Source organism: Streptomyces sp. NPDC003016 (assembly GCF_053591455.1).
In genome coordinates, this window is sequence record NZ_JBSFTV010000006.1 from 1 (window position 1) to 55879 (window position 55879).

General features: G+C 72.0%; 53 protein-coding genes, 1 pseudogene and 1 riboswitch (1 of these 55 cut by a window edge). Of the genes and pseudogenes, 20 read left to right on the forward strand and 34 right to left on the reverse strand.

What is annotated here, in order from left to right; genetic code table 11:
- Together ACWDZ4_RS06450 and ACWDZ4_RS06455 are read left to right on the forward strand one after the other, a co-directional pair.
- Window positions 1-2600: FG-GAP-like repeat-containing protein (locus ACWDZ4_RS06450; protein ID WP_451507312.1), on the forward strand; the 2600-nt coding region annotated here is incomplete at its 5' end.
- Between the two features lie 120 nt (window positions 2601-2720).
- Entirely contained in the window at window positions 2721-3449 is a 729-nt protein-coding gene (locus ACWDZ4_RS06455) for a hypothetical protein (RefSeq protein WP_451507313.1), read from the forward strand.
- A gap of 9 nt (window positions 3450-3458) precedes the next feature.
- Here the strand turns inward: ACWDZ4_RS06455 and ACWDZ4_RS06460 are convergent, their stop codons facing one another.
- The 3 genes from ACWDZ4_RS06460 to ACWDZ4_RS06470 form a co-directional block, all read right to left on the reverse strand.
- Entirely contained in the window at window positions 3459-4046 is a 588-nt protein-coding gene (locus ACWDZ4_RS06460) for a hypothetical protein (RefSeq protein ID WP_451507314.1), read from the reverse strand.
- Window positions 4047-4155: 109 nt separating this feature from the next.
- Window positions 4156-4662, reverse strand: coding sequence for a hypothetical protein (locus tag ACWDZ4_RS06465; RefSeq protein ID WP_451507315.1), 507 nt, complete (start codon window positions 4660-4662; stop codon window positions 4156-4158).
- Window positions 4663-4931: 269 nt separating this feature from the next.
- Window positions 4932-6557: a beta-N-acetylhexosaminidase gene (locus ACWDZ4_RS06470; protein ID WP_451507492.1), complete on the reverse strand. Its 1626-nt coding sequence runs from the start codon at window positions 6555-6557 to the stop codon at window positions 4932-4934.
- 138 nt (window positions 6558-6695) lie between these two features.
- Between ACWDZ4_RS06470 and ACWDZ4_RS06475 the strand changes: the two genes are divergently transcribed.
- The 7 genes from ACWDZ4_RS06475 (at window position 6696) to ACWDZ4_RS06505 (ending at window position 12698) form a co-directional block, all read left to right on the forward strand.
- On the forward strand, window positions 6696-7343 hold the full coding sequence (locus ACWDZ4_RS06475; protein ID WP_451507493.1) for a 2-oxo-4-hydroxy-4-carboxy-5-ureidoimidazoline decarboxylase: 648 nt from the start codon (window positions 6696-6698) through the stop codon (window positions 7341-7343).
- A 167-nt stretch (window positions 7344-7510) separates the two neighbouring features.
- On the forward strand, window positions 7511-7891 hold the full coding sequence (sdhC, locus tag ACWDZ4_RS06480; RefSeq protein ID WP_078606921.1) for a succinate dehydrogenase, cytochrome b556 subunit: 381 nt from the start codon (window positions 7511-7513) through the stop codon (window positions 7889-7891).
- Window positions 7892-7896: 5 nt separating this feature from the next.
- Window positions 7897-8382: a succinate dehydrogenase hydrophobic membrane anchor subunit gene (locus tag ACWDZ4_RS06485; RefSeq protein ID WP_451507316.1), complete on the forward strand. Its 486-nt coding sequence runs from the start codon at window positions 7897-7899 to the stop codon at window positions 8380-8382.
- 22 nt (window positions 8383-8404) lie between these two features.
- Window positions 8405-10159, forward strand: a complete 1755-nt coding sequence (gene sdhA, locus ACWDZ4_RS06490; protein ID WP_451507317.1) for a succinate dehydrogenase flavoprotein subunit — start codon at window positions 8405-8407, stop codon at window positions 10157-10159.
- Window positions 10159-10926: a succinate dehydrogenase iron-sulfur subunit gene (locus ACWDZ4_RS06495; RefSeq protein ID WP_451507318.1), complete on the forward strand. Its 768-nt coding sequence runs from the start codon at window positions 10159-10161 to the stop codon at window positions 10924-10926. The genes sdhA and ACWDZ4_RS06495 overlap by 1 nt, the downstream gene beginning before the upstream one ends.
- Before the next feature lie 117 nt (window positions 10927-11043).
- Complete coding sequence (locus ACWDZ4_RS06500; protein WP_451507319.1) at window positions 11044-11565, forward strand: hypothetical protein; 522 nt, start codon at window positions 11044-11046, stop codon at window positions 11563-11565.
- A 182-nt stretch (window positions 11566-11747) separates the two neighbouring features.
- Complete coding sequence (locus tag ACWDZ4_RS06505) at window positions 11748-12698, forward strand: SMP-30/gluconolactonase/LRE family protein (protein WP_451507320.1); 951 nt, start codon at window positions 11748-11750, stop codon at window positions 12696-12698.
- Window positions 12699-12702: 4 nt separating this feature from the next.
- On the opposite strand, the gene ACWDZ4_RS06510 is transcribed toward ACWDZ4_RS06505, so the two are convergent.
- The 3 genes from ACWDZ4_RS06510 to ACWDZ4_RS06520 all read right to left on the reverse strand — a co-directional run bounded on the left by ACWDZ4_RS06510 (window position 12703) and on the right by ACWDZ4_RS06520 (window position 15274).
- Complete coding sequence (locus tag ACWDZ4_RS06510) at window positions 12703-13143, reverse strand: pyridoxamine 5'-phosphate oxidase family protein (protein ID WP_451507321.1); 441 nt, start codon at window positions 13141-13143, stop codon at window positions 12703-12705.
- Between the two features lie 43 nt (window positions 13144-13186).
- Window positions 13187-14680: a DHA2 family efflux MFS transporter permease subunit gene (locus ACWDZ4_RS06515; RefSeq protein ID WP_451507322.1), complete on the reverse strand. Its 1494-nt coding sequence runs from the start codon at window positions 14678-14680 to the stop codon at window positions 13187-13189.
- A gap of 108 nt (window positions 14681-14788) precedes the next feature.
- Complete coding sequence (locus ACWDZ4_RS06520; protein ID WP_451507323.1) at window positions 14789-15274, reverse strand: MarR family winged helix-turn-helix transcriptional regulator; 486 nt, start codon at window positions 15272-15274, stop codon at window positions 14789-14791.
- A gap of 143 nt (window positions 15275-15417) precedes the next feature.
- Here ACWDZ4_RS06520 and ACWDZ4_RS06525 point away from each other — a divergent pair, with 143 nt between their 5' ends.
- The 3 genes from ACWDZ4_RS06525 to ACWDZ4_RS06535 are packed head-to-tail and all read left to right on the forward strand — an operon-like array spanning window position 15418 to window position 16957.
- Window positions 15418-15825, forward strand: a complete 408-nt coding sequence (locus tag ACWDZ4_RS06525; RefSeq protein WP_451507324.1) for a hypothetical protein — start codon at window positions 15418-15420, stop codon at window positions 15823-15825.
- A gap of 5 nt (window positions 15826-15830) precedes the next feature.
- Window positions 15831-16241 carry a thiol-disulfide oxidoreductase DCC family protein gene (locus ACWDZ4_RS06530; RefSeq protein WP_451507325.1) on the forward strand — a complete coding sequence of 137 codons (411 nt, stop codon included), beginning with the start codon at window positions 15831-15833 and terminating at the stop codon, window positions 16239-16241.
- An 11-nt stretch (window positions 16242-16252) separates the two neighbouring features.
- Window positions 16253-16957, forward strand: coding sequence for a TetR family transcriptional regulator (locus tag ACWDZ4_RS06535; RefSeq protein ID WP_451507326.1), 705 nt, complete (start codon window positions 16253-16255; stop codon window positions 16955-16957).
- 41 nt (window positions 16958-16998) lie between these two features.
- Here ACWDZ4_RS06535 and ACWDZ4_RS06540 read toward each other — a convergent pair whose 3' ends face one another.
- Both ACWDZ4_RS06540 and ACWDZ4_RS06545 read right to left on the reverse strand, forming a co-directional pair.
- On the reverse strand, window positions 16999-18420 hold the full coding sequence (locus ACWDZ4_RS06540) for a metallophosphoesterase (RefSeq protein WP_451507327.1): 1422 nt from the start codon (window positions 18418-18420) through the stop codon (window positions 16999-17001).
- A gap of 11 nt (window positions 18421-18431) precedes the next feature.
- A complete protein-coding gene (locus ACWDZ4_RS06545) occupies window positions 18432-18683 on the reverse strand; it encodes an SCO4848 family membrane protein (RefSeq protein ID WP_344488551.1) in 252 nt (83 codons plus the stop codon).
- Between the two features lie 148 nt (window positions 18684-18831).
- Here ACWDZ4_RS06545 and ACWDZ4_RS06550 point away from each other — a divergent pair, with 148 nt between their 5' ends.
- Window positions 18832-20109 (forward strand): D-alanyl-D-alanine carboxypeptidase family protein, encoded by a 1278-nt coding sequence (locus tag ACWDZ4_RS06550; RefSeq protein WP_451507328.1) that lies wholly within the window; start codon window positions 18832-18834, stop codon window positions 20107-20109.
- On the opposite strand, the gene ACWDZ4_RS06555 is transcribed toward ACWDZ4_RS06550, so the two are convergent.
- The 3 genes from ACWDZ4_RS06555 to trpS form a co-directional block, all read right to left on the reverse strand.
- Entirely contained in the window at window positions 20057-21019 is a 963-nt protein-coding gene (locus tag ACWDZ4_RS06555) for a YihY/virulence factor BrkB family protein (RefSeq protein ID WP_451507329.1), read from the reverse strand. The two genes, ACWDZ4_RS06550 and ACWDZ4_RS06555, sit on opposite strands and share 53 nt — an antisense overlap.
- 134 nt (window positions 21020-21153) lie before the next feature.
- Window positions 21154-21747, reverse strand: a complete 594-nt coding sequence (locus ACWDZ4_RS06560) for a 2'-5' RNA ligase family protein (RefSeq protein ID WP_451507330.1) — start codon at window positions 21745-21747, stop codon at window positions 21154-21156.
- 159 nt (window positions 21748-21906) lie between these two features.
- Window positions 21907-22920 (reverse strand): tryptophan--tRNA ligase, encoded by a 1014-nt coding sequence (trpS, locus tag ACWDZ4_RS06565; RefSeq protein WP_451507331.1) that lies wholly within the window; start codon window positions 22918-22920, stop codon window positions 21907-21909.
- A gap of 54 nt (window positions 22921-22974) precedes the next feature.
- Here trpS and ACWDZ4_RS06570 point away from each other — a divergent pair.
- Window positions 22975-23300, forward strand: a pseudogene (locus tag ACWDZ4_RS06570) (RNA polymerase sigma factor); the annotation flags it as partial.
- A 162-nt stretch (window positions 23301-23462) separates the two neighbouring features.
- Here ACWDZ4_RS06570 and ACWDZ4_RS06575 read toward each other — a convergent pair.
- A complete protein-coding gene (locus ACWDZ4_RS06575) occupies window positions 23463-23696 on the reverse strand; it encodes a hypothetical protein (RefSeq protein ID WP_451507501.1) in 234 nt (77 codons plus the stop codon).
- A gap of 162 nt (window positions 23697-23858) precedes the next feature.
- Window positions 23859-25154, reverse strand: coding sequence for a serine hydroxymethyltransferase (locus ACWDZ4_RS06580; RefSeq protein ID WP_451507332.1), 1296 nt, complete (start codon window positions 25152-25154; stop codon window positions 23859-23861).
- Between the two features lie 40 nt (window positions 25155-25194).
- Window positions 25195-25286: riboswitch (ZMP/ZTP riboswitch) on the reverse strand.
- Between the two features lie 119 nt (window positions 25287-25405).
- Here ACWDZ4_RS06580 and rocD point away from each other — a divergent pair.
- Window positions 25406-26617 carry an ornithine--oxo-acid transaminase gene (gene rocD, locus ACWDZ4_RS06585; protein ID WP_451507333.1) on the forward strand — a complete coding sequence of 404 codons (1212 nt, stop codon included), beginning with the start codon at window positions 25406-25408 and terminating at the stop codon, window positions 26615-26617.
- Between the two features lie 115 nt (window positions 26618-26732).
- Here the strand turns inward: rocD and ACWDZ4_RS06590 are convergent, their stop codons facing one another.
- The 3 genes from ACWDZ4_RS06590 to ACWDZ4_RS06600 form a co-directional block, all read right to left on the reverse strand.
- The gene (locus tag ACWDZ4_RS06590; protein WP_451507334.1) at window positions 26733-27281 is read right to left on the reverse strand and encodes a hypothetical protein; all 549 of its coding nucleotides are present in this window, start codon (window positions 27279-27281) and stop codon (window positions 26733-26735) included.
- Between the two features lie 157 nt (window positions 27282-27438).
- On the reverse strand, window positions 27439-28632 hold the full coding sequence (locus ACWDZ4_RS06595) for a glutathionylspermidine synthase family protein (RefSeq protein WP_451507335.1): 1194 nt from the start codon (window positions 28630-28632) through the stop codon (window positions 27439-27441).
- A 38-nt stretch (window positions 28633-28670) separates the two neighbouring features.
- Entirely contained in the window at window positions 28671-28958 is a 288-nt protein-coding gene (locus ACWDZ4_RS06600; protein WP_451507336.1) for a hypothetical protein, read from the reverse strand.
- A 127-nt stretch (window positions 28959-29085) separates the two neighbouring features.
- Between ACWDZ4_RS06600 and ACWDZ4_RS06605 the strand changes: the two genes are divergently transcribed.
- Window positions 29086-29949 (forward strand): hypothetical protein, encoded by an 864-nt coding sequence (locus ACWDZ4_RS06605; protein WP_451507494.1) that lies wholly within the window; start codon window positions 29086-29088, stop codon window positions 29947-29949.
- A 226-nt stretch (window positions 29950-30175) separates the two neighbouring features.
- Here the strand turns inward: ACWDZ4_RS06605 and pdxR are convergent, their stop codons facing one another.
- Window positions 30176-31591, reverse strand: a complete 1416-nt coding sequence (pdxR, locus tag ACWDZ4_RS06610; protein ID WP_451507337.1) for a MocR-like pyridoxine biosynthesis transcription factor PdxR — start codon at window positions 31589-31591, stop codon at window positions 30176-30178.
- Between the two features lie 47 nt (window positions 31592-31638).
- Here pdxR and ACWDZ4_RS06615 point away from each other — a divergent pair, with 47 nt between their 5' ends.
- Entirely contained in the window at window positions 31639-32163 is a 525-nt protein-coding gene (locus tag ACWDZ4_RS06615; RefSeq protein WP_451507338.1) for a carboxymuconolactone decarboxylase family protein, read from the forward strand.
- 63 nt (window positions 32164-32226) lie between these two features.
- Here the strand turns inward: ACWDZ4_RS06615 and ACWDZ4_RS06620 are convergent, their stop codons facing one another.
- The 11 genes from ACWDZ4_RS06620 to ACWDZ4_RS06670 all read right to left on the reverse strand — a co-directional run bounded on the left by ACWDZ4_RS06620 (window position 32227) and on the right by ACWDZ4_RS06670 (window position 45679).
- Window positions 32227-33192 carry an ABC transporter substrate-binding protein gene (locus tag ACWDZ4_RS06620; protein ID WP_451507339.1) on the reverse strand — a complete coding sequence of 322 codons (966 nt, stop codon included), beginning with the start codon at window positions 33190-33192 and terminating at the stop codon, window positions 32227-32229.
- Between the two features lie 57 nt (window positions 33193-33249).
- Window positions 33250-35256, reverse strand: coding sequence for an ABC transporter permease (locus ACWDZ4_RS06625; RefSeq protein WP_451507340.1), 2007 nt, complete (start codon window positions 35254-35256; stop codon window positions 33250-33252).
- Window positions 35253-36326 (reverse strand): quaternary amine ABC transporter ATP-binding protein, encoded by a 1074-nt coding sequence (locus ACWDZ4_RS06630; RefSeq protein ID WP_451507341.1) that lies wholly within the window; start codon window positions 36324-36326, stop codon window positions 35253-35255. The genes ACWDZ4_RS06625 and ACWDZ4_RS06630 overlap by 4 nt, the downstream gene beginning before the upstream one ends.
- A complete protein-coding gene (locus tag ACWDZ4_RS06635) occupies window positions 36326-37858 on the reverse strand; it encodes a GMC family oxidoreductase (protein ID WP_451507342.1) in 1533 nt (510 codons plus the stop codon). The genes ACWDZ4_RS06630 and ACWDZ4_RS06635 overlap by 1 nt, the downstream gene beginning before the upstream one ends.
- 75 nt (window positions 37859-37933) lie before the next feature.
- Window positions 37934-39436 (reverse strand): aldehyde dehydrogenase family protein, encoded by a 1503-nt coding sequence (locus ACWDZ4_RS06640; protein WP_451507343.1) that lies wholly within the window; start codon window positions 39434-39436, stop codon window positions 37934-37936.
- Between the two features lie 138 nt (window positions 39437-39574).
- Complete coding sequence (locus ACWDZ4_RS06645; RefSeq protein WP_451507344.1) at window positions 39575-40867, reverse strand: hypothetical protein; 1293 nt, start codon at window positions 40865-40867, stop codon at window positions 39575-39577.
- On the reverse strand, window positions 40792-41244 hold the full coding sequence (locus tag ACWDZ4_RS06650; protein ID WP_451507345.1) for a hypothetical protein: 453 nt from the start codon (window positions 41242-41244) through the stop codon (window positions 40792-40794). Before ACWDZ4_RS06650 ends, ACWDZ4_RS06645 begins: the two co-directional genes overlap by 76 nt.
- A 240-nt stretch (window positions 41245-41484) precedes the next feature.
- Window positions 41485-42474, reverse strand: coding sequence for a malate dehydrogenase (locus tag ACWDZ4_RS06655; RefSeq protein WP_451507346.1), 990 nt, complete (start codon window positions 42472-42474; stop codon window positions 41485-41487).
- A gap of 325 nt (window positions 42475-42799) precedes the next feature.
- On the reverse strand, window positions 42800-43906 hold the full coding sequence (locus ACWDZ4_RS06660; protein ID WP_451507347.1) for an XRE family transcriptional regulator: 1107 nt from the start codon (window positions 43904-43906) through the stop codon (window positions 42800-42802).
- A 271-nt stretch (window positions 43907-44177) separates the two neighbouring features.
- Entirely contained in the window at window positions 44178-44783 is a 606-nt protein-coding gene (locus tag ACWDZ4_RS06665; RefSeq protein WP_451507348.1) for a DUF3017 domain-containing protein, read from the reverse strand.
- A gap of 20 nt (window positions 44784-44803) precedes the next feature.
- Complete coding sequence (locus tag ACWDZ4_RS06670; protein ID WP_451507349.1) at window positions 44804-45679, reverse strand: bifunctional methylenetetrahydrofolate dehydrogenase/methenyltetrahydrofolate cyclohydrolase; 876 nt, start codon at window positions 45677-45679, stop codon at window positions 44804-44806.
- A gap of 268 nt (window positions 45680-45947) precedes the next feature.
- Here ACWDZ4_RS06670 and ACWDZ4_RS06675 point away from each other — a divergent pair, with 268 nt between their 5' ends.
- A complete protein-coding gene (locus ACWDZ4_RS06675) occupies window positions 45948-46556 on the forward strand; it encodes a hypothetical protein (protein WP_451507350.1) in 609 nt (202 codons plus the stop codon).
- A 66-nt stretch (window positions 46557-46622) separates the two neighbouring features.
- Here ACWDZ4_RS06675 and purH read toward each other — a convergent pair whose 3' ends face one another.
- Both purH and purN read right to left on the reverse strand, forming a co-directional pair.
- Entirely contained in the window at window positions 46623-48158 is a 1536-nt protein-coding gene (purH, locus tag ACWDZ4_RS06680) for a bifunctional phosphoribosylaminoimidazolecarboxamide formyltransferase/IMP cyclohydrolase (RefSeq protein ID WP_451507351.1), read from the reverse strand.
- Window positions 48159-48181: 23 nt separating this feature from the next.
- Window positions 48182-48850, reverse strand: coding sequence for a phosphoribosylglycinamide formyltransferase (purN, locus tag ACWDZ4_RS06685; protein WP_451507352.1), 669 nt, complete (start codon window positions 48848-48850; stop codon window positions 48182-48184).
- A 264-nt stretch (window positions 48851-49114) separates the two neighbouring features.
- Here purN and ACWDZ4_RS06690 point away from each other — a divergent pair, with 264 nt between their 5' ends.
- The gene (locus ACWDZ4_RS06690) at window positions 49115-49906 is read left to right on the forward strand and encodes a hypothetical protein (RefSeq protein ID WP_451507353.1); all 792 of its coding nucleotides are present in this window, start codon (window positions 49115-49117) and stop codon (window positions 49904-49906) included.
- 20 nt (window positions 49907-49926) lie between these two features.
- On the opposite strand, the gene ACWDZ4_RS06695 is transcribed toward ACWDZ4_RS06690, so the two are convergent.
- Window positions 49927-51462, reverse strand: a complete 1536-nt coding sequence (locus ACWDZ4_RS06695; protein WP_451507354.1) for a cell division protein PerM — start codon at window positions 51460-51462, stop codon at window positions 49927-49929.
- A gap of 155 nt (window positions 51463-51617) precedes the next feature.
- Between ACWDZ4_RS06695 and ACWDZ4_RS06700 the strand changes: the two genes are divergently transcribed.
- Window positions 51618-52970 (forward strand): helix-turn-helix domain-containing protein, encoded by a 1353-nt coding sequence (locus tag ACWDZ4_RS06700; RefSeq protein WP_451507355.1) that lies wholly within the window; start codon window positions 51618-51620, stop codon window positions 52968-52970.
- Between the two features lie 140 nt (window positions 52971-53110).
- On the opposite strand, the gene sucD is transcribed toward ACWDZ4_RS06700, so the two are convergent.
- The 3 genes from sucD to ACWDZ4_RS06715 form a co-directional block, all read right to left on the reverse strand.
- Window positions 53111-53995 carry a succinate--CoA ligase subunit alpha gene (sucD, locus tag ACWDZ4_RS06705; RefSeq protein ID WP_344494913.1) on the reverse strand — a complete coding sequence of 295 codons (885 nt, stop codon included), beginning with the start codon at window positions 53993-53995 and terminating at the stop codon, window positions 53111-53113.
- Window positions 53996-54014: 19 nt separating this feature from the next.
- Window positions 54015-55193, reverse strand: coding sequence for an ADP-forming succinate--CoA ligase subunit beta (gene sucC, locus ACWDZ4_RS06710; RefSeq protein ID WP_451507356.1), 1179 nt, complete (start codon window positions 55191-55193; stop codon window positions 54015-54017).
- Window positions 55194-55568: 375 nt separating this feature from the next.
- On the reverse strand, window positions 55569-55879 hold the 3' portion of the coding sequence (locus ACWDZ4_RS06715) for a hypothetical protein (RefSeq protein WP_451507357.1). The gene runs 646 nt beyond the window's last position; only the last 311 of its 957 coding nucleotides appear in the window; its start codon lies beyond the right edge, outside the window — the gene reads right to left on this strand; its stop codon occupies window positions 55569-55571.

The window sequence follows — 55879 nt, forward strand, 5'->3', positions numbered from 1 at the left end:
AGCCGCGCAAGGCAGAGGTCCACTCCCTCACCTTCAAGGGGACCGGCAGCGAGAAGCGCGAGCTGCCGCGCACCGGCACCGAGCCCTTCTCCCTGGTCGGCGTCACCTGGGCCGACCCGGAAGCGGAGATCGACGGCAAGGCGGAGGTGCGTACGCGCAACCGCGAGAGCGGCGAGTGGGGCAAGTGGCTGGAGGTCCACCTCGACCAGCACCTGGCCGAGAAGCGCGACGCCAGGGCCGACCTGCCCGGCATGTCCGAGCCGCTGTGGGTCGGCCCCTCCGACGCCGTCGAGGGGCGCATCCTGCGGGCGGACGGCACCTCCACCGCCGGCCTGCCCAAGGGGCTCGAACTGGCCCTGGTGGACCCGGGCGTGACGGCCAAGGAGGCCAAGGCCCCCGGCGCGGACGCGCAGACCGCGGCGTACTCGGCGTACGCGGCCGAGGAGACCACGGTCCCGACGCCGGCCGACACGGCTACGGAGACGGCCACCACGGACCCGACGACGGACCCGACCGGCACCGCCACCGCCACACCGACCGCCACCGGCACGCCGACGGACACGGCCACGCCCACGCCCACCGGCACGCCGACCACCGCCACCCCGACGCCGACGCCGACGGTTCCGACCGCGCCGCCGTCCACCGTGACCCGGCCGCCGATGACCCTGCGCGCCGGATGGGGCCCGGACAAGTCGCTCGCCACGAACTACAGCGAGCCCGAGTACATCGACAAGGTCCAGGCCGTCTTCGTCCACCACACGGTCGACTCGAACAACTACAGCTGCGCCGAGTCCCCCGCCATGGTCCGCGCGATCTACGCGTACCACGTGACGCCCCGCCCCGGTTACGAGGGCTGGAAGGACATCGGCTACAACTTCCTCGTCGACAAGTGCGGCCAGATCTTCGAAGGCCGTGAGGGCGGCGCCGACCTGCCTGTCCTCGGCGCGCACACGTACGGCTTCAACTCCTACTCCACCGGCATCGCGCTGCTCGGCAACTTCGAGACGGGCAGGCCCACCCGGGCCGCCCTCGACTCGGCCGCCCGCGTCGCCGCCTGGAAGCTCGGCCAGTACGGCGTCAGCCCGACCGGCACGGTCACGCTGGAGGCGGCCGCCGACACCGGCGTGTACGACCGGGGCGAGAAGGCCACGCTGAACACCGTCTCCGGTCACCGCGACGGCTTCGCCACCGCCTGCCCCGGCGCGAACCTGTACACCAAGCTCCCCGCCATCCGTAAGTTCGCCACCGGCGCGGGCCGCAACTCCGCGATCCCGACGACCGACTTCAACCGCGACGGCACCACCGACCTCGCCGTCGGTACGCCGAAGGTCGCGAGCGGCGACGGCACCGTCACCGTCCTGCCCGGCTCCACGGACGGCCCGGTCGCCGGAGCCCGCCGCACCCTGGGCCAGAGCAGCCCCGGTGTCCCCGGCTCCTCCGAGAGCGACGACCGCTTCGGTTCCTCGTCGGCGTACGGCGACGTGAACGGCGACGGCTTCGCCGACCTGGTCGTCGGCGCGCCCGGCGAGAACGGCACGACCGGGCAGGCCAACACCGGCTCCGTCACCGTCCTGTACGGCCCCGGCCTCACCTCCGGCACGTCGTACTGGACCGACGCGGCCACCCGCACCGCGAGCGAGGCCCTCGGTACGACCGTCGCCACCGGCGACTTCAACGCCGACGGCCGGTCCGACGTCTTCTCCGTCGCACCGGGCCAGCCGGGCCGCTGGTGGGCCTGGGACTCCAAGTCCGGGGCCGCGAAGAAGGGCTACCTGAACACGTCGGCGTACACCGGAGCCGTCTCCTACGCCTCCGCCGCGAGCGGCGACTTCAACCGCGACGGCTACGCCGACGTGGCGGTCTCCTACCGCGACCCGTCCGGCGTCGGCCGTCTGCTGTGGCTCAAGGGCTCGTCGTCCGGTCTCCAGCGGGCCGGCATCCTCTCCTCGCGCGGCGGCCGTTCGCTGGCCGCGGGCGACATCAACGGTGACGGCTACACCGACGTCGCCGTCGGCCAGCCGTCCGCCACCGAGTCGGGCCACACCGCCAAGGGCGGCGCGCTCACCGCCGTGTTCGGTTCCTCGGCCGGTCTGACCGCCACCGGCAGCAGGACCGTCCACCAGGGCACCTCCTACGTCGCGGGCGCCGACCAGACCGGGGACGAGATGGGTGCGTCCGTCTCGATCGGCGACGTCGACCTCGACGGCTACGGCGACATCCTCGCCGGACTGCCCGGCAAGGACCTGACCCGCAGCGACATCGCGCACTCCAACGCCGGCTCGACCCTCCTGCTGCGCGGCACGGCCACCGGACCGACCGGCACGGGCTCCGCCGTCTACTCCCAGGACACCTCGGGCGTCTCCGGCGCGTCCGAGGCCAGTGACCGCTTCGGCTCTGCGGTCTCGCTGACCGACCTGTCCGGTTACGGCCGGGCGGACCTGGCGATCGGCGCGAGCGGCGAGGACGCGGGCAACGGCACCGTCCTCCAGCTCGACAACAGCAGCACGTCGGGCGTCGTGACCACCTCGGGCGTCTACTACGGCACCACGGCGCTGGGCGCCCCCGCGGGCGTGGCCATCGGCAAGGTGCTCCACCCGTAACCCCTGTCCCACACACACCACCGGGGCTCCTCCGACCAGGAGGGGCCCCGGCTTCTTCACCCACCGAAGGCAGCCATGAAGACTCCCGCTTTACGCCGTCCCGCTCCACGCCGTCCCGCTTTGCGCCGTCTCGCCCCGGCCGTCACCGCCGCCGCCCTGCTGGCCGCCCTGACGACGGGCTGCTCGAGCACGGACCCCGCGCCCGCCGAGGACGGCAGGCCCGCGGCCGAGCACACCACCGAGCCCGCCGGCGCCGTCCTGACCGAGGCCCAGCTGAAGGCGGCCCTCGTCACCCCGGCCGACGCGAAGGGCTACACGGCCGAGGACGACACCGCCCCGCCCGTCCGTCCGAAGGCCGACAGGCCCCGGTGCGCGCCCCTGGCGGACATGACGGCGACCGACATGACCCGCAGCCCCGAGGCCGCGGCCATGGCCGGCCGCGGCTACGGCTCCAGCGCCGCACCCGGCCTGGCCGTCTCGATCGCTCTCTTCTCGTACGAGGGCCAGGGCGCCCAGCAGACGCTCGACAACGCCCGCAAGGCCGTGGCCGACTGCGCGGGCGGCTTCTCGACCAGCGGCAACAACGGCGGAGCCACGATCGCGTACAGCTCGGTGAAGGCCGAGGAGCACCCCGAGGGGGGCGACGGCTCGGTGTCCTGGGTGATGACGGCCGAGGCCGAGGGCAGCGAGGTCCCGATGCGCTACACCGTGGTGCGCGAGGACAGCACGGTGGCGGTCTTCCTCGCGATCCACCTCGCCGACCCCGCGAAGGCGAAGCTCCCGCAGGACCTCTTCGACCGCCAGGTCGCCAAGCTGGCCAAGCACGCCGGCCGGGGCGCGGCGAGCTGAGCGAGCCGGTCAGCCGCTGCTGCGGGCCCGGCGCGAGGCCGCGGCCCGCAGCACGCGTTTGCCCTCGTTCGAGAGCTGGAGGGCGTGGTTCAGCCCGCCGCCCGAGTCCCCGGAGAGCATGTCCAGGAGCTGGAGCTGGCGGCGCAGCTCGCCGGCCGTGAGCGGGCCGATGCCGTCGGTCTCGCCGTTGCGGTACGCCTTCACACGCGCCTGGTGGCCGCCCGGCGCCGCCCCGTCCAGCCGCAGGTGGACCTCCAGCACGGCGGCCGAGCAGTCCTCGGCCCACGCGCGCAGCGCGAGCTCGTCGTAAGCGGCGGGAACCGCGGCGGCCATGCGGCTGGCGAAGCCGGCCAGTTCGCCGGGGGCCGCCCCCGCGACCCGCTCCACCACGGTCGCGACCCGGCGCAGGCGGCCGAGCCAGGCGTCGCCGCCCTCGACCGCGACCCACAGCGGCCTGAGCGCCTCGTCCGTGTCGAGGCCGATGCGCTCGGCGCCTTCGACGTACTCCAGCAGGGGCAGGCAGCGGTCCAGGCAGGCCACCGCGCTCGCCGCCAGACTCCGTTCGTCGGCGCGGCCGATCAGTTCCACCAGGGTCACGGTGCCTCCCTCGGCACTGCAGGGCCCGCTCGGTGCGGACCTTCTCCTTCCGTCTGCGTACCGCACCCCGATTACGTCACTGCCCGCTCACTGCATGATCACCGACCGCTCACAACCCCAGCCGGTCCAGGAAGCGCGCGAAGAGCTCCTCGGCCAGGGGGTCCGCCTCCTGGCGCAGTACGTCGAGCAGTGCGCCCGGGGCCACGGTCCGCCCGGTCGCGGCCGCCCACTCCACCGCTTTCGCCGCGGCTCTCTCCGGCATGAGGAACAGGTCTTCCGGTACCAGCCCGTCGGCGCCCAGGTGCCCCGCCATCGCCTCGCGCCCCAGGCAGCCGAACCAGGAACCGGCGGCCTCCGCGGAGGTCGCCGCCTCCACGGCCACGCAGTCGCTGTCCATGACGAACGCGAACAGCGCGGGCGTCCCCGTCTCCCCGCACACCCCCCGGGCGAGCGCCCCCATGTCACCGGCCTGCGGCTCGCTGGACCGCACCCACACCTGCCACCCGTCGCCCCGCGTCTCGTGGAGCACCAGGCCCTCCCGTACGTCCGCGAGCGCCGCCAGCTCCGCGAGCGGCCGCCCGCTCCGGCCGACCACGAAGTAACCCCAGAAACCCATGCCCCGCTCTCCCCACGCGTCCGGCACATTCTGCCCGCATCACGTCATGGTGTGACCATGTCAGTCGAAACGGGAGAGGGAGTCGTCGCCTTGAGCTTGAGGTGGTGCGTGCGCGTCAGCGCGCGCACCCAGAGGATCACGAGCACCGTGACCGGGACCGCGGCGCCGGGCGGCGCCCCCACGGCGTACGAAGGCCCGGCCGGCGGCTGTCCGTGGAACATACGCCGCCGCCGGCCGGGCCTTCCCTCACCAGTGCGCCGCTCGGGCCGTCAGCCCGTACGCCCGGCCAGCGCCTTGAAGCCCTCCCAGTCCAGCGCGGGCTTGTCCGGGTTCCAGGTCTTCTGGGCGAGGGCGCGCAGCGGAAGGTGGATGCCGCGCGCGACTTCCGCCTCCGTCTGGGCGTTCGGGAAGTCGCCCCAGATCGCGAGGCGGCCGCCCAGGACCTGGTCCGCGTAACGCGCCGGCACCGGGGCGGTGCCGCGCAGGACCAGGGGGGTCCAGGACTCGTAGATGCGGCGGCCGGTCGGGTAGGTGAAGGTGTTGGGCTCGCCGAGCACGTAGTAGAGGTACTCGTCGTTGGCGTTGACCAGCTTGCGGCCCTCGCTCAGGTACTCCGTCGGCTGCCGGGCGCCGATCTCCTTGCCGGTCCAGTACTCGACCTCGCGGTCCTGGTCGGCCTTGACGACGCCGCCGGCGTGGAGGCCGTCGTTCCACGACTTGAGCCGCTTGCCGTGCGGGCGAAGGGCCGCGGCGCGGTCGTTCAGCCAGCCGGTGGCCAGGTCCTGGATCCTGGCGCCGGAGCCGTACGTGCGGACGGCCGCGCGGGCGAGCTGCGGGTACGACGCCTCCGGGTCCCGCTTCATCAGCGCCTGGTACTCGTCGCCGCCGAGGTGCCAGTGGCGGCCGGGGAAGAGACCGGCGTACTCCTTCAGCAGGTCGTCCACGATCCGCGCGGACGCGGGGTTGGAGATGTCCACGGCGCCGGGCGTCGCCACGCCGTTGACGTCGTGCAGCTGGAGGTCCGGGTGCGCGCGCATCACCGCGCCGAGGTGGCCCGGCGAGTCGATCTCCGGGATCACCTCGATGTGGCGGCTCCGGGCCAGCTCCACGATCCGCCGGACCTCCGCCTTGGTGAGGTGCTGCCCGGAGACGATCTCGGGGTGGCTGTCGGACGCGATCCGGAAGCCCTGGTCGTCGGAGAAGTGCAGGACGAGCTGGTTGAGCTTGAGGTCGCCCATCTCGCGGACGGTGTCCTCGATCCACCCGGCGGTGTAGTGCTTGCGCGCGGTGTCGAGCATCAGGCCGCGCTGCGGCTTGGCGGGCTTGTCGCGTACGACGCCCTCGGACAGGCGGCCGTCGGCGCGCAGGGCCTGCTTGACGGTGCGGGTCCCGTAGAAGACACCGGCCTCGTCGGCTCCGGTGACGCGGACCCGTCCGTCACGGACGGTGAGGGTGTACGACTCGGGGGCGCCGCCGGGTGCCAGCGCCAGCTCGATGTCCCCGGCGCGGCCGGACCCGGCGGACGAGAAGCCGCGCTTCATCTCCTGGGCGAGGAGCTTGCCCTCGTCGGCGAGCTCGCTGTCGCCCGGTGCCACGACGACACGCGTGGAGCGCTGGAGCTGCCAGCCCGGGCCGGTCGCGGCGGCGTAGTCCCGTACGGAAGGGACGGCGCCGGGCGGCTCGGTCGGTCCCGCCTTCGGGGACGGCTTCGCCGGCGCCGCCGGCGTGGCAGGCGCCGCCTTACCGGTCGGTGCCGCCTTCGTGGACGGTGCTGCCTTGGTGGACGGCGCTGCTGGTTCTGCTGGTGCCGACGACGCCGAGGGGACGGCGGTGGCGATGAGCGGGACGAGCAAGGAAGCGGCGGCTACGGCCAGCGGCCCCCTGAATTGCGACATCATTCAGCAAACGATGCCCAATCGGACCCCTAATCGTCCACTAATGGACCAGTATGTGTGTTCAAACTCTCCCGTTCGGGTGAGATTCGCGCATCCGTCGGCCGGCGTCCGAAGATCATCGGTAGCGTTGCGTCTCGCCTGCCCCACCCTTCTCGCCTACCCCCTTCTCACCCGTCCCCTCCCGAGGAGCTCACGCTGTCCAGCGAATCGCCGGGACGTACGGCCATACCCCGGCAGCACCGCGGGCCCACGGTCCCCGTCGGCCTCGGCCGCTTCAACGCCGCGCCCGCCGGCGCCGCCGAGACCGCCCTGCTCGCCTGCTGCGCCAGCCCGCGCTGGGCGCGGCGCGTCGCCGCCCACCGCCCCTACCCCGATCTCGGCTCGCTGCTCGCCGCGGCCGACGAGGCGGCGTACGACCTCTCCTTCGACGAGATCTCCGAGGCGCTGAGCCGCGAATCCCCGGCGGGCCCGCGCGAGGACGCCCCCGCCGCCGCGCACACCGCGCTGCGCGCCGCCCACGCGGCGTACGAGAGCAGCTTCGGCCACGCCTTCGTGATCTGCCTGGACGGCTTCCGCCCCGAGGAGCACCTCGACCAGGTACTGGCCGGGATCCGCTCCCGGCTGGGCAACGAACCGGACGAGGAGCGGGCGGTCGCCACCGACGAGCTGCGCGGGCTGGCGCGGGGACGGCTCGCCCGTATGGTCTCCGATCCGCGGAAAACTGGCGTTTTCCCGCCAAACGCCGACCTTTCCTGTCAGACGGGCTGTTCGGAACCCGTCCGATAGCCCGTCCGTGGCCGTTTGGCTGCCACTTTGATCACACCAGTGGACCCCGCGCGAACGAACCGACAACTCGTCGCTACGATGGCCGGGGCCGGTGGACCGTACCCGGCCGGGCCAGACCGACACAGAAGCCGGCATGGCCCCAATCCCCGCTCCCGGAGGGTTTTTCCGTGCCGGCTGGAACGCTGTATCGCGGCCGGGAAGGTATGTGGTCCTGGGTGGCTCATCGAGTCACCGGCGTCCTCATTTTCTTCTTCCTGTTCGTACACGTCCTCGACACCGCTCTCGTCCGCGTCTCCCCCGAGGCGTATGACGATGTCGTGGCCACCTACAAGACCCCTCTCGTGGCATTGCTGGAGTACGGCCTCGTCGCCGCCATCCTCTTCCACGCGCTCAACGGTCTCCGTGTCATCGCCGTGGACTTCTGGTCCAAGGGCACGCGCTACCAGAAGCAGATGCTCTGGACCGTGATGGGCATCTGGATCGTGCTGATGGCGGGCGCTCTCTACCCCGTGCTCGGCCACGCCGTACGCGAAGTCTTCGGGAGCTGAGGCACATGTCCATCGAGACCACTGGCGCAGTCGGTCCCGTCGAGGGCGAAGAGCCGCTGCGACGATACGACGCAGACAACCCGGCTCCCGTCATCGAGGCCCCCCGCGCTCGTACCAAGAAAACGCCCAGGTCGACCCGTACGAACTTCGAGCTGTACGGCTGGCTGTTCATGCGGCTGTCCGGCATCGTGCTGGTCGTCCTGGTCCTCTTCCACCTGCTGATCCAGCTGGTGCTGGACGGCGGCGTGTCCAAGATCGGCTTCGCCTTCGTGGCCGGCCGCTGGGCCTCGCCGTTCTGGCAGACCTGGGACCTGCTCATGCTGTGGCTGGCCATGCTGCACGGCGCCAACGGCCTGCGTACCGTCATCAACGACTACGCGGAGCGGCCGAACACCCGCTTCTGGCTGAAGAACCTGCTGTACACCGCCACGGTGTTCACCGTCCTTCTGGGCACGCTGGTGATCTTCACCTTCGACCCGAACATCCGCTAGGCCCGGGGCTGAGGCAACCACCATGAAGATTCACAAGTACGACACCGTCATCGTCGGCGCCGGTGGCGCGGGCATGCGCGCGGCCATCGAGTCGACGAAGCGCAGCCGCACCGCCGTGCTGACGAAGCTCTACCCCACCCGGTCCCACACGGGCGCCGCGCAGGGCGGCATGGCCGCCGCGCTGGCGAACGTGGAGGAGGACAACTGGGAGTGGCACACCTTCGACACGATCAAGGGCGGCGACTACCTGGTCGACCAGGACGCCGCCGAGATCCTGGCGAAGGAGGCCATCGACTCCGTTCTCGACCTGGAGAAGATGGGCCTGCCGTTCAACCGCACCCCGGACGGCACCATCGACCAGCGCCGCTTCGGCGGTCACTCCCGCAACCACGGCGAGGCCCCGGTCCGCCGGTCCTGCTACGCCTCGGACCGCACCGGCCACATGATCCTCCAGACGCTGTACCAGAACTGCGTCAAGGAGGGTGTGGAGTTCTTCAACGAGTTCTACGTCCTGGACCTGCTCATGCAGGAGGTCGACGGGGTCCGCAAGTCCGCGGGCGTCGTCGCCTACGAGCTGGCGACCGGCGAGATCCACGTCTTCCAGGCGAAGGCCGTCATCTTCGCCTCCGGCGGCACCGGCAAGTTCTTCAAGGTGACGTCGAACGCCCACACCCTGACCGGTGACGGCCAGGCCGCGGCGTACCGCCGCGGGCTGCCGCTGGAGGACATGGAGTTCTTCCAGTTCCACCCGACGGGCATCTGGCGCATGGGCATCCTGCTGACGGAGGGCGCCCGCGGTGAGGGCGGCATCCTCCGCAACAAGGACGGCGAGCGCTTCATGGAGAAGTACGCGCCGGTCATGAAGGACCTCGCGTCCCGTGACGTCGTCTCGCGCTCCATCTACACCGAGATCCGCGAAGGCCGCGGCTGCGGTCCCGAGGGCGACCACGTCTTCCTCGACCTGACGCACCTGCCGCCGGAGCAGCTCGACGCGAAGCTCCCGGACATCACCGAGTTCGCGCGTACGTACCTGGGCATCGAGCCGTACACGGACCCGATCCCGATTCAGCCGACCGCGCACTACGCCATGGGCGGCATCCCGACGAACGTCAGGGGTGAGGTCCTCGCGGACAACACCACGGTCGTTCCGGGCCTGTACGCCGCCGGTGAGGTCGCCTGCGTCTCGGTGCACGGCGCGAACCGGCTGGGCACGAACTCGCTGCTCGACATCAACGTCTTCGGCAAGCGCGCCGGCATCGCCGCCGCGGAGTACTCGGCCGCGCACGACTACGTCGAGCTCCCCGAGGACCCGGCGTCGCTCGTCGTCGCCCAGGTCGAGCGCCTGCGCAGCAACACCGGAGCCGAGCGGGTCCACGACATCCGCCGGGAGCTCCAGGAGACGATGGACGCCAACGTGATGGTGTTCCGCACCGAGCAGACGATCAAGACGGCGGTCGCCAAGATCGGCGAGCTGCGCGAGCGGTACCTCAACGTCTCGATCCAGGACAAGGGCAAGCGGTTCAACACCGACCTGCTGGAGGCCATCGAGCTGGGCAACCTGCTCGACCTGGCCGAGGTCATGGCCGTGTCCGCCCTGGCGCGCAAGGAGTCCCGCGGCGGTCACTACCGCGAGGACTTCCCGAACCGCGACGACGTCAACTTCATGCGCCACACCATGGCGTACCGCGAGGTCGGCGACGACGGCACCGAGTCGATCCGTCTCGACTACAAGCCGGTCGTCCAGACCCGCTACCAGCCGATGGAGCGTAAGTACTGATGGCTACTCCGACCATGGACAAGGTCGACGACGCGGCCCCCGCGCCCGTCGTCTCCCCGTACATCACGGTCACCTTCCGGATCCGCCGCTTCAACCCGGAGATCTCGGCCGAGGCCGAGTGGCAGGACTTCCAGATCGAGATCGACCCGAAGGAGCGCGTGCTCGACGGTCTCCACAAGATCAAGTGGGAGACCGACGGCACGCTCACCTTCCGTCGCTCGTGCGCGCACGGCATCTGCGGCTCCGACGCGATGCGGATCAACGGCAAGAACAGGCTCGCCTGCAAGACGCTGATCAAGGACATCAACCCGGAGAAGCCGATCACGATCGAGGCCATAAAGGGCCTCACGGTCCTCAAGGACCTCGTGGTCGACATGGACCCGTTCTTCCAGGCGTACCGCGACGTCATGCCCTTCCTCATCACCAAGGGCAACGAGCCGACGCGTGAGCGTCTGCAGACCGCCGAGGAGCGCGAGCGCTTCGACGACACCACCAAGTGCATCCTGTGCGCCGCGTGCACGTCCTCGTGCCCGGTGTTCTGGAACGACGGCCAGTACTTCGGCCCGGCGGCGATCGTCAACGCGCACCGCTTCATCTTCGACTCGCGCGACGAGGCCGGTGAGCAGCGGCTGGAGATCCTGAACGACAAGGACGGCGTGTGGCGTTGCCGCACGACGTTCAACTGCACGGACGCCTGCCCGCGCGGCATCGAGATCACCAAGGCGATCCAGGAAGTGAAGCGCGCGCTGATCACGCGTCGCTTCTGACCCTTCCCGGTCGTACAGGCGCAAGGCGGCCCCGCCCTCCGGTTCACCCGGACGGCGGGGCCGCCTTGTGTCAGGATTCAGGGCACAGGACGCGGGCCGAGGGGAGCACGGGGAACCATGAGCGAGCAGAATCCGAATCCGTACGCGGCGGACGGCGATCCGAACGGGAAGTACCAGTGGGGACCGACCCCCGGTTACGGCTACCCCCAGGAGGCGCAGGGCTACGGCTACCCGCAGCAGCCGACGCTGCCGGGGACCCCGATGCCGTACACCGGTCCTCCGGCGGGCATGGGGGGCGCGCCGCTGATGTCGATCGGCGACATCACCGTCATGAGCGACTCGATCGTCACCCCGTCCGGCACGATGCCGCTCAGGGGCGCGGTGTGGACGGCCACCGACATGTCCCGCACCGAGGAGAAGATGCCGACGGTCGCGATCGTGCTGGCCGTCGTCTTCTTCCTCTTCTGCCTGCTCGGTCTGCTCTTCCTCCTGATGAAGGAGAAGACGACGACCGGCTTCATCCAGGTCACGGTGACCAGCGGCGGCCGCCACCACTCCACGATGATCCCGGCCGTCGGCCCCGACACCTTCCCCATGGTCATGGGCCAGATCAACTACGCCCGCTCGCTCAGCGTCTGAGCTCGTGCGGTGTCACCGGGCGCCCGGAGAACGCCTCCGGAGAGACCGCCGCCCGGTTGCCGAGGCACGCGCCTTGACCAGCACCGTCGCGCTGCCCGTGACGACGTGGGCCCCCTGATACCGTCCTGCGGCAGTCGTTCAGGTCCGAACGGCGTTCGGGAACGAAGCAGAAGGGCTCGACGATGTCCTCCACGTCCTCCACCCCGTCCCCCACCGGCCGTCCTCCGGTCTACGAGATCCTGGACGAACGCTTCCGCACCGGACGGTGTGCGAACGGGGACGACCGGCTGGAGACGCTGTACAGCGGCTGCCGCTGGGCCGAGGGCCCGCTGTACCTGCCCGCCTGGCGCCAGACCGTCTGGAGCGACATCCCCAACGACCGCATGCTGCGGTGGGACGAGACGACCGGCGCCGTCGGCGTCTTCCGCTCCCCCGCCGGCCACAGCAACGGCAACACGCTCGACCGGGAGGGCCGGCTGATCAGCTGCGAGCAGGGCAGCCGCCGTGTCAGCCGCACCGAGCACGACGGCCGGGTCACCGTCGTCGCCGACCGCTTCGGGGGCAGGCGGCTCAACAGCCCGAACGACGCGGCCGTGCACTCGGACGGCTCGGTCTGGTTCTCCGACCCCGACTTCGGGATCACCAGCGACTACGAGGGATTCCGCGCGGAGAGCGAGATCGGCTCCTGCAACGTCTACCGGGCGGACCCGGCCACCGGCGAGGTCCGGCTCGTGACCGACAGCACCGAGGCGCCGAACGGCCTGGTCTTCTCCCCCGACGAACGGCAGTTGTACGTCTCCGACACACGCGGCGGCTGCGTCCGCGTCTTCGACGTGCGCGAGGACGGAACGCTCTCCGACGGCAGGATCTTCGCCGAGGCGAGGGACGGAGCGCGGTTCGACAACATCCGCTTCGACGACGAGGGGCGGCTGTGGGTGGCCGCCATGGACGACGGCATCCACTGCTACGACCCGGACGGCACGCTGCTCGGCCGCCTCCTCGTTCCCGAGACCGTCTCGAACATCTCCTTCGGCGGACCGAAGAACAACCGCGCGTTCATCACCGCCACGACGACGCTGTACTCGCTGGTGATGTCCGTGACGGGAGCGCCCCGGATCCGTCGTACGCACTGATTCCTCAGCTCTGGGCGGGGACGTCCAGGGCGGTCCCGTACAGCCGGGAGACCCGGATCAGGATCACCACGCGCCGGTCCGGCAGCGGCTGCTCGCCGGAGGCCGCCCCGTCGGCCGGGTCCACTATCTCCGCCTCGCCCTCCGCCACGGCGAACGACCAGACGTCCGGGCCGCTGACGTGCAGTGAGGTGTGCGGGTCGCGGCGCAGCTGGCGGACCTTGAGGCGGTCGGCGGTGGAGGAGACGCGCAGTACGCGCTCCTCGGCGTCCCAGTCGTAGAGGACGGTCGACAGGTGCGGGTGGCCGGTGCTCCTGACGCTCGCCAGTACGCCGAACTGCTGTCGGCGCAACAGCTGGGAGAGCTCCTGGCCGGTGAGCACCCGGGGGGCCGGGCCGTCGTTCTGGGTGGCGCCGGCGGTGGTCTCAGTGGCGGTGGTCTCGCTCATGGGGATCAGCCTTTCGGTGGCCGGGGCCGGGGTCGGGGCCGGGTCAGACGGCTGCGGCGCGGGCGGGAGCCGGAGTGCCGGCGGCCGGCTCCCGGGCTGCGGGCCGCTCGGGGCGGCGCAGCATCGTGAAGGCGACGGCGAAGGCGGCGACCAGGAGTCCCGCGCCCACCGCGAAGGCGAGCCGGTAGCCGCCGGTCAGTGCCTCGGCCGCCGTCCGGCCGTCCGCCGTGAGGCTCTCGGTGCGGGAGGCGGCCAGGGTGGACAGGACCGCGACGCCCAGGGCCATGCCGATCTGCTGGGTGGTGTTGAACAGGCCGGACGCGAGACCGGCGTCCTCCTCGCTCGCGTCGGACATGCCGAGCGTGGTCAGCGCCGGCAGCGCGAGGCCGAAGCCCGCGGCGAGCAGCATGACCGGGAGGAGGTCGACGGCGTAACTGGCCTGCACGGGGACGCGGGCGAGGAGGGCGAGGACGCCGACGAGGAACGCGATGCCCGCCAGCAGGACGTTGCGCTCACCGAAGCGGGCGTTCAGGCGGGCGGAGACGCCCAGGGAGACGGCGCCGATGACTGCGGCTGCCGGGAGCATCGCGAGGCCGGTCTCGGCGGCGCCGTAACCGAGCACCTTCTGGAGGTAGAGGGCGACGAGGACCTGGAAGGAGAAGAGCGCGGCGACCATCAGGATCTGGACCAGGTTGGCGCCGGAGACGCTGCGCGAGCGGAAGATCCGCAGCGGCATCAGCGGGTGCTCCGCGGTGGCCTGGCGGACGAGGAACGCGGCGAGCAGTACGGCGCCGAGGGCACCGAGGCCGAGGGTGTGCGCCGAGGTCCAGCCGTACTCCTCGACCTTGACGACGGTGTAGATGCCGAGCATCAGACCGGCGGTGACCAGGGCGGCGCCGAGGACGTCCGCGCCCGCCCCGAGGCCGAGGCCGCGGTCGCCGGGCAGGACGCGTACAGCGATCACGAGGGCGGCGAGTCCGATCGGCAGGTTGATGAAGAAGATCCAGTGCCAGTTGAGCGCGTCGGTGAGCACGCCGCCGAGGACCTGGCCGATGGACGCGCCCGCCGCGCCGGTGAAGCTGAAGACGGCGATGGCCTTGGCGCGCTCCCCGGGCTCGGTGAACAGCGTCACGAGGATGCCCAGGCTGACGGCGGACGCCGTCGCGCTGCCGATGCCCTGGAGGAAGCGGGCGGCGATCAGCAGGGCGGGCGAGGTGGCCGCGCCGGCCAGCAGCGAGGCGGCGGTGAAGACGGCGGTGCCGGCCAGGAACATGCGCTTGCGGCCGATCAGGTCGCCGAGCCGGCCGGCCAGCAGGAGCAGGCTGCCGAACGCGATGAGGTAGGCGTTGACGACCCAGCTGAGGCCGGCGGGGGTGAAGCCCAGGTCGTTCTGGATGGCCGGCATCGCCACGGTCACGATGGAGCCGTCGAGGATGATCATCAGCATCCCGGCGGCGATGACTCCGAGGGCGAGCCGGCGTGAGCGCGGGGCGGCGGGAGGAGCGGGTGACGGCACGGATTCGGATGCGGCAAGCATGTGGTCTCTCCTGTCGGTCGGGGCGACAGGAGAGACCGTAGCAGATGGTTTTGTTGCAGACTATTTTTTTCGGTCTTACTTGTGGTGCCTCCGGCCCCGCCTGCGGACCTACTGGGACTGGCGCGCCCGGCGGGCGGTGCGCGGGGCCTCGACGGGGGTCGCCAGGCTGTCGTCGACCAGACGGCTCAGGGCCCGCAGGAGGGCCTCCCGGTCCCCCTCGGGCAGCGCGGCCAGGGCTTCGCGGTGCACGCGGTCGACGATCCCCCGACTCCGCCCGGCGACGCGGGCGCCCTCCTCGGTGACGGCGACGATCCGGGCCCGCCGGTCCGTACGGGAGGGGCGCCGCTCGGCCAGCCCCGCCTTCTCCAGGGCGTCCACCGTCACCACCATCGTGGTCTTGTCCATGTCGCCGATCTCGGCGAGCTGGATCTGGGTGCGCTCCTCCTCCAAGGCGTGGACGAGGACACAGTGCATCCGGGCCGTCAGGCCGATCTCGGCCAGCGCGGCGGACATCCGGGTGCGCAGGACGTGGCTGGTGTGGTCGAGGAGGAAGGACAGGTCCGGTTCGGTGCGGGTGGGCGTCATGGCGGTCATGCCGACAAGCGTAGCAATTCGATCCGTGGCGGATTATCCGGAAGGGGACGTTACTTGTGCCGACCCCTCGCTTGAACATGTTCAAAAATGGGTCTAGGTTCATTCCCGCCAGCCTTTTGAACACGTTCAAGAAGGGGTGGGGTATGGACCTCACTGTTGTCGCCTACATCGCCTACCTGCTGATCAGCGTCGCGCTCACCATCTGGGTCGCGCGGACGCTGAGTCGCAACGGGCGCATCTTCATCGCGAGCGTCCTGCACGGTGACGAGAAGCTCGCCGACGCGGTCAACCACCTGCTGGTGGTCGGCTTCTACCTCGTCAACCTCGGGTTCGTCGCCCTGTACCTCAAGGCGGCGGACGGCGTCGAGAACGCCCGTGGACTGTTCGAGGCGCTCTCGGTGAAGCTCGGTGTCGTCCTGCTCGTCCTCGGCGTCATGCACCTCGGCAACGTCTGGGTCCTGAACAAGATCCGGCGGCGCTCGATCATGGAGCGCGAGCAGGTCCCGCCGGTTCCCCCGCAGGGCTGGATCTCCGCCCCCACCGGAGCGTGAGCGCGATGGGCGGCCTCCCGGTCGGGAGACTGACGGTCCTGTACGACGCCCAGTGCTCCCTCTGCGCCCACCTGCGGAGCTGGCTGCTGCGGCAGCGTCGGCTCGTACCGCTGGACCTGGTACCGGCCGGCTCGGACGAGGCACGGCGCAGGTACCCCCGCCTCGACCACGCCCGCACCCTGCGGGAGATCACCGTCATCGGCGACAGGGGCCAGATCTACGCCGGGCCCGCCGCCTGGGTGGTCTGCCTCTGGGCCCTGGCCGACCACCGCGCCAAGGCCCACTGGCTCGCCACCCCGGCGGGCGCCCCCTTCGTACGGGTGACGATGCTCGCGGCGGCCAAGTACCGCGGGGCCACGTCGGCCGGAGCCGGGGGCGCCCCGCCCTGCGACGACCGGTGCTCCCTCCCCGGCTAGGCTCGGACACCGTGAAAGAAGACAAGGCCCCCAAGAGCGAGCAGACCCGCACGCTCATCCTCGAAACCGCCCTCAAGCTCTTCCAGGAGCGCGGTTACGACAAGACGACCATGCGGGCCATCGCCAAGGAGGCGGGCGTCTCCGTAGGCAACGCGTACTACTACTTCGGCTCCAAGGAACACCTCGTCCAGGGCTTCTACGACCGGATCGCCGCCGAACACCAGGCGGCGGTCCGGCCCGTGCTGGACCGGGAGACCGACCTGGAGGCGCGGATGGCCGGGGTGCTGAAGGCCTGGCTGGACATCGCCGCGCCGTACCACGAGTTCGCGGCCCAGTTCTTCAAGAACGCCGCGGACCCCGAGAGCCCGCTGAGCCCCTTCTCCCCCGAGTCGGAGCACGCCCGCGAGGCGGCCATCGCCGTCCACCGGGAGGTCCTGGCGGGGTCGAAGGCCAAGGTCGCCGAGGAACTGCGGGACATCCTGCCCGAGCTGATGTGGCTCTCCCAGATGGGACTCGTCCTGTACTGGGTGTTCGACCGCTCCGGGGGCCGGGAGCGCAGCCGCCGCCTCGCCGAACGCGGCGCCCGCCTCACCGGCCGCGGGGTCGCGCTCTCCCGCTTCCGGGTGCTGCGTCCGCTCGTACGCGAAGTGCACGAGCTGTTCACGGACTTCCTGCCGGGGATGGCCCAGGCGGCGGCCTCCCGCACGGCGCGCTGACCGACGGCACCGCGCCGGCCGGCGCGGTGCGCGGCCGGCGGTTACACCTGGCGGGAAGCCAGTTCGACCACCGTGATGTCGGACTGCGCGCCGACCCGGACGGGCGGACCCCACGCGCCCGCGCCCCGCGAGACGTACAACTGGGTGTCCCCGTACCGCTCCAGACCGGCGACGGTCGGATTGGCCAGGGCGGCGATGTGGTTGCCGGGCCAGAGCTGGCCGCCGTGGGTGTGCCCGGACAGCTGCAGGTCCACTCCGTGCTCCACCGCGTCGTGGATGACGACGGGCTGGTGCGCGAGCAGGACACTGGCGCGGGTACGGTCCCGGTCCCCCAGCGCCCGTACGAAGTCGGGGCCCTGCCCCTCGCTCTCGCCCGCGACGTCGTTGACCCCGGCGAGGTCGAAGCCGGCGATCTCGACGCGGTCGTTCTCCAGCGGTCGCAGACCGAGTTCGCGCACGTGCTCGACCCACTGCCCGGCGCCGGAGAAGTACTCGTGATTGCCCGTCACGAAGAAGGCTCCGTGCCGGGCCCGGAGCTGCGCCAACGGCTCGGCCGCGGGCCCCAGGTCGGCCACGCTTCCGTCGACGAGGTCACCGACGACCGCCACCAGGTCCGGCTGGACGGAGTTGACGGTGTCGACGATCCGCTGCGTGTGCGCGCGTCCGAGGATCGGCCCCAGGTGTACGTCGCTGACGACGGCGATCCGGAACCCGTGCGCGCCCCGCGGGAGTCTGGCCAGCGGCACCCGGACCCGCTTCACCCGCGGACCGCGCAGCACCCCGTAGGTCCCGTGTCCGACGGTTCCGAGCGCGGCCACCGCGGCACCGGCGCCCACCACCCGTGAGACGAACAGGCGCCGCGAGAGGTCCCCCGAGAGGCCGGCCCCACCGGTCCCGCCGGCTTCGCCGGCCCTGTCGGTCCCGTCGGCGGGGGCGGGCTCCGGCGGGCCGGTGAGGCCGTCGGAGGCGGACGCGGTCACCGTGTCCGTACCCGTCTGCGCACCCCTGCGCGTGTCCGTGCCGCCCGGCGCCGCCACGGCCGGTGTCCGGCCGGTGCCGGGGGCCCGGGCGGCCCGTCCCCCGGTCGCGGGGAGGGGCGGGGCGGCGGAGGCCTCCCCGGCCGGCGCGGCCGGCGACGCTCCGCCCCTGCGCCCCAGCCCCCACCGCAGCAGGGGCCGCACCACCTCGCCCACCACCAGCGCCAGCAGCAGGTACATCAGCACCGCCAGCCACAGGAACCCCGGCCACGCCAGCACCTGCTGCGCCCAGAACGGCGCGCCGGCACGCCCCGAGACGAGCGCGCCCACCGCCAGCAGCGGCAGCACCACCGCCGCCACCGTGCCCGCCCGCCGTGCGACGCCGCCCGGCGCGGTCGTGTCGCGGACCAGCCGCCGCCACACGTACCAGTGCGCCCCACCGATCAGACCGAAGACCACCAGCACGCCCACGACGACACCCAGCACGGCACCCACAGTTATCCCCGGCTCCGCTCACGTCGCAGGGCCCGCACTCCACGGAACCCGATCACCCCGACCGCCGTCCCCAGAAGAAAGGACGTGACGGCGAGCAGCAGGTGCACCCAGAAGTACGTGGTCGGGTCACCCGCGTCGTCGAAGGCGAGCCCGCTGCCGTCCTTCCACAGGTTCTTGACGAAAGTGATCCAGATGAACCAGCTCCACACCCCGAAGGCGAGCAGGAACCAGGAGACGGGGCGGCTGAGCTTCATGAGCCCAGTATCGCCACCGCTCTCCGGCCTCCGCCGCCGGGGTGCGGACGCGGGCTCCGCCGGGCGCCCGGCCGCCGCCCGGCGGAGCCCGCGGGGGTGGGTCCCCGCCATGTCCACATCCACATCGGCGCCCTGTACGTTCTCGATCGTGCCTGCCGTTAAAAAGACCGCTCTGACGGTCCTCTCCGCCGCGTTGCTGTCCGCACTCACCGCCCTTCCCGCGCACGCGGCGGCCGCGGACGACAAGCCCGGGGCCAAGCAGCCGAAGCCCCCGGCCCTGATGTCGACGGTCGGCGGCGCGCAGCTCGGGCAGCCCGGTACGCAGGTGAAGCTCGGCCCGGCCGCACCCGTCCTCCCGAAGGAGCTGAGCGGCCGGTCGTGGATCGTCGCCGACGCCGAGTCGGGCGACGTACTCGCCTCGCACAACGCCCACTGGCGGCTGCCCCCCGCGTCCACCATGAAGATGCTCTTCGCGGACACGGTCCTGCCCCGGCTGCCCAAGACCCAGGTGCACAAGGTGACGGACGGGGAACTGGCGGACATCGGCGAGGGCAGCAGCCTCGTCGGCCTCAAGGAGGACCACACCTACACGGTCCACGACATGTGGCTCGGCGTGTTCCTGCGCTCCGGCAACGACGCCGTGCACGTCCTGGCGGAGATGAACGGCGGCTGGTCCAAGACCGCGCAGGACATGCAGAGGCACGCCGAGGAGCTCCAGGCCCTCGACACCCATGTCGTCTCGCCCGACGGTTACGACGCGAAGGGCCAGGTCAGCAGCGCGTACGACCTGACGCTCATCGCCCGCAGCGGCATGCAGAAGAAGGACTTCCGCGAGTACTGCTCGACGGTGAGGGCCACGTTCCCGGGCGAGAAGAAGAAGGGGAAGAAGCGCGAGAGCTTCGAGATCCAGAACACCAACCGCCTGCTGACCGGCGACCTGGGGGTCACCCCGTACAGGGGCATCGCGGGCGTCAAGAACGGCAACACCACGCACGCGGGAGCGACGTTCACCGGTATCGCGCAGCGCGGTGACAAGGTGCTGCTCGTCACCGTCATGAACCCGTCCGCCGACGAGGGCCACGCCGTCTACAAGGAGGCCGCCCGCCTCCTCGACTGGGGCTTCGCGGCCTCGGGGAAGGTCACCCCGGTGGGTGAACTGGTGCCGCCGAAGTCCGCCAGGACCGGCCGGGGCGCGCCGCCCGCCGAGGACAGGGGGAGCAAGGGGGGCGACGGCGGTGAGGAGACCTCCGTCGTCGCCGCGGAGGACGCGACGACCCGGCTCGCGGCGACCGACGGCGGGGCCAGTGGCGTCGGCACCGCGCTCGCGGTCACGGGTGGTGCGCTGGTGGCGCTGGCCGCCGGGGTGTTCCTGGTCAACCGGCGCTGGCCGCTGCCCGCCCTGACGCGTCGCCGCCCGCGCCGCTAGCGGGCGCATCGGCGCCGGCGCCGTCACCGGCCCCCTCCTGCGCTTCCTCCGTACGTTCGCTGTCGTGCCGCGTCGCCGTCCAGGCGGCGCAGCACAGCAGCAGCTTCGCCGTGAGGTTGATCCACAGCAGCAGCGCGACGGGGACGCCGAACGCCCCGTACATGCTCTTCGCCGCGACGTCCTTCATGTAGCTGCCCAGCAGCAGCTTGAGCAGCTCGAAGCCGACCGCGCCGATGAGTGACGCCGTGATCAGCCGGTGCCTGACCGGGTGCACCCCCGGCAGCAGGGTCAGGACGTACAGCAGGATCAGGAAGTCCGCGCCGGCCGCGAGGGCGAGGGCCACGGCCTGCAACAGCACGCCGCCCACGCCGCTTTCGGAGAGGCCGGCCCGCTCGGCGGTCCAGTCGACCGCCGTCGAACCGACCGAGGAGGCCGCCCAGGACGCGAGCCCGATCGCGCCGAGGCCGCACAGCACCACGCCGTCCATGAGCTTGCGCACGACGGGGTTGCCCTCGTCCGTGTCGTCCAGATCCCACACGGCCCGGAGGCACTCCCTCAGCGAGCCGACCCAGCCGATGCCGGTGAAGAGCAGCAGGGCACCGGCGACGAGGCCGATGGTGCCCGCGTTCTGTACGAGCGAGGCGAGGTCGAGCTGCTCGGAGATGCCGGGCACCTGCTCGGCGAGCTTGCTCTCCATCCGGCGCAGCTGCTCGTCGGAGAGCAGGGCCGCGCCGATCGAGGCGGTGACGGTGATCAGCGGGAAGAGCGCGAGGAAGCTGATGAAGGTGATCGCGGCGGCCAGCCGGGTCCAGTGGACGCGGTCGAGCGTCTCGTACGTACGCCATGCGTGGGTGACCGCCAGCCGTGTCACGAACGGGCCGACGACGGGCAGGTTCTTCAGCCAGTCCATGACGTGCGTCTACCCTCCGCGACGGGAAACAGCGCGCTTGCGCCTGCTTGCGCCGGGGGCGCCGTCGGCAGGGTGCTGTCGCTGTCCGGGCGGCCGCCGGTCCGTCCGTGGACCCTTTTCCCCGGGGGCGGGGGTCAGGACCGCAGCGAAGGCGCCGCGGGCTGGTCCACGGGCGAGTTCTGGGCCGGCACCACGCTCGCGGCACGGCCCCCGAAGGCGTACTCGCGGAGCTTGCGCCACACGCCGTCCGCGCCCTGCTCGTACAGCGCGAAACCGGCGCAGGTCCACTGCGCCTCGTACGCGGAAAGCTCCTCGTACGCCCGGTCCATGCCCTCCTCGGAGATGCCGTGGGCGACCGTGACGTGCGGGTGGTACGGGAACTGGAGCTCGCGCACGAGCGGGCCCGACGCGTCCCTGATCCGCTTCTGGAGCCAGGAGCAGGCCGCCGCGCCCTCGACGACCTGCACGAAGACGACCGGGGAGAGCGGGCGGAACGTACCCGTGCCCGACAGGCGCATCGGGAAGGCGCGCCCGGACGACGCGACCTGCGCGAGGTGCGTGTCGACGGCGGGCAGCAGCTCCGCGTCGATCCCGGTGGGCGGCAGGAGGGTGACGTGCGTGGGGATGCCGTGTGCGGCAGGGTCCCCGAAGCTCACGCGCCGCTCCTGGAGCAGGCTGCCGTACGGCTCCGGGACCGCGATCGAAACGCCGAGCGTTACGGTCCCCACGTCGTTCTCCTCCGTCGTCGTCCGGTACGTCCTGTGGCGGTGGTGCTCTGTGCGGTGCTGTCTGTGTGCAGTGTGGCGGGAGTGCCGCCCTTGTGGCCAGAGTCCTTGGTCAGGGCACTGGTCCGGACCTCGGTCCCGGTCCGGACCGGCCGCTCGCGCTCAGTGCTTGGCGGGCAGCAGACCGAGCTTCTCGTAGGCCTGGGCGAGGGTCTCCGCAGCGACCGTACGGGCCTTCTCGGCGCCCTTGGCCAGGATCGAGTCCAGCGTCTCCGGGTCCCCCAGATATTCCTGGGTACGGGTCCGGAACGGCGTGACGAACTCCACCATCACCTCGGCGAGGTCCGTCTTGAGCGCGCCGTACATCTTGCCCTCGTACTTCTTCTCCAGCTCGGCGACGGTCTCGCCGGTGAGCGTGGAGTAGATGGAGAGGAGGTTGCTGACGCCCGGCTTCTCCACGGCGTCGTACCGGATCACGGTGTCCGTGTCCGTGACCGCGCTCTTGATCTTCTTGGCGGTCGCCTTGGGCTCGTCGAGCAGGTTGACCAGGCCCTTCGGCGTCGAGGCCGACTTGCTCATCTTGATCGCCGGGTCCTGGAGATCGAAGATCTTGCCGGTCTCCTTGAGGATGTACGGCGCCGGGACGGTGAACGTCTCGCCGAAGCGGCCGTTGAAGCGCTCGGCGAGGTCGCGGGTCAGCTCGATGTGCTGGCGCTGGTCCTCGCCGACCGGGACCTGGTCGGCCTGGTAGAGCAGGATGTCCGCGACCTGGAGGACCGGGTACGTGAAGAGGCCGACGGTGGCGCGGTCGGCGCCCTGCTTGGCGGACTTGTCCTTGAACTGCGTCATGCGGGAGGCCTCGCCGAACCCGGTGAGGCAGTTCATGACCCAGCCGAGCTGGGCGTGCTCGGGCACGTGGCTCTGGACGAAGAGCGTGCAGCGGTCCGGGTCGAGGCCGGCGGCCAGCAGCTGGGCCGCGGCGAGACGGGTGTTCGCGCGCAGTGCGACGGGGTCCTGCGGAACGGTGATCGCATGCAGGTCGACGACCATGTAGAAGGCGTCGTGCGATTCCTGCAGGGCGACCCACTGGCGCACGGCGCCAAGGTAGTTGCCGAGGTGGAACGAGCCTGCGGTGGGCTGGATGCCGGAGAGCACGCGAGGACGATCAGAGGCCATGACCTCATTCTCTCAGGTGTGGAACCCGACTCGGTTCTCCGGTGCGTCAAGAGGGTGAGGACGCGGGAGGGGCCCTGGAGGGGGGCCGCATCGGCATCGACGGTGCTGCGGCGATCGCGCGCGTACGGTCAGGGGCGCCCGAGGCGTACGCGGAACGGGTGCGCGCCCACACGGGAATCGCGCTCGGGGCGGCGGTGGTCCTCGGAGCCGGTGCGGACGCGGAAGACGTGGTGCAGGCGGCCTTCTTCAAGGCGTACCAGCCGCTGGGGCGCTTCAGGGAGGGCTCGGCCTTCCGGCCGTAGTTGCTCCGGATTGTCGCGAATGAGACGAGAAACACAGTTCGCTCCGCAGGGCGGCTGCGGGCCGCGGCGTGGCGTGACGGGAGGCGGCGCTGCTCGGCGCGGGGCCTCCCGTCACGTACCGCTGTCTGCTGGAGGTGGCTCCGCCCCGCTCCGAAGAGGCGGGGCTTCCCGCTCAGCCGGGTTGGCATGGCGACGGCCCGGCCCGGCCCGGCCCGTAGAACGTCGAGTGCTCCTACCGTGTCAGCACGGACCGTGGGGCCGCAGCTCACGCAGGGGGACTTCTCCTGCAACGAACCCGCCGCCCGAGTCGGCGAGGAAGTCGGCTGGGCCCAGGCCGATGCCCAGGCCGATGCCGATGCCGACGACGGAACCCGTTGCGGGCAGGGGCTCCGGCTGGACCTGCTCGGCCGTCAGTACGACGAACCACTGACGGCCCTCGCGCTTGACGCCGACGGTCCTGACTCTGCCGATCACCGGCCGGTGCTGGTCGGCCTTGACGTGTCCGACGCACTGGAAGCGGACACGGGTGACCGCAGCGCGCGGGGTGGAGTCCCGGCGGACCGGCGGGACGCGGGCCCTCAGGACCCGGCCCGCCGGGCTGTGCCGCGCCGTCAGCTCGTCGGTTCGTGAAGGACGTCAGTCCGTGGGGAGGCCCGGTGCGGGGAAGGCGGCCATGAGGTCGGCGACCTCGGCGCGGATCGCGGTGAGCGCCTCCTCGTCGCCGGTGCGGGCGGCGGTGACGCCCCGGTCGATCCAGCCGGCGACGGCCGGCATGTGTTCCGTGCCGAGACCGCGCGAGGTGAGGGAGGGGGTGCCGATGCGGACGCCGGACGGGTCGAACGGCTTCCTCGGGTCGTACGGGACGGTGTTGTAGTTGACGACGATCCCGGCCCGGTCGAGCGCCTTCGCCGCCACCTTGCCCGGCACGTCCTTGGGGGTGAGGTCCATCAGGATCAGGTGGTTGTCGGTGCCGCCCGACACCAGGTCGAAGCCGCGGGCGAGCAGGGCCTCGGCGAGCGCCCCGGCGTTGGCGACGACCGCGTGCGCGTAGTCGCGGAAGGAGGGCTGGGCCGCCTCGTGGAGGGCGACGGCGATGGCGGCGGTGGTCTGGTTGTGCGGGCCGCCCTGGAGGCCGGGGAAGACCGCCTTGTCGATGGCCTTGGCGTGCTCCTCACGGGACATCAGCATCGCGCCGCGCGGGCCGCGCAGGGTCTTGTGGGTGGTCGTGGAGATCACGTCGGCGTGCGGGACCGGGGACGGGTGGGCGCCGCCCGCGATCAGTCCGGCGATGTGCGCGACGTCCGCGACGAGTACGGCGCCGGACTCGCGGGCGATCTCCGCGAAGGCCGCGAAGTCGATGGTGCGGGGAAGGGCGGTGCCACCGCAGAAGATCAGCTTCGGGCGTTCCTTGAGGGCGAGTTCGCGCACCTCGTCGAAGTCGATGAGCCCGGTGCCGGGGCGTACGCCGTACTGGACGCCGCGGAACCACGTGCCGGTGGCCGAGACGCCCCAGCCGTGGGTGAGGTGGCCGCCCATCGGGAGGGCCATGCCCATCACGGTGTCACCGGGCTCGGCGAAGGCGAGGTAGACGGCGAGGTTGGCGGGCGAGCCCGAGTAGGGCTGGACGTTGGCGTGCTCGACGCCGAACAGGGCCTTGGCGCGGGCGGTGGCGAGCAGCTCGACCTGGTCGATGTTCTGCTGGCCCTCGTAGTAGCGCCGGCCCGCGTACCCCTCGCTGTACTTGTTCTGCAGGACGGTGCCGGAGGCTTCGAGTACGGCCTGCGAGACGTAGTTCTCGCTGGGGATCAGGCGCAGGGTGTCGGCCTGGAGCCGTTCCTCGGCGCCGACCAGTGCGGCGATCCCGGGGTCCGTGGCGGCCAGGGCGGGGTGGCGGGGCGGGAGATCCGCGGGGTGGCGGGGCGGGAGATTCATGGCGTCCTCCGGGGCGAGCGGTGAGTGTCCGGTCGTGGTCCCGGGGTGCCCAGGCGGGCGGCACCTCGTGCTGTGGTTTTCCGCGCGGCTCCCCCGCGGTCCGTTCCGCGTACGCCAGTCGCCGTGCGTACCGCCACCCTAGCGGCCCCACCGTCACGCGTGGTTTCTTCGTCCGGCATTCGAGCGACGATAGAAAGGGGCGTCGTTCCCGCCCCTCGCCGGATGGATTCGTCTCGACGATCGGAGACCCCGTGCCGACCACCCAAGCCGCCATCACCTCTGCGGAGGCGCACAGCGCGCACAACTACCATCCGCTCCCCGTCGTCGTCGCTTCGGCGGAGGGCGCCTGGATGACCGACGTCGAGGGGCGCCGCTACCTCGACATGCTCGCCGGGTACTCCGCGCTCAACTTCGGCCACGGCAACCGCCGGCTCATCGAGGCCGCCAAGGCGCAGCTGGACAGGGTGACGCTGACCTCGCGGGCCTTCCACCACGACCGGTTCGCCGAGTTCTGCGCGCGACTCGCCGAGCTGTGCGGCATGGACATGGTGCTGCCGATGAACACCGGGGCCGAGGCGGTGGAGACCGCCGTGAAGACGGCCCGCAAGTGGGGCTACAAGGTCAAGGGCGTGATGGACGGCACGGCGAAGATCGTCGTCGCGGCCGGCAACTTCCACGGCCGTACGACGACCGTCGTCAGCTTCTCGACGGACCCCGAGGCCCGCGCGGACTTCGGCCCCTACACGCCGGGTTTCGAGATCGTTCCGTACGGCGATCTGACGGCGCTCGACGCCGCGGTGACCGACAACACCGTGGCCGTGCTGCTCGAACCCATCCAGGGCGAGGCGGGGGTCCTGGTGCCGCCGGCCGGGTACCTGGCGGGCGTACGGGAGCTGACCCGCGCGCGGAACGTGCTCTTCGTCGCGGACGAGATCCAGTCGGGCCTCGGGCGTACGGGCAGGACCTTCGCCTGCGAGCACGAGGGCGTGGTCCCGGACATGTACGTCCTGGGCAAGGCGCTGGGCGGCGGCGTCGTGCCGGTGTCCGCGGTCGTGTCGTCGGCCGAGGTGCTGGGCGTGTACGGGCCGGGCGAGCACGGTTCGACGTTCGGCGGGAACCCGCTGGCCTGCGCGGTGGCGCTGGAGGTCATCGCGATGCTGCGCACCGGCGAGTTCCAGGAGCGCGCCACCGAGCTCGGCGACCATCTCCACCAGAAGCTGGGGCTGCTGGTGGGCGGCGGCGCGGTGGAGGCGGTGCGCGGCCGCGGGCTGTGGGCGGGCATCGACATCGCCCCGTCGCTCGGCACCGGTCGGCAGATCTCCGAGAAGCTGATGGACCGGGGCGTCCTGGTCAAGGACACCCACGGTTCGACGATCCGGATCGCCCCGCCGCTGGTGATCAGCAAGGAGGACCTGGACTGGGGCCTCGACCAGCTCGTCGCGGTGCTGGAGGGCCAGGGGTAGGCGTGCCTGCCCGCGCCCGTGCGTTCGCTGCGGGGTCCCGCAGCGAACGCACGGGCGCGGCCGGAGCACGGCCGGAGCACGGCCGGAGCACGGCCGGGTCGCGGTCGGGACCCGGTCAGGTCGCGGGGCAGTGCACCGTGGGGTTCCACGGGTCGAACAATCCCTTCGGATTGGACTTGTACAGCCAGACATGCAGGTCGTAGTGGATCGGCATGCCCGGCTCGTGGCCTTCCATCGGCCCGTCGAACTTCTTGCCGAACATCGTCGGACGGTCGTCGTCCGTCTCCAGGTTCTGGTCGCGGTCGACGACGAGGTACTCCACCGCCACCAGCTTCCGCTTCTCGCCCTTCGGCCCGGGCTCGTACAGCAGGGCCGCCGGCCGGGCCGGGTCCGTGGACCCGATGTTCTTCTGATCGACGTAGTGATAACCCATGCCGCCCACGCCCGGCAGGTCCGCGCACTCGTCGGTCCGCTCGAAGCCGTGCTTCACCGCGAGCGGCTCCCAGAGGTACTTGGCCGTCGCCACATAAGCCTTGGCGAGGTCGGCCTGCCTCTTCTTCTCTTTGCCACCGTTGTCGTTCCCGGCCTGCGCCGGACCGGCTGCCAGGGCCAACGAGGAGACGACGGCGAGCGCGAGCGCTGCCTTGACCGTGCGTGCGGGCATGCGGACTCCTGGAGAGTGGGGGCCCGGCGGATGCGCCGGGCCTGAGCGGGCCCTCCCCTGGACCTCACCCCGGTCCACGTGAGCAGAGTGTCCTTCGGGGCGGCGCGCTGCACGCGGGGTGGCCCATTGGGCTGACGCCCCGGACCGCCGCCGGCTCTCAGAGAATGACGTGGGGCAGGAAGCGGGCGTACTCGTCCGTGATCAGACCCGACGACTCGCGGATGCCGAGACCGGCCGCCTCGTTCTCGACGACCCACGCTCCGAGCACCACACGGTTGCCGTCGAAGTCGGGCAGCGGGGCCAGCTCCTGGTAGCAGAGGCGCTGTTCGCCCGTGGCCGGAGCGGGGGCCGCGCCCGGCCCGTGGACCGTGACGCCCGCGCCCTCGCGGCCGAGCAGCGGCTTGGCGACGTACCCGGGGCCGTCGGCCGCGGCCAGTTCGCGCGGGCCGTCGAGGTACGCGGCGAGCAGGTTCGGATGGCCGGGGTAGAGCTCCCAGAGGATCGCCAGCAGCGCCTTGTTGGAGAGCAGCATCTTCCAGGCCGGCTCGATCCAGCAGGTGGTGCCGGTGCCGCCGCCGTTGTCGAGGGTGTCCAGGACGTGCGGGCCGAAGCGGTCGGTCGTCAGCCACTCCCACGGGTAGAGCTTGAAGCAGCTGCGGATGAAGCGCAGACGGCCGTCGACGAAGCGGCCCGAGAGCCGGTCCCAGCCGATCTGTTCGACGGACAGCGCCTCGGTGGCGATGCCGGCCTGCTGGGCGGTCTCGCGCAGGTACGCGACCGTCATCAGGTCCTCGCCGAGCTCGTCGCCCTCCGAGTGGACGAAGTGCAGCGGCCCGGGCGGCAGGAGCGGCGCCTGGCGCCGCCACGCGTCGACGAGCCGCTCGTGCAGGGAGTTCCACTGGTCGGCGCCGGGGAAGCGCTCCTCCATCCAGAACCACTGCGGGCTGGCCGCCTCCACCAGCGAGGTGGGCGTGTCGGCGTTGTACTCCAGCATCCTGGCGGGGCCCGTGCCGTCGTACCGCAGGTCGAACCGCCCGTATACGGAGGGGAGTTTGGCCCGCCGGTGCCAGGAGGCGGCGACGCGCGAGGCCAGTCTCGGGTCCGTGATGCCGAGGTCGGTGAAGCGGTCGTGTTCGACGATGTACGCGGCGGCGGCCAGGCACATGGCGTGCAGTTCCTCGACCACCTCCTCCAGCGCCTCGACCTCGGGCAGCGAGAATTCGTAGTACGCGCTCTCGTCCCAGTACGGGCGCAGCGACCCGTCGGGGAAACGGGTCAGCGGATAGACGAGGCCCTGCTCCTCGACGGTCCGCTGCCAGTCGGGGCGGGGTTCGATCGTGTGTCGCTTCATCGGTGCGTACCCGGGGTGCCTGGAGATTCCACGGTCCGTCAGCCGCCGCCGGAGCCCGAGCCGGAACCGAAGCCGCCGCGGTCGACCGCGGACTTGTCGAAGCTGCCGTCCGTGACCTTGCCGGTGCTGACGCGGCCACCGTAGTAGTACCTGCCGGTGCCGTTGCCGTCGTCGTCGCACTTGTAGTCGGGCAGCACCTTGTGGGTCTTCGGGTCCACGCACCGCCGGTCGGGCTCCGAGCCGCAGGCGGTGAGCGTCGCCGCGAGGACACCCATGCCGCCGAGCAGCACGGTGCCCGACCTCAGTTTGCGCCGTCGTACCGCCATGTTCCGGCTCCTTCCCCGTCGTTCGAACAGGTCCTCCGGACCGTCCGCCAGACTAGAGGGCCCGCTTCCGCCACCGGAACCCGGTGCGCGATCCCTTCCCCCCTAGAGTCGTTTTGTGCTCCTTGGGATGATCTGCGCGCTCTGTTCGGCGGTCTGTATCGGTACGGCCTCCGTCCTCCAGGCCGTCGCGACCCGCGCCACGCGGCCCGGCACCGGCAGCGGAATCGACGTGACGCTGCTGCTGCGCTCCCTGCGCCAGTGGCGGTACACCGTCGGTCTCGCCCTCTACGGCCTCAGCTTCGCGCTCCAGGTCGTCGCCCTGCTCACCCTTCCCCTCTACGCCGTCGAGGCGGCCCAGGCCGCGAGCCTCGCCGTCACCGCGGTGGTCGCCGCCCGTGTGCTGGGGGTCCGCCTCAGCCGTACGGAGTGGGGCGCGGTGGCCGCGGTCTGCGCGGGCCTGGCGGTGCTCGGGTTCTCCTCCGGCGCGGAGGGCGGGAGCGGGGGCCCGCCCGCCCTGCGGTACGTCCTCCTGGGCGTCGCGTGCGCCGTGCTGCTCGCGGGCGCGCCGGCGGGCCGCCTGCCCGGCCGGTCCCGCGCCCTGGTCCTGGGGTTCGGCGCGGGCACCGGCTTCGGGGTGGTGTCGGTCTCGGTGCGGCTGCTCGACGGCCCGACGCCTCCGGCACTCGTCGCCGACCCCGCCGCGTACGCGCTGCTGCTGGCCGGCGGCGCGGCGTTCCTGCTGCTCGCCTCGGCGTTCCAGCGCGGTTCGGTGACCACGGCGACGGCGGGGATGGTGGTGGGCGAGACGGTCGGCCCGGCCGTGGTGGGCGTCGTCTGGCTCGGCGACCGTACGCGGGACGGCCTGGCGGTGGCCGCGGTCGTGGGGTTCGTGGTGGCGGTGGCGGGGGCACTCGCCCTGGCCCGGTTCGGCGAGGCGGCGGTCGGCGCGGTGGCACAGGAGACGGCCCCGGCCCCTTCCACGGAAGACTGAGGCCGAGACGGGGGCCGAGACGGGGATCGAGGCCGAGACCGAGACCGAGGCCGCCGACCGGGAACGCGCAGGGGTGGTTTATCGTTCACCCTTACGTGGGGCGGAACGAGACGCCGGCAGGCGAGCGCCGTACCCACACCCCCATACGGCCCCGGTCGGTCCCCCCGTCCGGCCGGGGCTCCCCCTCCCCCTCCCCCTCGGCCCGGTGCGAGCCGTCACCCACGGCTCACGGCAGCGCCCGGCACAGCGCGTCCAGCGCCCCCGCCCACGCGCTGTCCGGCGGTGTCCCGTACCCGATGACCAGGGCGTCCCGGTCCCGCTCCACCGACGGATGCCGGAAGCTGTCCACGCCGTGCAGCGCGAGCCCCTGCCACGCCGCCGCCTGCACCACGGACCGTTCCGTGCCCGCCGGCAGTTCGAGCACCGCGTGCAGCCCCGCCGCGATCCCCGTCACCCGTACGTCCGGGGCCCGCTCCGCCAGCGCCGCCACCAGCTGGTCGCGGCGCCGCCGGTAGCGCAGCCGCATGGAGCGCACATGGCGGTCGTACGCCCCCGAGGCGATGAACTCCGCGAGCGTGAGCTGGTCCGGCGCGCTCGACGCCCAGTCGACCGGGCCCTTGGCGTCCGCCACCTCCTCCACCAGCTCCCGGGGCAGCACCATCCAGCCCAGCCGCAGCCCCGGCGCGAGCGACTTGCTCGCCGTCCCCAGGTAGACCACGCGTTCCGGATCGAGCCCCTGGAGGGCGCCGACGGACTGCCGGTCGTAGCGGAACTCCCCGTCGTAGTCGTCCTCCAGGATCAGTCCGCCCGTACCGCGCGCCCAGTCGACGGCGGCCGCGCGCCGGTCCGGATGCAGCGCGACCCCGATCGGGAACTGGTGGGCCGCCGTCAGCAGCACCGCCCCGGCGCCCCGCAGCTCCCCCGGTCCCCCCAGCTCCCCGGTGCGCGAGCCGAGCCCGTCGCACCCCAGCGCCGGGGTGCGCAGTCCCGCGTCGGTGAGCAGGTTCCGGTGGACGTCGAGGCCGTACGACTCCACCACCACCTCCCGGACGCGGCGCTTCCTCAGCACCTTCGCCATGAGCAGCAGCCCGTGTGCGAAGCCCGAGCAGATGACGACCCGGTCCGGCGTGGCCCGTACGCCGCGCGCCCGCGCCAGGTACGCGGCGACGGCGGTGCGCAGTTCGACGCGCCCGCGCGGATCGCCGTACCCGAAGGCGTCGTGCGGCGCGGCGGTCAGCGCGCGTCTGGCCGCCTTCAGCCACTCGGCACGCGGAAAGGACGCGAGGTCGGGGGCGCCGGGCAGGAGGCTGTACGCCGGTGTGCGGCGGGCACCGCGCCGGGGCGCGGCGGCCGGCCGGTCGACGGCCTGCTGGGGGGCGGCCCGCTGGGCGACCTGCGTGCCCGAGCCCTGGCGGGCGGTGAGCCAGCCCTCGGCGACCAGGCCGGCGTACGCGTCGGCGACGGTGTTGCGGGCGATGCCGAGGTCGGCGGCGAGCGAGCGGGAGGACGGCAGCCGGGTGCCGGGGGCCAGCCGGCCCGTGCGGACGGCTTCGCGCAGGGAGTCCATCAGGCCCGTACGCAGCCCGCGGCCGCTCAGCTCGACATGGAGGTCAACACCGTGAGTGGCCCACGAATCTGTCACGGAAATGGACCATACCGGTGGGCCGGCGGCCCCGTAGCGTCGTCCCCATGAGCACAGACACGACGACGGCAGACACGAACGCCACGGCCACCGGGTACGCCCACGAGCACCCGCCCCGCCTGGACTGGGCGAAACTGGCGCCCGATGTCTACAAGGCCATGATCGCGTTCGAGATCGCGGCGAAGAAGGGCCTCGACCCCGTCCTCGTCGAGCTGGTCAAGATCCGCGCCTCGCAGATCAACCGCTGCGCCTTCTGCATCGACATGCACGCCAGGGAAGCGCTCGCCGCGGGCGAGTCGGCCGAGCGGATCATCCAGCTCACCGCCTGGGAGGAGTCCCGGCACTTCTACACGGAGCGGGAGGCCGCGGCGCTCGAACTCACCGAGGCCGTGACCGTCCTGACGGACGGGTTCGTGCCCGACGCGGTGTGGGAGAAGGCCGCCGAGCACTTCGACGAGGCCCAGCTGGCCCGGCTGACGGCCCTGATCACGGCCATCAACTCCTGGAACCGGTTCGGCGTGACGACCCGCATGGTCCCGGGCCACTACACCCCGGGCGCCTTGAAGCACTGACGCACGGCGAGGGGCCCGCTGCCGGTACGGGCAGCGGGCCCCTCGCCCCGCCTCGGCCGCCGCTCACTTCGCCGGCATCCAGGCCTTCCACGTCGACTCGTTCGCCTCGACCCACTTCTCGGCCGCGGCCTCGGGCGCCATCTTCTCGTCCGCGATCATCAGGGCGACCTCGTTCTGCTGCTCGGTCGTCCACCTGAAGTTCTTCAGGAACTCCGCCGCCCTGCCGCCCTTCTTCGCGAAGTCCGCGTTGAAGAACTTCTGGAGCGGCGTCTTCGGGTAGCCGCAGGCGATCTTCTCCGGGACGGCGTCGCAGCCTTCCCTGTACGCGGGCAGCTTCACCTCGACCATGTCGATCTCGGCGTTCAGCCACTGCGGCGTCCACCAGTACGTCAGGAACGGCTTCTTCGCCTTGGCGTACTTCTGCATGGCCGTGATCTGGCTGGCCTCGGAGCCGGCGTAGGTCGTCTTCAGGTCCAGCTTCAGGTTCTTGATGAGCGCGTCGTCGTTGGTGACGTAGTCGGGCGATCCTTCGAGGAGCTCGCCCTTGCCGCCGCTCTCCGCGGTCCGGAAGTCCTCGGCGTACGTGTTGAGGTTCTTCCAGTCCGTGACGTCCGGGTGCTTGTCGGCGTAGTACTTCGGCACGAACCAGCCGATGTGCCCGGTGACACCGAGGCCGCCGCCCCTGACGACGGTCTTCTTGGTGTCGACGTACCGCTTCTCCTCCTCGGGGTGGCCCCAGTCCTCCAGGATCCCGTCGATGTTGCCCCTCGACAGCGCGTCCCACGCGAGGACCTCGCCCATCTGCTGGGTCCTGACCGTGTAGCCCAGTTCCTCCTCCAGGAGGTACGCCGCCACAGCGGTGTTGGCCTGGGCCCCGACCCACGACGGGACGGTCAGCCTGACGGTCTTCGTGCCGCCGACGACGCTGCTCCTGCCGGTCTCGGCGGCTCCGCACCCGCTGAGCGCGAGCAGTCCGAGGGCGGCGGCGCAAGCGGTGGCCGTACGGAGTTTCCGCGTGTTCGTGCGCATGGTGAGGGGGTCTCTCTTCTCTGGCGGGGAGGGCGGCGGAGGCGGGCCGGCGGGCGGTCAGCCGCGGGAGCGGGCGCGGGCCGTGCCGGGCTGGGTGAGCCGGTCGAGCACGAGTCCGAGGCAGACGATCGCCGCGCCGGCGGTCATGCCGACGCCCATATCGCCGCGCGAGAGGCCCTTCACCACGTCGTAACCGAGCGCGCCGCCGCCGACGAGGCCGCCGACGACGACCACCGCGAGCACCAGGACCACGCCCTGGTTGACGGCGAGCTGGAGCGCCGGGCGGGCCAGCGGCAGCTGGACCTGGAGGAGCTGCTGCCGGGGGCTCGCGCCCAGGGAGCGTGCGGCCTCCAGCGCGGACGGGTCGACGTCCCTGATGCCCCGGGTGGTGATGCGGACGACGGCGGGCAGCGCGTACACGACGGCCGCGATGATCGCGGACGCGCGCGTGACGCCGAACAGCGCGACCACCGGGATCAGGTACACGAACTGCGGCATCGTCTGCATCGCGTCCAGCACCGGCCGCATCCACCGCTCGAAGCGCCCCGCCCGCGCCGCCGCGATGCCGAGCGCGAAGCCCAGCAGCAGCGTCACGACGAGCGCCGCGATCACCTGGGAGAGCGTGTCGAGGGACTTCGTCCATACGCCGAGCACGCCGACGGCGCCCATCGCGAGCGTCGAGGTGAGCGCGGTCGCCCACGACCCGGCCAGCCACGCCAGAGCGGCGACGAGCAGCAGCAGCGCCCACCAGGGCAGCCAGACCAGGCCGTCGCGCAGCGGGTTGAGCACCCACAGCGTGAAGTTCTCCGACCAGACGTCCGTGCCGCCGAGGACCGGGATGCCCGAGGCGAGGTGCTCGGTGGCCCAGTCCTGGGCCCTGTTGACGGGTGTGGAGATGTCGTACGTCCAGCCTTGCGGCCAGGTCCGCGCCGACAGCGCGCGGCCGGCCGCGGCGGTGGCCGCGGTGACCGCCGCGACCAGCGCCCAGCCGCGCCATCCGTGCAGCAGCCGGGAGCCGCCCGGCGCGGCGGTGCCGAGCCGCTCGCCCGCCGCCGCGGTGGTGCGGTCGAGCCAGACCGCGATCAGCACGATCGGGACGCCGGCCGAGAGCGCCTTGCCGACGTCGACCGTGGACAGCGCCGAGTAGACCTCCTCGCCGAGGCCGCCGGCGCCGACGAGCGCCGCGATGACGACCATCGAGAGCGCCATCATGATCGTCTGGTTGAGGCCGAGCAGCATCTCCTTGCGGGCCAGCGGCAGCCGCGCCGTCCACAGCCGCTGCCATCCGCTCGCGCCGAGCGAGGCCGATGCCTCCAGGACGCCGGCGTCGGCGCCGCGCAGCCCGAGCGCCGTGAGGCGGGCCATCGGCGGGGCGGCGTAGATGACCGTGCAGAGGAGGGCCGCGGGCGTACCGGTGCCGAAGACGAGCACGAACGGCAGCAGGTAGGCGAAGGCCGGCATGACCTGCATCGTGTCGAGCACCGGGCGCAGCATCCGGTGGAAGCGGTCGGAGAGTCCGGCCACCAGCCCGAGCAGGATGCCCAGTACGGAGGCGAGCGCCACGGCCACGACCATCAGCGCGATGGTGAGCAGCGTGGCGTCCCACATGCCGAGCAGCCCGCAGACGGTGAACACGACGGCCGCGGTGCCCGCCGTCTTCGCGCCGCGCCGGCCGAGTCCGGCGGCGCGCCATGCGAAGAGCACCGCCAGGGCGGCGAAGCCCGGCCAGCCGAGCGCGTTCAGGCCGTGGTAGACGGCGGAGACCGCGTCGGTGGCGGTGTTGGAGAGGTGCAGCAGGAAGTACAGGAAGAGGGGGTGGGTGTCGCGGTGGTCGATGACCCACGCGTTGGCGTCGTCGAGCGGACCCGACACGTCGACGGTCAGGCCGGCGGGCCAGCCGCCGCCGCCCCACAGCACGGCGCCGAGCGGTACGAGCACGAACGCGGCGACGGCGAGCGCGAGCAGCTTCCGGCCGGCCCGGTGACGTACGGCAGCGGCGAACCGGCCCGGTGCGCCCCCTGCCGCCGCCTTGTCCTCCACGGGCGCGGTGACGACCGCCGTCATGCGGTGACCGCCTTCGTCGTGCCCAGGCCCGCGACGACGGCGAGCAGCCCCTGGTGGTCGACGATGCCGACGCAGCGCCCGTTCTCCATGACGCGGGCGGGCGCACCGGTGCGGGCGACGGCCTCGATGGCGGCCGAGACGGTGGCGTCGGGAGAGACGGACACACCGGTCTCGGTCTCGCGCGCGTCGTCGGCGGGGCGCATGGCCGAGCGTACGGTCATGACCTGCTCGCGCGGTACGTCGCGCACGAAGTCCCGCACGTAGTCGTCGGCGGGCGCGCCGACGATCTCCTCCGGGGTGCCGAGCTGCACGATCCGGCCGTCCCGCATCAGCGCGATCCGGTCGCCCAGCCGCAGTGCCTCGCTCAGGTCGTGGGTGATGAAGACCATGGTGCGTCCCTCCTCGTGGTGCAGGCGGACGACTTCTTCCTGCATGTCGCGGCGGATCAGCGGGTCGAGGGCGCTGAACGGCTCGTCGAAGAGCAGCACTTCGGGGTCGACGGCGAGGGCGCGGGCCAGGCCCACGCGCTGCTGCTGCCCGCCGGAGAGCTGACCGGGCCGGCGCTCCTCCATCCCCGCCAGGCCGACCTTCCCGACGACCTCGGCGGCCTTGGCGCGCCGCTCGGAGCGGCCCATGCCCTGGATCTCCAGGCCGTAGGCGACGTTGTCGAGGACGGAGCGGTGCGGCAACAGGCCGAAGTGCTGGAAGACCATGGAGGCGCGGTGGCGGCGCAGTTCGCGCAGCCGCGTCCGGTCCATGGACAGGACGTCCTCGCCGTCGATGGCGATGGCGCCGGAGGTGGGCTCGACGAGCCGGGTCAGGCAGCGTACGAGGGTGGACTTGCCGGAGCCGGACAGCCCCATGACGACGAAGACCTCCCCCTTGCGCACGTCGAAGGAGACGTCACGCACGGCGGCGGTGCAGCCGGTGCGGGCCCGCAGCTCGTCGGCGGACAGTTCGGCGCAGTCCGTGTCGGCGGGTATTCGGTCCGCCTTCGGTCCGAACACCTTCCACAGGTTCTTTACGGAGAAGACCGGTTCGGCGGCGTTCGTCTGTTCAGGAGCGGTCATCACGCATCACCTCCCGGTGCAGTTGTCGAGGCAAGCAGTTCGGCGCACTTCTCCCCGACCATCAGGACCCCGATCATCGGGTTCACGGCGGGCATCGTCGGGAAGACGGAAGCGTCGGCGATGCGGATGCCGTCGAGGCCGCGGACCTTCAAGTCCGGTGACACCACGGCGCGTTCGTCCCAGTCGGCACCCATGCGGCAGGTGCCCGCCGGGTGGTACACGGTGTGCGCGACCTTGCGGGCGTACTCACTGATGTCCTCGTCGGAGGTGACCTCGGGCCCGGGGCAGACCTCGCGCTTGAGCCACTTCGCCAGCGGCTCGGACTTGGCTATCTCGCGGGCGATGCGGATGCCGTCGACGAGTGTCCGGGCGTCGTAGTCGTCCTCGTCCGTGAAGTAGCGGAAGTCCAGGGCGGGCTTCACGGACGGGTCGGCGCTGGTCAGGAAGAGCCGGCCGCGGCTGTGCGGCTTGGGGATGTTCGGGGTCATCGACACGCCGTGCTCGGGCCGCTCGTAGCCGAGGCGCTCGGGGTTGTCGGTGAACGGGATCTGGTAGAAGTGGAACATCAGGTCCGGGCCGCGGCTCGCCGCGTCGCGCCGTACGAACAGGCCCGCGTCGGAGTCCATCGCCGAGTTCTCGGGTATCGGCCCGTCCGTCTCCCAGACGATGACCGACTCCGGGTGGTCGAGCAGGTTCTCGCCGACGCCGGGCAGGTCGTGCACGACGGGTATCCCGAGCGCTTCGAGGTCGGCCTTCGGACCGATGCCGGAGTGCAGCAGCAGCCGCGGGGTGTCCACCGCGCCCGCGCAGAGCAGCACTTCGCGGCCGGCCTCGACGAGGACTTCCTCCCCGTCCTTCGTCCGGACGCGCACACCGGTCGCCCGGGTCCCGTCGAACTCCAGCTTGTACGCCCAGGTCTCCAGCATGATGTGGAGGTTCGGCCGGTCGAGGAAGGGGTGCAGGTACGCGACCGAGGCGGACGAGCGCTTGTTGTCCTCCGGGTGGTACGCGAGGTCGAAGAAGCCCACGCCCTCGTGGAAGGGCTCCTTGTTGAACCCTTCCACGCGCGGCACGCCGAGGGCGCCTCGCGCGGCGTCGACGAAGTCGCGGGCGATGGCGTTCCGGTCCTTCTCGTCGACCGGCACGATGTTGTTGCGCAGCTTGTGGAAGTACGGCGCCATGGAGGCGGCGTCCCATCCCTCGGCGCCGGCGGTCGCCCACTCGTCCCAGTCGGACGGCAGCGGCTGGAAGGCGATGAGGGTGTTGTGCGAGGAGCAGCCGCCCAGGACGCGGGCGCGGCTGTGCCGGATGTGGGAGTTGCCGCGCGGCTGCTCGGTGGTGGGGTAGTCGTAGTCGAGCTCACCGCCCAGCAGGCCCATCCAGCGGCGCAGCGTGAGGACTTCGGGACGGTCGACGTCGGAGGGACCGCCTTCGATGACGGCGACGCGGACGGACGGGTCCTCGGTGAGCCGGGACGCGATCACCGAACCCGCGGTTCCGCCGCCGACGACGACGTAGTCGTATACGGGCATGGGTTGCTGCTCCTCTTCGTGCGGGGCGCCACAAAGTGCTGTCGCGTAATGGGGGGAGGGAGGGTGCGGGGGGCCTCAGCCCGCGAACCAGCGCACCGGGCGCGGTTCCAGGTTCTGGTAGACGTGCTTGGCCTCGCGGTACTCGGCGAGTCCGGCGGGCCCGAGCTCGCGCCCGATGCCCGACTTGCCGAAGCCGCCCCACTCCGCCTGCGGCAGGTAGGGGTGGAAGTCGTTGATCCACACGGTGCCGTGCCGCAGCCGCCCCGCGACGCGCCGCGCGCGCCCGGCGTCGGCCGTCCACACGCCGCCGGCCAGGCCGTACTCGGTGTCGTTGGCGAGGGCGACGGCCTCGTCCTCGGTACGGAAGGTCTCCACCGTCAGGACCGGCCCGAAGACCTCCTCGCGTACGACGCGCATCTCGCGGTGGCACTGGTCGAGGACGGTCGGAGCGTAGAAGTAGCCGTCGGCCGGCCGTACGTCGGACGGTTCGGGCCGGGCGCCGCCGGAGCGCAGGACCGCGCCCTCCTCCAGCGCGGAGGCGACGTACATCTCGGTCTTCGCCAGCTGCTGCGCGGAGACGAGCGGCCCGCACTCCACGCCGTCGGCCGTGCCGCGGCCGAGGCGGATCTTCGCGGCCCGGCGGGCGAGTTCGGCGACGAAGCGCTCGCGCACCGACTCCTCGACGATGAGCCGGGAGCCGGCCGAGCAGACCTGGCCGCTGTGGATGAAGGCGGCGTTCAGGGCCTGGTCGACGGCGGTGTCGAAGCCCTCCTCGGTCGCGCAGGCGTCGGCGAAGACGACGTTGGGGTTCTTGCCGCCCAGCTCCAGCGCGACCTTCTTGACGGTGACGGCGGCGGCCCGCATGACCTTCGTACCGCTGGCGAGGCCGCCCGTGAACGAGACGAGGTCGACATCGGGGTGCTCCGCCATGCGCGCGCCGACGGGGTCGCCCGCACCGGTGACGAGGTTGGCGACACCGGCCGGAAGCCCTGCTTCGGCCAGCAGTTCGATGAGCGCGACGGTGGTCAGCGGAGTGATCTCGCTCGGCTTGACCACGAAGGTGTTGCCCGCGGCCAGGGCCGGGGCGATCTTCCAACTCGCCTGGAGCAGCGGGTAGTTCCAGGGTGCGATGAGCGCGCAGACGCCGACCGGCTCGTGCACGACGACACTGTGGATACGAGGCGATCCGGCGTCGACGACCCGGCCGCCGCCCTCGCCCACGACGAGGTCGGCGAAGTAACGGAAGGCGTCGCTCACGCAGTCCACGTCGACCCGGCCCTCTTCCAGGGTCTTCCCGGCGTCACGGCTCTCCAGGAGCGCGATCTCCTCGCGGTCCCGCTGGAGCAGCCCGGCGACGCGCCGCAGCAGCGCGGCCCGCTCGGCCACCGGGGTGCGGGGCCACTCGCCCGAGTCGAACGCGGTACGGGCCGCCGCCACCGCGGCGTCGACGTCCGCGGCGCCTCCCTCGGCGACGACGGCGAAGGGCTTGGCGTCCGCGGGGTCGATGATCTCGCGCGTGGCACCGGAAGTGGCCGCCTGCCACTTTCCGCCCACATGAATAGTCTGCTGTCCCGACACGTCGCGTTTCGCCTTCCGTTCCCGATATGTTCCGCCGATAAGGACCGGCGATCGAGAGCCCTCCCCCCATAGGCGAGAACCATGCGCAACGGATGGCCGAAAGTGCTCCGCATCACGAACATTACGTATCGCAAGCGATCAAAATGTGTCATCGGGAGCGAAGTGATCGATCGCCGTATCCAGGATCTCCCGCTGCAACGGCCACTGGGTGGCGGGTGCCGCCACGATCACGGCGTACAGGTCACCGTCGGAGGCGGGGAAGACCCGCTGGAAGAGCGACGCTTCCCCCTCGCAGCCCAGCTCACGCACGGAGCGCGCGGGCCCGTCCGGCAGCGCGCCGCCGCTCCCGTCGGTGAGCACCTTCCAGCCACTGGCGTAACTGCGCCCCAGCGTCGCGAGCGAGCGCCCGAGGGAACCGGGGGTGTGGGCGAGCGCCCGGGCGGCCTTCCCGAACCAGCTGTTGTTCCGGTGCCGGTGGGCGATCCGGTCCGCCTCCTGGAACAACTGGCGCACGGGCAGCAGCACATGCGGCGCCACCTCCAGCATCAGCATCCCGCCCTGGGTGTGGACCCGTACGAAGACCGTGACCACGACCTCTTCGCTCCAGCCCCCCACCCGGATCCGCAGGAAGTGCCGACGGCTCTCGCCGCCTTCCTCGACCGAGCCGCTCCGGTGGGTCGCGAAGCTCTCGGAGCCGTACGGCGCCCGGTCGCGGCGCGTGATCCCGGTGGCCGGGAGGAAGACGCACTCGTCGGTCCGGAGTTCGCGCAACCGGTCCCGCACGGCGGCCGCGCGCTCCGGCGATCCGTGCGGCGAGGGGACACGGAGGCTTTCGACGAGGGGGACGATGCGCCTGATGATCTCCGCGTTGTCGATCGCCTGGGGGGCGCGGTCCGTACGGTCCGTACGCGGACGGAGCTCGACGGAGAGATTCCACGGCTGGTACGACCGGCCCGCGCCGCAGAAGGGATGGGAGGGGTTGTACATGACCAGCGGGGCGTGCTGCTCCTCCCTGATGCGCTGCCCGAGCCGGCCGAAGCGGGGCCCGGAGGAACGCTCGGCGGGATCGGCCGCGTGGTCGGGGAACCGGCGGGGGGAGAGTTCACCGGTCAGAGTGCGGGCGAACTGCCCCCGCTGGAGCGCCACGACGGCGGCGAGGATGGCGAGCAGCGCGAGGATTCCCCCGGCGGAATGCGAGTCGACCTGCGGAGCGACGTGGGTGAACAGCTCCATCAAGGCGTCCGAGTAGCTGTCCGAGACCCCGGGCCCACTGCTTCCGCCGGGCCGGATATAACTGCCGTACCCGTCTTCCCCCCCGTCGGCCTCTTTCCCTTCGAGGGCCGTGTCGACCAGCGTCAGGAGGACGCTGACGAGCATGAACCGCCCGTACCAGCGCAGGAAGAACGCCGGGATCCGCCGGTACAGCGGCATCCGGCCGCCGTGCCCCCGAGCCACCCGGCGAGGCTGAGCACGAGGCAGGGCATCACGAGCGCGAGGAACATGCCTTCGGTCAGCAGGACCGCGAAGATCCACAGGGCCACGACCCCGGCGGCCCAGGTGAGTTCGGTACGCCGCGCGCGCAGCGCGTGCGCGAGGACGCGGGCGGCGTCGAAACCGTACGACGGGGCGGCGATGCGTTCTTCGTGCACGTAGAGCTCGTCGATGACCGCGTCCCGGTAGCCGGGGTCGAGGTACACCCCGGCGCACAGCAGCCGGCTCGCTTCGCTCACGGCGGGCTGCGCAGGGGGCCGGCCCAGCAGATCGTCCTGCCCGCCGTCGGACTGCGCGGGTAACGCCGTCTGAGTCATCGTGCCCCTTGGCCGGTCGAACTGCCCGCGGGAAAAGGCGAGTCAGGAAGGAAAGGGACGACACTGCAGACCCATCGCGGCGCATGTGGCGACACCCGATCAGGCCGGCCGCTCACCACCAGGGCATGGACGAGGGCCTTCCGGCCACATGACGACGCCCCCGGCGGCCGGTCGGACCGGCTGCCGGGGGCGTCGGCGCGTATCCGCGAAACGCGAAACGCTGAACACGGGGATCGGGGATCAGATCAGGCCGAGCTCGCGCACCGCGTCGCGCTCCTCCTTGAGCTCCTGCACCGACGCGTCGATGCGCGCGCGGGAGAACTCGTTGACGTCCAGGCCCTGGACGATCTCGTACGTGCCGTCCTTGCAGGTGACCGGGAAGGAGGAGATGAGGCCCTCCGGGACGCCGTAGGAGCCGTCCGACGGGATGCCCATCGACGTCCAGTCGCCGGCCGCCGTGCCGTTGACCCACGTGTGGACGTGGTCGATGGCGGCATTGGCGGCCGAGGCGGCCGAGGACGCGCCGCGGGCCTCGATGATCGCCGCACCGCGCTTGGCGACGGTCGGGATGAAGGTGTCGGCCAGCCACTGCTCGTCGTTGACGACCTCGGCGGCGTTCTTGCCGGCGATCTCCGCGTGGAAGATGTCCGGGTACTGGGTCGCCGAGTGGTTGCCCCAGATGGTGAGGCGCTTGATGTCGGAGACCGGGGCGCCGGTCTTCTTCGCCAGCTGCGACAGCGCGCGGTTGTGGTCCAGACGGGTCATCGCGGTGAAGCGCTCGGCCGGTACGTCCGGGGCCGCGGCCTGCGCGATGAGCGCGTTGGTGTTGGCCGGGTTGCCGACGACGAGGACCTTGATGTCGTCCGCGGCGTTGTCGTTGATGGCCTTGCCCTGCGGCTTGAAGATGCCGCCGTTGGCGGACAGCAGGTCACCGCGCTCCATGCCCTTCGTGCGCGGGCGGGCGCCCACGAGGAGGGCGACGTTGGCGCCGTCGAAGCCGACGTTCGGGTCGTCGGTGATCTCGATGCCCTGGAGCAGCGGGAAGGCGCAGTCGTCGAGCTCCATGGCGGTGCCCTCGGCGGCCTTCAGACCCTGCGGGATCTCCAGGAGACGCAGCTTGACCGGCACATCCGCGCCGAGCAGGTGGCCGGAGGCGATGCGGAAGAGCAGCGCGTAGCCGATCTGGCCGGCCGCGCCGGTGACGGTGACATTCACGGGAGTGCGGGTCATGGCGATCTCCGTAAGACAGCTGGCGGTGGGGGTCCCTGCCCCTCGTTGCTGGACATCCCCGGTACGCCCCGACTCCGACACCGGTCCGGCGGCTGAATCTTGACGTGAAGAGATATCCAGCGGTCAGGCTATCCGACCCGGGGGGCGACGATCTCCCGACCCCGTGTGGTGGAGCGCACATCCCCCGAACGCGGGCGGCCGCCCGCGCGGGAGGGGGAAGCGCGGGCGGCCGCCCATCGAGGTGCCGCGCACCCGTGGGGGGATGCCATGCGCCTTCCCCGTGCGGGCGCGGGCATTCCCCCTCTTCGCCGGCTATTTTCACCGGCTATTCCTGGGGGGTGCAGCCCTTCACGCCGGACGTCAGGGTCGCGCACGCCTTCACGTCACCGGCCTCGGTGACGGCGAGCATGGGGGTGTACGCGTCCTTGTCCGCGTCGACCAGGCCGTTCTGTTCCCTGGCGGTCCCGGCCCCCGTGATCCGCACCGTGTCGCCCGCTGCCGCCCGGGTGATACGCGCCCACGCCGCCCCGCACGTCTTGCTGTACCGGACCTCGACGAGGGAGGTGCCCACGGTCGCGCTGGCCGTCGTCCTGGCGAACCCACCGCCGCAGCCCATGGCCTCCGGGTCCTTGCCCGTACAGGCGTCGCCGCTGCACTCGACGCCCAGGGGCAGTTCGGGGGCCGAAGTGGCCGGCCGGGCCGTCGGCTTGTCCTCCAGGACGAGGTCCTCGCCCCCGCCCCCGCCCTCGCCGCCGAGGTCGGTCAGCAGTACGGCGGCCGCTATGACCAGGAGCGCGCCCACGGCGCCCGCCAGGAACATCGTGACCCTCCGGTGTCCGCGCCGGCCGTCCGGCGAGCCCGGACCCGGCCCCGGACCCGGCACTGTCCCCGCGCCCCGCCCCGGTCCCCTGCCGGTCTGCTGCTGCGGTATGCCGAAGCCCTGCGGCGTACGCCCGCCCGGGCCCGTGCCGGCGGAGCCCGCGCCGGGGCCCGTTCCCGTACCGGCGGAGCCCCGGCCCGCGGCGGGGGCGGCCGGGTCGGTGGCGGTGCGCCGGCCCGGTCCGCCGCCCATGGCGGGCGCGGCGGTCCGGCCGGACTCGCCCAGCGCGGCGCGCGCCTGCGAGACGCGGATCGCTTCCATGGTCATGTCGTGGCGCATCTCGGAACGGCTCCACGCGCGTTCCGCGAGCTCCCACATGGTGGTCAGGTGGACCGCGTGCGTACCGGTCACCTCGGCCAGCGCGAGGACCGCGCCCTGGGGCGCGAGCAGCCGGCCGTTCAGATAGCGCTCCCAGGACGTCTTGCTGTAGCCCGTCCGGTCCGCCACCGCCGAGACGCCGAGTCCGCTCCGGTCGACCAGCCGGCGCAGCTGACCGGCGAACTCCTTGACCTGTGGGTCGAGCTCCTCCGGCAGATCCTTCCAACGAGGCATAACTTCCCCCTTGTCCCCCCGTACGTGCCTGACGTGCCCCGTGCTCTCGTGCCCCCCTGCCGGACCCTTCACGGTCCGTGGTCCGCACTACCCAGAGGGATGCGCGAAGCCAGGATGGCAGTTCCTGCGGCAGGAGCGCACGGGAGCGTTCGGGATGCGGCGTGCTCCCCTTGCGCGCCCCTCCCGGGTTCCCCGGAGCATCGGCCCATCGTGGCGGCGGCCGTGCGCGGGCTCGGCGCGGACGGCCTCGGGGAGCCGGACTCCCCCGCCCCTACCGCACCGTGAAGCGGACCGCCGCCTCCAGGAACGGGAACTCCAGCCACGGTCCGGGCTGGGCCATCATCGCGAGCAGCACGATGACGGTGCCGAGCAGGCCGTACGTCGCCATGTCGGTGAAGCGCGAGCGCACGGCCAGCATGCCCACGGACGGGACCAGCCGGCGCATCACGGCGCCGGAGATCAGGGCCAGGCCGATCAGCAGCGTGCCGATGCGGAAACCGATGTCGAACGCGTCGACCGCGACGAGGAACAGCCCGAGCCCGGTCGTGCCCAGGACGGTCAGGAACGGCCACTGCCGGACCGGGGCCGCGGCGTCCCCGGACGCGGCCCGCTCGCCGCCCTCGGGCCGCGCGGTGTCCCGGGTGAACATCGGGAAGCGCCGCGTGGTCCGGACGGGCCCGTCCGGGCCCGGCGCGCTGACGACGCCCTTGGCCGTCGGTTCGGCCTCTTCCGCGTCGCGGGGCTCCTGCGAGCCGCGGGGTTCGTCCGTGCCGGGGGCCTCTTCCGCGGCCCCGGTGCCTTCCGTGTCGCGCGCGACCGCCTCCACGGCGGCGTCCCCGGTGGCGGCCGGGTCGTCCGGGCTTGTACCAGCAGCCATGGGTGGCGCTTCCTTCCCGCTCAGCTCGCGGCGGAGTCGGCGCCGGCGGCGGCGCGCTCCGCCGCCTCGACGACGTTGACCAGCAGCTGGGCGCGGGTCATCGGGCCGACGCCGCCCGGGTTCGGGGCGACCCAGCCGGCCACCTCCGCGACGCCCGGGTGGACGTCTCCGACGATCTTGCCGTCCTCGTCCCGGCTGACGCCGACGTCGAGCACGGCCGCGCCCGGCTTGACGTCCTCGGGCTTGATCAGGTGCGGCACACCCGCCGCGGCGATGACGATGTCCGCCTGCCTGAGGTGCGCGGACAGGTCGCGCGTGCCGGTGTGGCACTGCGTCACCGTCGCGTTCTCGGACTTGCGGGTCAGCACCAGCGGCATCGGGCGGCCGATGGTGATGCCGCGGCCGACGACCACGACGTTCGCCCCGTTGATCTCCACACCGTGGTGACGGAGCAGCTGGACGATGCCGTACGGCGTGCACGGCAGCGGGCCGGGCTCGCCGATCACGAGCTTGCCGAGGCTCATCGGGTGCAGGCCGTCGGCGTCCTTGGCCGGGTCCATCAGCTCCAGGACGCGGTTGGTGTCGATGCCCTTGGGGAGCGGGAGCTGGACGATGTAACCCGTGCACTCCGGATTCTCGTTGAGCTCCCGCACCACCGCCTCGATCTCCTCCTGGGAGGCGGTCGCGGGCAGTTCGCGCTGGATCGACGCGATGCCCACCTGGGCGCAGTCGCGGTGCTTGCCCGCGACGTACCACTTGCTGCCGGGGTCGTCACCGACCAGCACGGTACCGAGCCCGGGGACGACGCCCTTGGACTTCAGAGCCGCCACGCGGGCGGTCAGGTCGGACTTGATCGCGGCTGCGGTGGCCTTGCCATCGAGAATCTGGGCGCTCATGCCCCCATCCTCGCGGATGGACCCGTCCGGGTTCCAATCAGGCCCCGGCGGCCGGACGCGCCCACGGCCCCCGGACTGCCCCGGCGCGGCCCCGAGGTTGCACTTGCACAACACATACGGATACCCGCTGGACAAGGAGACGAGTGGCCTACGACGATGATCCGCGCAGTGCCGCGGGCAGCGGCGGGGGGCAGAACCGGTCTGTTGGGCAGAGTTCCTTCCGCGCCGGCCGCGTCGTCCCCAGCACTTCCAACGGAGGAACCCCGCCATGAGCTTCGGCGACCCGAACAATCCGTACGCCCAGGGTCAGCAGGGCGGCCAGCAGGGCCAGCCCGGCTACGGCTACCCGCAGCAGGCCCCCCAGGGCGTGCCGCCCCAGGGCCAGCAGCCCGGTTACGGCTACCCGCAGGCTCCGCCGGTGCAGCAGCAGTACGGCGGCTACCCGGGCGTGCCGCAGGAGATGCCGGGCGGTGTGAAGGCCGCCCGCGTCATGCTGTACGTCATCGCGGGCTTCCAGGTCATCGGCGCGATCCTCTTCGGGCTCACCGCCGTCACCATCAGCGCGGCCAAGAACGAGCCGTCGCTCAGGAACGACGTCCAGTTCCAGGACCTGGCGGACATGTCGTCCGGCGCGCTGTGGGGCGGCACCGTCCTGGTCCTGCTGTGGGGCGTACTCGCGATCTTCCTCGCCGTGAAGTTCGGCAGCGGCGGCAACGGCATCCGCATCACCACCATCGTGTTCGGCGCGATCACCGCTCTGCTCGGCATCTACCCGTTCATCCTGGTCGGCCTGGTCCACACGGTCCTGGCCGTCCTGATCATCGTGTTCCTCGCCAAGTCCGACGGCGAACAGTGGTTCAACCGCCAGCGCGCGTAACGCGTAGGGCGCACCCGGACGGCGAAGGCCGCAATCCCGTGGGGGATTGCGGCCTTCCGTCGTCCCTCAGTGGAAGAAGTGGCGCGTGCCGGTGAAGTACATCGTCGCGCCCGCCTTCTTCGCGGCCTCGACGACCTGCTCGTCACGGACCGAACCGCCCGGCTGGACCACGGCCTTGACCCCGGCGTCCAGCAGGATCTCCAGCCCGTCCGGGAACGGGAAGAACGCGTCGGAGGCGGCGTACGCCCCCTGCGCGCGCTCCTCGCCCGCGCGCTCCACCGCGAGCTTCGCGGAGTCGACGCGGTTGACCTGCCCCATGCCGACGCCCACCGACGCGCCGCCCTTGGCGAGCAGGATCGCGTTGGACTTCACGGCGCGGCAGGCGCGCCAGGCGAAGGCCAGCTCGGCGAGTTCGGCGTCGGAGAGCGCCTCGCCGGTGGCGAGCGTCCAGGTGGACGGGTCGTCGCCCCCGGCCTGGAGCCGGTCGGTGACCTGGAGCAGCGCGCCGCCGTCGATCGCCTTGACCTCGACGACGTCCGACGGGGCGTCGGGGCAGACCAGCACGCGGATGTTCTTCTTGCGGGCCAGCACCTCGACGGCGCCGTCCTCGTACCCCGGGGCGACGATGACCTCGGTGAAGATCTCCGCGACCTGCTCGGCCATCGCCACCGACACCGGCCGGTTGACGGCGATCACACCGCCGAAGGCGGACAGCGGGTCGCAGGCGTGCGCTTTGCGGTGCGCCTCGGCGACGTCCGCGCCGACGGCGATGCCGCACGGGTTGGCGTGCTTGATGATCGCGACACAGGGCTCGGTCTGGTCGTACGCGGCGCGCCGCGCGGCCTCCGTGTCCGTGAAGTTGTTGTACGACATCTCCTTGCCGTGCAGCTGCTCCGCCTCGGCGAGGCCGCCCGTGCCGGAGGTGTAGAGCGCCGCGGGCTGGTGCGGGTTCTCGCCGTACCGCAGGACGTTCTTGCGCTCGTACGCCGAACCGAGGAAGTCCGGGAAGCCGCTGTCGTCCGCGGCCGCGTAGTCGGCGGCGAACCAGGAGGCGACCGCCACGTCGTACGCCGCCGTGTGCTGGAAGGCCTCGGCCGCCAGACGCCTGCGGGCCGTCAGGTCGAACCCGCCGTCCTTGACCGCGTCGAGGACGGCGGCGTACCGCTCGGGGCTGGTGACGACCGCGACCGACGGGTGGTTCTTGGCGGCGGCGCGGACCATCGACGGGCCGCCGATGTCGATCTGCTCGACGCACTCGTCCGCACTCGCGCCGGAGGCGACGGTCTCCTTGAACGGGTAGAGGTTGACGACCACGAGGTCGAACGGCTCCACCCCCAGCTCCTCCAGCTGCGTGCGGTGCGCGTCGAGGCGCAGGTCGGCGAGGATGCCGGCGTGGACGCGCGGGTGCAGCGTCTTGACGCGGCCGTCCAGGCACTCGGGGAAGCCGGTGAGCTCCTCGACCTTGGTGACCGGGACGCCGGCCGCGGCGATCCTCCCGGCGGTGGAGCCGGTGGAGACCAGGGTGACGCCCGCCTCGTGCAGGCCGCGGGCCAGCTCTTCGAGGCCCGTCTTGTCGTAGACGCTGACCAACGCGCGGCGCATGGGCCGCTTCGTACCTTCGGCGGTCACTGGATAACTACCTTTCGTCCCTCGATGTGATAGCCGTTACGGGCCAGGCGCCCCACGACATCGACGAGCAGCCGTCGCTCGACTTCCTTGATGCGCTCGTGAAGAGCGGCACCACCGTCTTCGTAGTCCTCGTCCCGGACCTCGACCACGCCCTGCGCGATGATCGGGCCGGTGTCGACGCCGTCGTCGACGAAGTGGACGGTGCATCCGGTGACCTTCGCGCCGTACGCGAGCGCGTCGCGCACGCCGTGGGCCCCGGGAAAACTGGGCAGCAGGGCGGGGTGGGTGTTCACGACCCGGCCGCCGAAGCGCGCGAGGAACTCCCTGCCCACGATCTTCATGAAGCCGGCCGACACGACCAGGTCGGGCTCGTACGCCGCCGTGGCCCCGGCCAGCGCCAGGTCCCACTCCTCGCGCGAGGAGAAGTCCTTCACGCGGCGGACGAAGGTCGGCACTCCGGCGCGCTCGGCGCGTTCCAGACCCGCGATCCCGTCCCGGTCGGCGCCGACGGCCACGATCCGCGCGCCGTACGCGGCGGGGTCGTCGCCGATGGCGTCGAGCAGGGCCTGGAGGTTCGTACCGGAGCCGGAGACCAGGACGACGATGCGGGCCGGCGCGCCGGGGGCACGGGGGGAAACGGTCTGCGAAGGGGGCGGGGAGGCCACGGCGGGGCTCTTTCTCGCGGATGGTGCGGCTTGTGTGGTCGTACGAACGAATCGAGCCTCCCGATACGGGGAACCCTACGAAGACGCCAACCGTCGGCAACGATACCGGCACACCGAGCGGCCCCCACGGGACGGGTACGCGGCCGGGAGGTAGCGTCAGGGGACAGGAGTCCGTCCGCGGACGGCGACCATCCGTCTCCGGACGGGAACAGACGACACACAAGACCCTCTGTGCACCGGGTCTGAGGGGAAGACGTTCACCAGATGACGGACCGACGCCGCCGCGCGGCTCTCCGCCTCCCGCTGTCCGATACGTACGCCGGACAGCGGGGTTCTCAGTTGCTGCTGCGGGAACGCCAGTCCTCGTCGACCCCGTCGCCGCAGGGGGACGACAATCCCTTCGCGCCGCCGCCCGAGGGGCGGCCCGACGAGCCGTGGCGGCCGCGCGAGCCCGCGGACGGCGGTGGCCGGGGCGACGGGGGCGAGCCCTCGCAGGGCGGCCGGTGGAGCCCCCGCCAGCCGGGTCACCAGGACGGCGGATGGGGCGGCCACCAGGGCGGCCCCGAGGGGCCGGGCGGTCCGGGCGGTCCGGGCCGCGGAAACAACACGGGGCTGCGGTGGGATCCCACGGACCCGGCGCAGCGCCGGGCGCGTTACGCGCTGCTCTCCGGCATGTGGGCGTTCTTCTTCGCGCTGTTCGACCTCCCCGAGGTCGCGCTGCTGCTGGGAGCGCTGGCGCTGTACTGGGGCATCAGCTCGCTGCGCGCGAAGCCGCGGCGGGGACAGGGCGCGGCGGCGGACGCCGTCGCACCGGCCGCACCCGCGCGGACGCCCGCGCCGGCGGCCGGCAGCACGAAGCCGCAGACGACGGCGGCGGTGAGCGGGCTGGTCACGGCGGCGCTCGCGCTCGTGATCGTGGCGACGACGTTCACGGTGCAGCTGGTCTACCGCGACTACTACACGTGTGTGCAGGACTCCCTGACCCAGTCCGCGCAGGTGTCCTGCAACGAACTGCTCCCGAAGTCCCTGCGCCCGGTCTTCGGCGTGAAGGAGTAGCCCCACGCCCCGCCCCCGCCCTACGGCGGCGGGGGCGGGGCGGACGGGGCGTCCGCCCCGCCCCCGGGCTCCTCCTCCGGCGCCGCCCCCCTCACCTCGAGTACGCCGTTGTCGTGCCAGTCCACGTCCGTACTGGCCGCGGGATCGCCGACGGGGAAGAAGTCGGCTTCGCCGTCGTACGGCCCGGCCGCGTCGTCGGCAACGGCTCCGGGCCCGTCCGGACGCCGCCACGGCGTCTCGTCCGCCCGCCGCCACCACCACCCGCGCTTCGCCGCCCCGGCCCCCTCTTCCGCCGCGTCCGACGGCAGCGTCGTCGTACCGCCCCGCGCGCGGGGGGTGCGGTCACGCAGGCGCCACGCGCGCAGGGCGAGCGCGCCCGGGACGCCCAGCGCCACCGTCCACACCAGCGCCGCACCGCCCGTACGCCACCACACCGGCCCGAACTCCGACAGCGCCCCCGTGCCCAGCGGACCGCCCGCCGGCACCGCCAGCACCGCCATCGCCACCGCGCACCCCACGCCGGCCAGAGCGGCCGCGAGGGCCGTCTCGCGGGCGGTCCAGGCTTCCTCCCGTACGGCGAAGGGGGGCGCGGCCGTGTGGACCGTGAACCACGCGACCGTGGCCGCCGCCGCGACCGGCACGGCCAGCGTCGCCCAGGCGGCCGGCGTCGTTCCCGCACCGGCCGGAACCGCCGCGAGCAGCGGAAAGTCCGGCAGCGCCGGTGTCCCCGCCACCCCCAGCGGCGTGACCGTCGCGCCCGCGCCGAGGGCGAATCCGGGACCGAGCCCGTACGCGGCGCCCCACACGGCCACGTTCGGCGCGAGCGCCAGCATCAGCAGCACGAGCGCGAACTGCCCGGACCACACCCCCGCCAGCCGCAGGAACGCCCCCTGCGCCGCCCCCGCGTGCCACACCAGTGACGCCAGCGCGACCACCGCGCCGCCGCCCAGCAGCACCACGGTCCCCGCCCCGGCGGCCCGCAGGGCGACCCGGAACCGGGAGCGCACCACGGCCTTTCGCACGCCCTCCGGCACCCAGTCCGGCAGCGGCCCGAGCGGGCGCCCGTTCGCCGTCCACACCCCGCCCGCCGCGCCCGCCGCCGCGACGACGGGCAGGTGCAGCACCGTACTGAGCACCCCGGCGGGCAGCGGCCCGCCGTACGCGTACAGCAGCGCGACAGCCCCCGTCACCGCGTAACCACCCGTAACGCCCCACCACACCACCCATGCCGACGGCCGCGGCCGCCCGCCCCGGGGCTCCAGCGCGTCGCGCGCGGTCCGGTGCGCGAGCCATACCGGCACCACCGCGAGCAGCATCGGAGTCAGCCCCACGGGCGCGGGGACACCGGACAGCGTGTCGTACCGGACGAGCTCGGCCCCGTGGGCCAGCAGCCACAGCCCGGCGGCGACGCGCAGCGCCCCGCCGGGCCCGCTGTCGGGGTACGGAGAGCTGATCCACCACACCGTCACCAGGACAGCGAGCGAACCGAGACCGAGCCCCGCGGCGACCACTCCCCGCACGAAACAGGCGGCCTGCGCCGAGGAACGGCTGTGCACGGACGGCAACCACGTACCGCGATGGGTCACTTGAGTCACCCGGACATGCTGTCAACGACACGCGCTTAATGCGTGTAACACGTGATCGACTGCCGTGTCGCTCAATATACGTTTATGTACTTTTTCGCCTGGCGCAGCGCTGTGGGGGGATTCTCATGACGCAGCGCGCCGAATCCGCCCCCGCCACCCCGCTGCCCTCCGCCAAGGAACGGCGCAGGCTGCGCGAAGCGAAATCGCTGACCCAGGAGCAGGTGGCCGCCGCCCTGGGCGTCACCCGCGAGACGGTCACATCATGGGAGTCCGGCCGGAGGGACCCCAAGCGCGGCGAGCAGCGCGCGGCGTACGCCAAGCTGCTCGCCTCCTTCGGCGAGCCGTCCCCCGCCGAGGCGCAGGCCCCCGAGGACGCGCCGGGCCCCGCCTCCCAGGACACGGTGGCAGGAGGGGACGTGCCGGGGCGCTCCCCGCAGGGCGCCGAACGCGACCATCCCGAGCAGACCGACGTACCCGAACGTCCGGCGCCCGAGGAGACGCCCCGGCGCGGCACCGATCCCGAAGCCCCCGCCCCCGCACCCGCACTGTCCCAGGAACCAGAACCAGAGCCGCCCCCCGCACCCGCACCCGCACTCACACCCACACCCACACCCGCACCCGCACCACCCAGCAGCGAGCCTCCCGCCCCGCCCCCCACCCCCGCCCAGGCCTTCGACGCCCTCTACACCCGCTCAGCCCCCGCCGTCCTGGCCCAGACCTACCTCCTCACCGGAAGCCGGAGCCTCTCCCGCGAGTCCGTCGAGTACGCCTTCCACCTCGCCTGGCAGCGCTGGCCCGAAGTGGCCACCGACCGCGACCCGGCGGGCTGGATCAGGGCAGCGGCACACGAGTACGCGACCTCCCCCTGGCACCGGCTGCGCCTCACCCGCAAGCGCCCCGACCGGCCCCCCGGTGACCGCGACCGCCGGGTGCTGCTCGACGCGCTGCTGGCCCTGCCGCCCAGGCACCGCCGCACCCTCCTGCTGTACGACGGCCTCGGCCTGGACCTCCCCGACACCGCGGCCGAGACCGAGGCGAGCACCCCGGCCACCGCGAACCGCCTGCTCAACGCACGCGCCGCGGTCGCGCGGCGGCTGCCGGTACTCGCGAACGCCCGCACCCCCGCCGAACAGTCCGCGCTGTTCCACGAGCGCCTCAACGACCTCGCCGAGACCGGGCCCGTACCGCCCCTCAGGCTGCCGCCCGCCCACACCGTACGGACGGGGAGCGAGCGCAGGACACGCTTCTGGACGCGCGCGACCACCTTCTTCACCGCGGCGATCATCGGCGCCACAGGATTCACCCTCACCACAGCACCCACGCGGTACGAGCCCCCGCCCACGCCCGGTGAACCCGTCGGCGGCGTTCCGGCGTACGCCGGTCCGCAGACGCTCTCGCCCCAGGACGAGGAGCTGCGCGACAAGCTCCGCGCCCATCCGATGAACGGCCCGCACCGCCTGGTCCCGGAAACCCCCTGACCCGCTGACCGGCTGACCCGCTGACCGGCTGACCGAACGCGGACGGGCCCGTACCCCCTCGTCAGGGGATACGGGCCCGCACCGGACAACCGGAGCGCGAACGCGAGCACAGAGGCAAGCGCAAGCGCCGAAGCGGCGTACTAGCCGGCCAGAATGGCGCGCGCCAGCTTGGCCGTCTCGGTCGGCGTCTTGCCGACCTTGACGCCCGCGGCCTCGAGGGCTTCCTTCTTGGCCTGTGCGGTGCCAGAAGAACCGGACACGATCGCGCCGGCGTGACCCATCGTCTTGCCTTCGGGGGCGGTGAAGCCCGCGACGTAACCGACGACCGGCTTCGTCACGTTCTTCGCGATGTAGTCCGCGGCACGCTCCTCGGCGTCGCCACCGATCTCACCGATCATCACGATCAGGTCGGTCTCGGGGTCGGCCTCGAACGCCGCGAGGGCGTCGATGTGCGTCGTACCGATGACCGGGTCGCCACCGATGCCGACGGCGGACGAGAAGCCGATGTCACGGAGCTCGTACATCATCTGGTAGGTCAGCGTGCCCGACTTGGACACCAGACCGATGCGGCCGGGCTTGGTGATGTCGCCCGGGATGATGCCGGCGTTGGACTGGCCCGGGGTGATGAGACCGGGGCAGTTCGGGCCGATGATCCGCGTCTTGTTGCCCTTCGAACCCGCGTACGCCCAGAAGGCGGCGGAGTCGTGGACGGCGATGCCCTCGGTGATCACGACGGCGAGCGGGATCTCGGCGTCGATCGCCTCGACGACGGCGGCCTTCGCGAAGGCCGGCGGCACGAAGAGGACGGACACGTCGGCGCCCGTCTTCTCCATCGCCTCCTTGACGGAGCCGAAGACCGGTACCTCGGTGCCGTCGAAGTCGACGGACGTGCCGGCCTTGCGCGGGTTCACGCCACCGACGATGTTGGTGCCGTCGGCCAGCATGAGCTTGGTGTGCTTCATGCCGGTCGCGCCGGTCATGCCCTGGACGATGACCTTGGATTCCTTGGTCAGGAAGATAGCCATGGTGTTCTGACCTCGTCCCTTACTTCGCAGCCGCGAGCTCGGCGGCCTTGTCGGCCGCGCCGTCCATGGTGTCCACGCGCTGCACGAGCGGGTGGTTGGCGTCGGAGAGGATCTTGCGGCCGAGCTCCGCGTTGTTGCCGTCGAGACGCACGACCAGCGGCTTGGTGACTTCCTCGCCCTTGGTCTTGAGCAGCTCCAGGGCCTGGACGATGCCGTTGGCGACCTCGTCGCAGGCGGTGATGCCACCGAAGACGTTGACGAACACGGACTTGACGTCCGGGTCGCCGAGGATGATCTCCAGGCCGTTCGCCATGACCTCGGCGGAGGCGCCGCCACCGATGTCGAGGAAGTTGGCGGGCTTCACGTTGCCGTGGTTCTCACCGGCGTACGCGACGACGTCCAGGGTCGACATGACCAGGCCGGCGCCGTTGCCGATGATGCCGACCTCGCCGTCGAGCTTGACGTAGTTGAGGTTCTTGGCCTTGGCGGCAGCCTCGAGCGGGTTGGCTGCGGCCTTGTCCTCGAGCGCCTCGTGGTCGGGCTGGCGGAAGTCGGCGTTCTCGTCGAGGGACACCTTTCCGTCCAGCGCGATGATGCGGCCGTCGGCGAGCTTCGCGAGGGGGTTGACCTCGACGAGGAGCGCGTCCTCGGCGACGAAGGTGTCCCACAGGGTCACCAGCACCTCGGCGACGCCCTCGGCGACCTCGGCCGGGAACTTCGCCTGGGCGACGATCTCGCGGGCCTTCTCGATGGTCACGCCCTCGACGGCGTTGACCGGCACCTTCGCGAGGGCCTCGGGGGTCTTCTCCGCGACCTCCTCGATGTCCATGCCGCCCTGGACGGACGCCATGGCGAGGAAGGTGCGGTTGGTCCGGTCGAGGAGGTACGAGACGTAGTACTCCTCGGCGATCTCCGGAGCGGTCTCGGCGATCATCACCTTGTGGACCGTGTGGCCCTTGATGTCCATGCCGAGGATGTCCGTCGAACGGGCGACAGCCTCGTCCGGGGTGGCGGCCAGCTTCACGCCGCCGGCCTTGCCGCGGCCACCGACCTTGACCTGGGCCTTGACGACCGACTTGCCGCCCATACGCTCGGTGGCCTCGCGCGCCGCCTCAGGCGTCTCGATGACTTCACCGGCCAGCACCGGTACACCGTGCTTGGCGAAGAGGTCCCTCGCCTGATACTCGAACAGGTCCACGCGCGTTCCGTCCTTGTGATCGCGGTTTTTTGTCTGCGTGGGCGTGCCGCGAGGGCAACGTGACAGCGCTGTCACAAGGGAGGCGTACACGGTGTCCGATACGCGGCATGTCCGTCTCGCAGGTTATCCCCGTGACCCGTGGGTCCGTAAATCGCAGATCACACCTGAGCGGTGATACCGGTCACAGGCCGTACGTGCGGCCGCGTCGGCAGAGGCCGGAAGAGACCGGCAGGGGGCAGCGGCGGGCCGGTGGTGGACCGGCGGCGGACCCTTGGCGGGCCGGCGGCGGCGGACCGGCGCGGACACGGGACCGGGCGGCCCCCACCCCAATGAGGACCGCCCGGGGAACTTCGAACCGCGTGTCGGACGCCGGGCTCAGATGCCCTGGGTCAGGTACGACGCGTACCCCGGCGTGACCGAGGAGAGCGCGTCCTGGGCGCCGGAGACGGCGTTGCCGGCGAGCGGGGTCGAGGCGACCGTGCCCGACAGGTCCTGCGCGAACGGCTGGACCTCGGACACGACACCTCCCGCGAACGGCGTCACGTCACCGACGACACCGTGCGCGAAGGTGTGGGCGCTGCCACCGACGCCGTACGCGACCGGCTGGACGTGGTCGACGACGGTGTCGACGAGCGGCTGGACCGCGCCGACGACGCCGCCCACGAACGGGTGGACCTCGGAGACGA

Coding starts and splice junctions, on each gene's coding strand:
- ACWDZ4_RS06510 (WP_451507321.1), bottom strand. CDS start 13,143: ATGAGCGAGACCACCGCCACTGAGACCACCGCCGGCGCCACCCAGAAC.
- ACWDZ4_RS06545 (WP_344488551.1), bottom strand. CDS start 18,683: ATGAAGCTCAGCCGCCCCGTCTCCTGGTTCCTGCTCGCCTTCGGGGTG.
- ACWDZ4_RS06690 (WP_451507353.1), top strand. CDS start 49,115: ATGACGGACCGACGCCGCCGCGCGGCTCTCCGCCTCCCGCTGTCCGAT.
- ACWDZ4_RS06675 (WP_451507350.1), top strand. CDS start 45,948: ATGAGCTTCGGCGACCCGAACAATCCGTACGCCCAGGGTCAGCAGGGC.
- ACWDZ4_RS06525 (WP_451507324.1), top strand. CDS start 15,418: ATGGACCTCACTGTTGTCGCCTACATCGCCTACCTGCTGATCAGCGTC.
- ACWDZ4_RS06645 (WP_451507344.1), bottom strand. CDS start 40,867: ATGCCGCTGTACCGGCGGATCCCGGCGTTCTTCCTGCGCTGGTACGGG.
- ACWDZ4_RS06670 (WP_451507349.1), bottom strand. CDS start 45,679: ATGAGCGCCCAGATTCTCGATGGCAAGGCCACCGCAGCCGCGATCAAG.
- ACWDZ4_RS06630 (WP_451507341.1), bottom strand. CDS start 36,326: ATGACCGCTCCTGAACAGACGAACGCCGCCGAACCGGTCTTCTCCGTA.
- ACWDZ4_RS06660 (WP_451507347.1), bottom strand. CDS start 43,906: ATGCCTCGTTGGAAGGATCTGCCGGAGGAGCTCGACCCACAGGTCAAG.
- ACWDZ4_RS06470 (WP_451507492.1), bottom strand. CDS start 6,557: ATGTCGCAATTCAGGGGGCCGCTGGCCGTAGCCGCCGCTTCCTTGCTC.
- ACWDZ4_RS06620 (WP_451507339.1), bottom strand. CDS start 33,192: ATGCGCACGAACACGCGGAAACTCCGTACGGCCACCGCTTGCGCCGCC.
- ACWDZ4_RS06520 (WP_451507323.1), bottom strand. CDS start 15,274: ATGACCGCCATGACGCCCACCCGCACCGAACCGGACCTGTCCTTCCTC.
- ACWDZ4_RS06665 (WP_451507348.1), bottom strand. CDS start 44,783: ATGGCTGCTGGTACAAGCCCGGACGACCCGGCCGCCACCGGGGACGCC.
- ACWDZ4_RS06600 (WP_451507336.1), bottom strand. CDS start 28,958: ATGGCGGTACGACGGCGCAAACTGAGGTCGGGCACCGTGCTGCTCGGC.
- ACWDZ4_RS06485 (WP_451507316.1), top strand. CDS start 7,897: ATGTCCATCGAGACCACTGGCGCAGTCGGTCCCGTCGAGGGCGAAGAG.
- ACWDZ4_RS06700 (WP_451507355.1), top strand. CDS start 51,618: ATGACGCAGCGCGCCGAATCCGCCCCCGCCACCCCGCTGCCCTCCGCC.
- sucD (WP_344494913.1), bottom strand. CDS start 53,995: ATGGCTATCTTCCTGACCAAGGAATCCAAGGTCATCGTCCAGGGCATG.
- ACWDZ4_RS06625 (WP_451507340.1), bottom strand. CDS start 35,256: ATGACGGCGGTCGTCACCGCGCCCGTGGAGGACAAGGCGGCGGCAGGG.
- ACWDZ4_RS06590 (WP_451507334.1), bottom strand. CDS start 27,281: ATGCCCGCACGCACGGTCAAGGCAGCGCTCGCGCTCGCCGTCGTCTCC.
- ACWDZ4_RS06515 (WP_451507322.1), bottom strand. CDS start 14,680: ATGCTTGCCGCATCCGAATCCGTGCCGTCACCCGCTCCTCCCGCCGCC.
- ACWDZ4_RS06505 (WP_451507320.1), top strand. CDS start 11,748: ATGTCCTCCACGTCCTCCACCCCGTCCCCCACCGGCCGTCCTCCGGTC.
- trpS (WP_451507331.1), bottom strand. CDS start 22,920: ATGGCCTCTGATCGTCCTCGCGTGCTCTCCGGCATCCAGCCCACCGCA.
- ACWDZ4_RS06495 (WP_451507318.1), top strand. CDS start 10,159: ATGGCTACTCCGACCATGGACAAGGTCGACGACGCGGCCCCCGCGCCC.
- ACWDZ4_RS06555 (WP_451507329.1), bottom strand. CDS start 21,019: ATGGACTGGCTGAAGAACCTGCCCGTCGTCGGCCCGTTCGTGACACGG.
- ACWDZ4_RS06580 (WP_451507332.1), bottom strand. CDS start 25,154: ATGAATCTCCCGCCCCGCCACCCCGCGGATCTCCCGCCCCGCCACCCC.
- ACWDZ4_RS06615 (WP_451507338.1), top strand. CDS start 31,639: ATGAGCACAGACACGACGACGGCAGACACGAACGCCACGGCCACCGGG.
- ACWDZ4_RS06605 (WP_451507494.1), top strand. CDS start 29,086: ATGATCTGCGCGCTCTGTTCGGCGGTCTGTATCGGTACGGCCTCCGTC.
- ACWDZ4_RS06650 (WP_451507345.1), bottom strand. CDS start 41,244: ATGACTCAGACGGCGTTACCCGCGCAGTCCGACGGCGGGCAGGACGAT.
- ACWDZ4_RS06500 (WP_451507319.1), top strand. CDS start 11,044: ATGAGCGAGCAGAATCCGAATCCGTACGCGGCGGACGGCGATCCGAAC.
- ACWDZ4_RS06635 (WP_451507342.1), bottom strand. CDS start 37,858: ATGCCCGTATACGACTACGTCGTCGTCGGCGGCGGAACCGCGGGTTCG.
- ACWDZ4_RS06465 (WP_451507315.1), bottom strand. CDS start 4,662: ATGGGTTTCTGGGGTTACTTCGTGGTCGGCCGGAGCGGGCGGCCGCTC.
- ACWDZ4_RS06655 (WP_451507346.1), bottom strand. CDS start 42,474: ATGACCCGCACTCCCGTGAATGTCACCGTCACCGGCGCGGCCGGCCAG.
- ACWDZ4_RS06595 (WP_451507335.1), bottom strand. CDS start 28,632: ATGAAGCGACACACGATCGAACCCCGCCCCGACTGGCAGCGGACCGTC.
- sdhA (WP_451507317.1), top strand. CDS start 8,405: ATGAAGATTCACAAGTACGACACCGTCATCGTCGGCGCCGGTGGCGCG.
- ACWDZ4_RS06530 (WP_451507325.1), top strand. CDS start 15,831: ATGGGCGGCCTCCCGGTCGGGAGACTGACGGTCCTGTACGACGCCCAG.
- purH (WP_451507351.1), bottom strand. CDS start 48,158: ATGCGCCGCGCGTTGGTCAGCGTCTACGACAAGACGGGCCTCGAAGAG.